Source organism: Leifsonia sp. PARNA 1/14 (assembly GCF_055720965.1).
The window spans coordinates 920,533-978,203 of the sequence record NZ_JBVQSP010000001.1; the positions used below are offsets into that span (position 1 = coordinate 920,533).

The following is a 57,671-nucleotide window of genomic DNA, read 5'->3' on the forward strand; positions in this document are numbered from 1 at the left end:
GCGCCGGCATCATCACGCAGGTGCCCGACGCCTTCCTGCGCGCCGTGTCCGGCCTCGACCTGCCGGGAGCCGGCCGGTTCGCCGTCGGCAACGCGTTCCTGCCGACGGACTCCGACGAGCGCGACCGGATCAAGATCGCCGTCGCCGAGATCGCGGCCGAGCACGACCTGACGATCCTCGGCTGGCGTCCGGTGCCCGTCCGGCCCGAGGAGCTCGGCAACCTCGCGCGGGCCGCGATGCCGGTCATCGAGCAGCTCTTCGTGTCGAGCACGCGCACCGACGAGCGCGGCGAGCCCGTCGCCGGGATCGCCCTCGATCGCCTCACGTTCTTCCTGCGCAAGCGCGCCGAGCGGGAGCTCGACCTGTACTTCTCGTCGCTGTCGAGCCGCACGATGGTCTACAAGGGCATGGTGACGACCCTCCAGCTGGAGCCGTTCTATCCCGACCTCTCCGACCAGCGCTTCGCCTCCAAGCTCGCGCTGGTGCACTCGCGTTACTCGACGAACACGTTCCCGTCGTGGCCGCTCGCCCAGCCGTTCCGGATGATCGCTCACAACGGCGAGATCAACACGGTGCAGGGCAACCGCAACTGGATGCGCGCCCGGCAGTCGCAGCTCGAGAGCGAGCTGCTCGGCGACCTGGCGCCGGTGCTTCCGATCGTCACCCCCGGCGCGTCCGACTCGGCCTCCTTCGACGAGGTCGTGGAGCTCATCTCGCTGACCGGCCGTTCGCTGCCGCACGCGGTGATGATGATGGTCCCGGAGGCGTGGGAGAACCAGACCGAGATCGACCCGGTCCGCCGTGACTTCTACGAGTACCACTCGATGCTCATGGAGCCGTGGGACGGCCCGGCCGCGATCGTCTTCACCGACGGCTCGCTCGTCGGCGCGACGCTCGACCGCAACGGCCTGCGCCCCGGCCGGTACGTCGTGACGAACGACGGCCTCGTGGTGCTCGCCTCCGAGATCGGCGTGCTCGACATCGAGCCCAGCCGGGTCGTGCGCAAGGGCCGTCTGCGCCCGGGCCGCATGTTCCTGGTCGACACCGTCGCCGGCCGCCTGATCGAAGACGACGAGATCAAGTCGGAGCTCGCCGCCGGCGCGCCCTACGGCGAGTGGCTCGGCGAGGGCCGCATCAACCTCAAGGACCTCCCGGAGCGCGAGCACATCGTGCACACGCCCGCGTCCATCACGCGCCGCCAGCGCACGTTCGGCTACACCGAGGAGGAGGTCCGCGTCCTCCTCAAGCCGATGGCGACCACCGGTGCGGAGCCGCTCGGTGCGATGGGATCGGACACCCCGGTGGCGGTGCTCTCGGAGCGCCCGCGCCTGCTGTTCGACTACTTCACGCAGCAGTTCGCGCAGGTCACGAACCCGCCGCTCGACTCGATTCGCGAAGAGGTCGTCACGACCATGAAGCTGGGCCTCGGCCCGGAGCGCAACCTGCTCACGGCCGGCCCCGAGCACGCGCGTCAGGTCGTCCTGGACTTCCCGGTCATCGACAACGACGAGCTCGCGAAGATCCAGCACATCGACCCGCGCCCAGGCAGCCGGCTGACGACGACGGTCCGCGGCCTCTACCGGTTCGACGCCGGTCCCGACGCCATGAAGGGCCGTCTTGCCGAGATGTGCCAGGAGGTCGACGAGGCCATCGACGCCGGCGCGCAGTTCATCGTGCTGAGCGACCGCGACTCCACCAAAGACCTCGCGCCGATCCCCTCGCTGCTGATGCTCGCCGCTGTGCACCACCACCTGATCCGTGCGGAGAACCGCATGAAGGTGGGTCTCATCGTCGAAGCCGGCGACGTGCGCGAGGTGCACCACATCGCGCTGCTCATCGGCTACGGGGCGTCGGCCATCAACCCGTACCTGGCGATGGAGACCTGCGAAGAGCTGGTCCGCAGCGGGATGATCACCACCGTCTCGCCCGAGAAGGCCGTCAAGAACGTGATCAAGGCGCTCGGCAAGGGCGTGCTCAAGATCATGTCGAAGATGGGCATCTCGACCGTGTCGTCGTACGCCGGCGCCCAGGCGTTCGAGGCCGTCGGTCTCAGCCAGGAGTTCGTCGACGAGTACTTCACCGGAACGACGAGCAAGCTCGGCGGCATCGGCATCGACGCGATCGCGGCCGAGAACCTGTCGCGGCACACGAGCGCCTACCCGCCGGAGGGCGCCATCCTCGCTCACGAGAGGCTGGCGACCGGCGGCGAGTACCAGTGGCGTCGTGACGGCGCACCGCACCTGTTCAACCCGGAGACGGTGTTCCGGCTGCAGCACTCGACGCGCACCCGCCGGTACGACGTCTTCCGCCAGTACACCAAGCTCGTCGACGACCAGGCCCAGTCGCTGATGACCCTGCGCGGCATGTTCGCGCTCAAGACCGGTTCGCGCCCCGCGGTCCCGATCGACGAGGTCGAGCCGATCGAGTCGATCGTCAAGCGGTTCTCCACCGGCGCGATGAGCTACGGCTCGATCTCCAAGGAAGCGCACGAGACCCTCGCGATCGCGATGAACCGGCTGGGCGCCAAGTCCAACACCGGCGAGGGCGGCGAAGACCTCGACCGCCTGCTCGACCCGGAGCGCCGCAGCGCGATCAAGCAGGTCGCCTCCGGCCGGTTCGGCGTCACGTCGATGTACTTGACGCACGCCGACGACATCCAGATCAAGCTCGCCCAGGGCGCCAAGCCCGGCGAGGGCGGCCAGCTGCCGCCGACCAAGGTCTACCCGTGGGTGGCGCGCACGCGGCACGCGACGGCCGGCGTCGGGCTGATCTCGCCGCCTCCGCACCACGACATCTACTCGATCGAGGACCTCAAGCAGCTGATCTTCGACCTGAAGCGCGCGAACCCGCAGGCGCGGGTGCACGTCAAGCTGGTGAGCGAGTCGGGCATCGGCGCGGTCGCGGCGGGGACGGCGAAGGCCCTGGCCGACGTCATCCTGGTCTCCGGCCACGACGGGGGCACCGGCGCGTCCCCGGTCAACTCGCTCAAGCACGCGGGCACGCCGTGGGAGCTCGGCCTCGCCGAGACCCAGCAGACTCTGATGCTCAACGGCATGCGCGAGCGCGTGGTCGTGCAGGTCGACGGCCAACTCAAGACCGGCCGCGACGTCATCGTCGGCGCCCTGCTCGGCGCCGAGGAGTTCGGCTTCGCGACCGCTCCGCTCGTCGTCTCCGGCTGCATCATGATGCGCGTCTGCCACCTCGACACCTGCCCGGTCGGCGTCGCCACGCAGAATCCGGAGCTGCGCTCGCGGTTCTCGGGCAAGCCCGAGTTCGTCGTGAACTTCTTCGAGTTCATCGCCCAGGAAGTGCGCGAGTACCTGGCGGAGCTCGGCTTCCGCAGCCTCGACGAGGCCATCGGCCACGCCGAGCTGCTCGACGCCGATCGCGCCATCGAGCACTGGAAGGCGTCGGGCATGGACCTGTCGCCGATCCTGCGCGGTCCGGACTTCCCGGAGGACGCACCGCGCAAGAACGGCCGCGCCCAGGACCACGAGCTCGACGAGCACTTCGACAACCAGCTCATCCAGGCCGCGCACGACGTGCTCGCGTCGGAGCACCCCGGAGCGGAGGGCGCGACGCTCTCGCTCGCCCTGCCGATCCGGAACACCGAGCGCGCCGTCGGCACCATGCTCGGTCACGAGGTGACCGTCCGCCACGGCGAGAACGGCCTCCCGACCGGAACGATCGACATCACGCTCACCGGTTCGGCCGGCCAGTCGCTCGGCGCTTTCCTCCCGGCCGGCATCACGCTGCGTCTGGAGGGCGACTCCAACGACTACGTCGGCAAGGGGCTCTCGGGCGGGCAGATCATCGTGCGGCCTCCGCAGGGCACGGTCTTCCCGGCGGAGCGCAACGTGATCGCCGGCAACGTGATCGGGTACGGCGCCACGCAGGGCAGCATGTTCATCCGCGGCATCGTGGGCGAGCGCTTCCTGGTCCGCAACTCCGGCGCGACGGCCGTCGTGGAGGGCGTGGGCGACCACGCGCTCGAGTACATGACGGGAGGCCTCGCGGTCATCCTCGGTGGCACGGGACGCAACCTGGGCGCCGGCATGTCCGGCGGCACAGCGTATGTCTACGACCTGAAGACCGAGCGCGTCAACCGCGAGGCGCTCGCCAGCGGAGAGCTGGAGCTCCTCCCGCTCGGCAGCGGCGACATCGAGATCGTGCGCGACCTGCTGGAGCGCCACCGCGCCGAGACCGGATCGGCCCTGGCCGAGCGGATGCTCGCAGACTTCGACGCGACCGTCGCGAAGTTCGTCAAAGTGCTGCCGCGCGACTACGCGGCCGTGCTGCAGATGCGGCAGGAGGCCGTCGACGAGGGACTCGACCCCGACGGCGACATTGTGTGGACCCGGATCTTGGAGGTGACCGGTGGCTGATCCTAAAGGCTTTCTGAAGACGACGGAGCGCGAGCTCCCCAAACGGCGACCGGTCTCGGTCCGGCTCATGGACTGGAAAGAGGTCTACGAGGCGGGCGACCCGGCGCAGCTGCGCCGCCAGGCCGGTCGCTGCATGGACTGCGGCGTGCCGTTCTGCCACCAGGGCTGCCCGCTGGGCAACCTGATCCCGGAGTGGAACGACCTGATGTGGCGCGGGGAAGGCCGGCAGGCCATCGAGCGTCTGCACGCGACCAACAACTTCCCCGAGTTCACCGGCCGGCTGTGCCCGGCCCCGTGCGAGTCGTCGTGCGTGCTCGGCATCAACCAGCCGGCCGTGACGATCAAGCAGGTCGAGGTGTCGATCATCGACCAGGCCTGGCAGAACGGCTGGGTGCAGCCGCACCCGCCGGAGCGTCTCACCGGCAAGACCGTCGCGGTCGTCGGCTCCGGACCTGCCGGCCTGGCCGCCGCGCAGCAGCTGACCCGCGCCGGCCACACGGTCGCCGTGTACGAGCGCGATGACCGCATCGGCGGCCTCCTGCGCTACGGCATCCCCGACTTCAAGATGGAGAAGAAACACCTCGAGGCGCGTCTCAACCAGATGATGGCCGAGGGCACCCGGTTCCGCGCCGGCGTGAACATCGGCGTCGACATCGCCTGGGACGACCTCCGGGCGCGGTACGACGCGGTTGTCGTCGCGACCGGTGCGATGGTGCCGCGCGACCTCCCGATCCCGGGCCGCGATCTCGCCGGCGTGCACTTCGCGATGGAGTACCTCGTCCAGCAGAACAAGGCGGGCGCCGGCGACCAGGTCGCCGGACAGATCACGGCGGACGGCAAGCACGTCATCGTGCTCGGAGGCGGCGACACCGGAGCAGACTGCATCGGCACCGCGCACCGTCAGGGCGCCGCGAGCGTGACGAACCTCGCGATCGGCAAGCAGCCGCCTTCGGAGCGTCCCATCCACCAGCCGTGGCCGATGACCCCGACCCTGTTCGAGGTGCAGAGCGCTCACGAGGAGGGCGGAGCGCGCGAGTATCTCGCGTCGACCGTCGAGTTCCTCGCGAACGAGTTCGGCGAGGTCCGTGCTCTCCGTGTCGCGGAGACCGAGTACCTCGACGGCCGCCGGGTGCCGAAGGCCGGTACGGAGCGCGAGATCCCCGCGGACCTCGTCCTCCTCGCCCTCGGTTTCACTGGTCCCGAGCAGGACGGGCTGGGCGGCCAGCTCGGCCTCCCGTTCGACGACCGGGGTAACGTGGCCCGCGACGGCGACTACCAGACCAGCGAGGCCGGTGTGTTCGTCGCGGGCGACGCGGGCCGTGGTCAGTCGCTCATCGTCTGGGCCATCGCAGAGGGCCGGGCAGCGGCAGCCGCCGTCGACCGGTATCTTGAAGGGGAGACGCAGTTGCCGTCGCCGGTCCGTCCCACCGACCGGGGCATCCTCGTCTGATCCCCTCCACCACGAGAACGCGCCGTCAGGGGTGCGAGAATCACGGAGCACTGAAAAACCCATGAGAAGGGCGAAAATCGTCGCGACCCTCGGTCCGGCGACCTCCAGCTACGACAACATCCGCGCGATCATCGACGCGGGCGTGGACGTCGCGAGGATGAATCTGAGCCACGGCAGCTACGACGTGCACGAGGGGGTCTACGCCAACGTGCGCAAGGCCGCCGAGGACGCGGGTAAGCCGGTCGCAGTCCTGGTCGACCTCCAGGGTCCCAAGATCCGTCTCGGCAAGTTCGAGGCCGGCCCCTACGACCTCGCACAGGGCGACATCTTCAAGATCACCACCGACGACATCATCGGCACCAGGGAGATCTCCTCGACCACGTTCAAGGGGCTGCCCCAAGACGTGAAGCCGGGCGACTTCCTGCTGATCGACGACGGCAAGGTGCGCGTGCGCGTCGTCGAGGTCGAGGGCAACGTCGTGACCACCGAGGTCATCGTCGCCGGCCCGGTCTCGAACAACAAGGGCATCAACCTCCCGGGTGTCGCGGTCAACGTGCCCGCGCTGTCCGAGAAGGACGAGGCGGACCTGCGCTGGGGCCTCAAGCTCGGCGCCGACATCATCGCGCTCTCGTTCGTGCGCAACGCTCAGGACATCCAGCGCGTGCACGAGATCATGGCCGAAGAGGGCCGCAGGGTCCCCGTGGTCGCCAAGATCGAGAAGCCGCAGGCCGTGGAGGCGCTGGAGGAGATCATCGAGGCGTTCGACGCCATCATGGTCGCCCGCGGAGACCTCGGCGTGGAACTGCCGCTGGAGGCCGTGCCGATCGTGCAGAAGCGCGCGGTCGAGCTCAGCCGGCGCGCGGCCAAGCCGGTCATCGTGGCGACGCAGATGCTCGAGTCGATGATCTCCAGCCCGGTCCCGACCCGCGCCGAGACGTCCGACGTCGCCAACGCCGTCCTCGACGGTGCAGACGCGGTCATGCTCTCGGGCGAGACCAGCGTCGGCGAGTACCCGGCGATCACCGTCGCGACGATGGCGCGCATCGTCACCTCCACCGAGGAGCACGGGCTCGACCGCATCCAGCCGCTCGGCACCCGGCCGCGCACCCAGTCGGGCGCGATCACGCTGGCCGCCGTGGAGGTCGCCGACTTCGTCGAGGCGAAGTTCCTCTGCGTCTTCACCGAGTCGGGCGAATCGGCCCGCCGCATGGCCCGCCTGCGCAACAAGATCCCGATCCTGGCCTTCACGCCGGAGGAGTCGGTCCGCCGGCGCATGTCGCTGTTCTGGGGCGTCGAGTCGTTCGTGGTCGGTCGCGTGACGCACACCGACCAGATGGTGGCGCAGGTCGACGAGGCGCTCAAGTCCACCGGTCGCGCCGTCGACGGTGACAAGGTCATCATCATCTCCGGTTCCCCTCCCGGGATCCCCGGAACCACCAACGACATCCGCGTCCACAAGGTCGGCGACGTCCTGTAACGACGGATGGAGGAAGGCCCCGCTCCGGCGGGGCCTTCTGCGTGCGTCGGGAGTACGTTCGGGCAGCTCCCAGGCCAGGTCATACCAGGGGATGATTTCCCGTTCTCCCATGGAACCCGGAGGGTCGCCGCGGTGGTCGCGAGCGTATCCTCGGCACTATGAAGCACCGCCTTGTCCGCTGGCTGCCCGCCATCGTCGTCCCCGTCGCCATCGCCGCGGGAGCGATCGCGATCCCGATCGCCGCGGGAGCCGCCGACCTCCCAGTGAAGTCGCCGGCTGACGTCCTCCGGCTGGTCGCGTCGAGCGACACGAAGGCGTTCTCCGGCACGGTCGAGCAGAGCTCCGACCTCGGGTTGCCGAGTCTGCCGAAGACGGGTGGAGGCTCCAGCACGGACGGCTCCGTCGCGAGCACGCTCGAGCTGCTCATGGGCGACCACACGGCCAAGGTGTACGTGGACGGTCCCACGAAGGTGCGCGTGCAGGTGCTCGACCAGCTGGCCGAGCGCGACGCCATCCGCAACGGTTCCGACGTCTGGCTGTACCAGTCGTCGGACGAGTCGGTGACCCACCTCGCGCTTCCGGAGCACGCGAAGGCGTCCGAGCCGACGCCGACTCCCGACGCCACCGCGACCACGCCGCAGGCGCTCGCGGAGCGGTTCCTGGCGGCCGTGGACCCGACGACGAAGGTCAGCCTGGGCGCGAACACGAAGGTTGCCGGGCGTGACGCGTACGACCTGGTGCTGACGCCGCGCACCGACGCCACCCTGGTGGGCTCGGTCGCCATCGCGGTCGACGGTCAGACCGGCCTCCCGCTGCGCGTCCAGGTGCTGGCGCGCGGGGCCTCCTCGCCGGCGTTCCAGGCCGGCTTCACCTCCTTCAGCCCGGGCGCTCCCGACGCCAGCGTCTTCGCCTTCACGCCACCGAAGGGCGCGACCGTGAGCGAGCAGTCGCCGAAGTCCGGCGAGCGGCCGTCCGGCGCCTCGCACCCGAAGCCGACCGTGACGGGCACCGGCTGGGCGACGATCGTCAGCCTCCCGGCGGGCACCGTGCCCGCACAGGCCCTCGACGACCCGCTGGTCGGCGAGCTGACGCAGTCGGTCGATGGAGGCCGGGCGCTCTCGACCACGCTGGTCTCGGTGCTCGTCACGGCCGACGGCCGCGTCCTCGCAGGCGCGGTCCCCGTCTCCGCGCTGCAGTCCGCCGCCCAGTGAGCGACGGCCAGTGAGCGACCCCGCGATCGCGACCAGCGGGCTCACCAAGCGGTTCCGCGGCCGCGCGGTGGTCGACGAGCTCAGCTTGTCCGTGCCGCGTGGGTCCGTGTTCGGATTCCTCGGCCCGAACGGGTCGGGCAAGACCACAACGATCCGGATGCTGCTGGGGTTGATCTCCCCGTCGGCCGGGTCGATCTCGGTGCTCGGCGAGGCGATGCCGGATCGCGGCGCGTCCGTGCTGCCGCGCGTCGGCGCACTGGTCGAGGGGCCGTCGTTCGCACCCTACCTCTCCGGCGCCGCCAATCTGGTTCGTCGCGACACCGCCGACCGCTACGCCCCGGGCGCCACGCGCTCGGCACGCGTGGAAGCCGCTCTGGAGCGCGTCGGCCTGTCGCACGCCGCGGGCAAGCATGTGCGCGCCTACTCGCTCGGCATGAAGCAGCGGCTCGGGATAGCCGGGGCCCTGCTCACCGATCGTGACCTCCTGGTGCTCGACGAGCCGACGAACGGGCTCGACCCGCAGGGCACCAGGGAGGTGCGCAACCTCGTCCGTTCCCTCGCGGGCGAGGGCACGACGGTGTTCGTCTCGAGCCACCTGCTGGCCGAGATCGAGCAGATCTGCTCGCACGCCGCCATCATGCGTGCGGGCCGGCTCGTGGCGCAGGGCTCCCTCGACGAGCTCCGCGGCGCGTCCGGCCCGCGGGTCATCGTGACCACCCCGGACCCCGGTGCCGCCGCGGCGGTGTTGACCCGGCTCGGGCTCGCACCGGAGACCGCGGGCGACGCGGTGGAGGCGCCGCTCGGCGCGGACGCGCCGCTCGCCGAAGACCTCGCCGCTGCGCTCGTCGGCGCCGGCGTGCGGCTGCGCGGCTTCGCCGTGCGCGCCTCGAGCCTGGAGGAACGGTTCGTCGAGCTGACCGGGGAGGGCTTCGATGTCGAGCAGTGAGACCGTCCCCGTCGAGGTCTCGTCCGCTGCGCCTGCTGCGCGCGCCTCCGTGGCGGCGCGGCGTGAGCGGCCGTCGGCCGGCTGGGCTCTGCTGGGCTCGGAGCTCTCGGTGCTGTTCCGGCGCTGGCGCACCTGGGCGATGCTGGCCGCCCTGGCGGCCGTGCCCATCCTGATCGCCGTCGCGGTGCGCCTGACCGGCCGCGGCCGGGGGCCGGCCTTCCTCGACCAGATCACCAGCAACGGGCTGTTCGTCGCGTTCACGGCGCTGGTCGTCTGCGTTCCGCTGTTCCTCCCGCTCACGATCGGGGTCGTCGCAGGCGACACCATCGCGGGCGAGGCGAGCCATGGCACGCTGCGGTATCTGGTGATCGCGCCGGCGGGGCGCCTGCGGCTGCTCGCGGTGAAGTACGCCGGATGCGCGGCGTTCTGCGTCGCCGCCGCGCTGACCGTCGCCGTCGCCGGAGCGGCGATCGGCGCGATCCTGTTCCCGATCGGCCCGGTCACTCTGCTCTCGGGCGCAGTCGTGGGCATCGGGGACGCGGTGGTGCGGATGCTGCTCATCGCCCTGTACATCGTCGTCTCGCTGCTCGGGATGTGCGCGATCGGGCTGTTCCTCTCGACGTTGACGGACGTGCCGGTGGGAGCCATGGCCGCGACTGCCGTACTCGCCGTCGTCTCGCAGGTGCTCGATCAGCTTCCGCAGCTGGACGTTCTCCACCCGTGGCTGTTCAGCCACTACTGGCTGGGCTTCGCGGACTTCCTCCGTGCACCGCTGGTGTGGGACTCGTTCGTGTCCAACGCGTGGTTGCAGCTCGGCTACATCGCCGTTTTCGGCGCGCTGGCGGTCGGACGGTTCCTGAGCAAGGACATCCTGTCCTGAACGGCTAGGGGATCGTCTCGGCTGTCGCCTCGAGGTCCGAGCGCGGATGCTCGCGCTGGGTCGCGATGCTGACGCCCGCGGCGAGGCAGACCACGACGATGCCGACGAGCTGCACGAACGCGAAGCGCTCACCGAGCACGAGCACGCCGAACACCGTCGCGATCACCGGCCCGAACGAGGTGATGATCGCGTAGAGCCGCGGCGTGATCCGGCGCAGGATGAAGGTGTCCAGGCTGTAGGGCACGGCGGAGGACAGGATCCCCGCGGTGAGCAGGAGGCCCGCGACGCGCCAGTCGATGCGGGCGTAGTCGACGACGATCAGTGCGAGCGGCACGGTGAGCGCCGTCGCGACGACGCTGGCGACGCTCAGCCCCTCCAAGCCCGGCAGCCGGGTCGCAACCCTCCGCGTCAGCAGGATGTAGGCCGCCCAGGACGCCGCGGCGGTGAGCGCGAGCACGACGCCGACCGGGTCGATCGCGCCTTCGGTCGCGGTGAGCAGCAGCACCCCGCCCGCCGCCGCGACCGCGCAGCCCGCGTCGAGGAGCCGCCGCGACCCCGCCAGCGCGAGCGCGAAGGGGCCGAGGAACTCGATGGTGGCGGCGATCCCCAGCCCGAGGCGTCCCACCGCCTCGTAGAAGCTCAGGTTCATCGCGGCCAGCACGAGCCCGAGCGCCAGGGCCGGCCAGAGCCGGCGCCACGTGAGCTCCGCCCGCTTCGGGCGGTAGAACGGCAGGATGCAGACGGCCGTCACGACCTGGCGCACGGCGACCACGACGAGCGAGCCGACGATCGGGATGAGAAGCCCGGCCACGGACGACCCGAAGTTGATGCTGACCTCGGTGGCGACCTGGGTGCCGGCGCCGGCGACGACCCGATTACGCTGCGAACTCACCCGATCGAGCTTAGGGCCTCCGTCGGGCTGCGGTTCGCGCGGGCCGTTACAGCTCGCGCCGCATGATCGCCCGGGTCGCGCTCGGCCGGCGCACGACCTCGAACCCACCGTCACGGAAGAGCGAGACTGTTCCGTGATACCGCTCGGCGGCGGAGAGCGACGGCCGCACCTCCGGATCGACCGGATAGCCCTCGATCAGCGTGGCGCCCCGCTCGCGCGCGTGCTCGAGCGCGCCGGCGAGCAGGGCGCGCGCGACGCCGCGCCTGCGGTACTCGAGCCGGACGACGAAGCAGGTCACGGCCCAGACGTCGTCGGGGTCGCCGTCCTTCCTGCGCGTGATCGGCGACCGCCCGAGCGCCGGGTAGGCCGAGAACGGCTCGACGGCGGCCCAGCCGACGGGTTCGCCGTCGATGCGGGCGATGACGCCGGGGGAGCCCACCTGCACCTGCTCGTGCAGCAGCGCCCGGGTCTGCTCGCGGGTGGCGGCATCCCAGTCGGCCCGGCTCAGTTTGAACCACTGGCACCAGCAGCCTGCCGGGTCGCCTTTCGTGCCGAACACCGTCTGCAGTTCGTTCCAGGTCGACGCGTCGACCGACTCCGTGACCACCTCGTCCGTCATGCCCTCGAACCTAGCGCGCCCTCCGGACATCCGCGCGCCTCCATCGCCGAGGGGCACGTGAACGCCCCATAAACGCTCGGATAAGGGCACTGACGTGCCCCTCGACGGCGCGGCGTCCCGCTCGTAGGATGCCCGCGTGAGTGAGACCGCGAACGACCTCGAACTCGATCAGCTGGACGCCTGGTGGCGCGCCGCCAACTACCTCTCGGTCGGGCAGATCTACCTCCTCGACAATCCGTTGCTGCGGCGCCCGCTGTCGCGCGACGACATCAAGCCGCGGCTGCTGGGGCACTGGGGCACGACACCCGGGCTCAACTTCATCTACGCGCACCTCAACCGCGCGATCCGGCAGCGCGATCTCGACACGCTGTTCGTCGCCGGACCCGGTCACGGCGGCCCGGGTGTCGTCGCGAGCGCCTACCTCGACGGCACGTACAGCGAGGTCTACAGCGCCATCGACCGCAGCGAGGACGGCCTGCGCCGGCTGTTCCGGCAGTTCTCGTTCCCGGGCGGGATCCCGTCGCACGCCGCTCCCGAGACTCCCGGCAGCATTCACGAGGGCGGCGAGCTCGGCTACGCGCTGTCGCACGCCTACGGCGCCGCCTTCGACAACCCCGGGCTGCTGGTCGCGGCCGTGGTGGGTGACGGGGAGGCCGAGACCGGGCCGCTCGCGACGGCGTGGCATTCGAACAAGTTCCTGAACCCGAAGACCGACGGCGTCGTGCTGCCGATCCTGCACCTGAACGGGTACAAGATCGCCAACCCGACCGTTCTCGCGCGCATCCCGGAGAGCGAGCTGTTCGAGCTGATGCGGGGCTACGGCTACACGCCCTATCTGGTCTCAGGAGGCTTCGACGGCGAGGACCCGCGCGAGGTCCACAAGCGGATGGCCGCGACGCTCGACGAGATCCTCGACCGGGTCGCCGAGATCAAGGCCGCGGCGGCCGCGGGCGATCTGATCGACCGGCCGGCCTGGCCCATGCTCATCCTCCGCACGCCCAAGGGATGGACCTGCCCGGCGGAGATCGACGGGCACCCGGCCGAGAACAACTGGCGCTCCCACCAGGTGCCGCTCGCGGACGCGCGCGACACCGAGGCGCACACCCGCCTCCTGGAGACCTGGCTGCTGTCCTACCGGCCGGAGGAGCTGTTCGACGATTCGGGCGCACCCGTGGCTCTCGTGACGTCGCTCGCACCGGAGGGCGCCCGCCGGATGAGCGCGAACCCGGCCGCGAACGGCGGCCTGCTGCGCCGCGACCTGCGCCTGCCCGACTTCCGCGACTATGCCGTCGAGGTGCCGGCGCCGGGGGAGACGGTCGCGGAGGCGACACGGGTGCTCGGCGGCTGGCTACGGGACGTGATGGCGGAGAACACCGACGACTTCCGGTTGTTCGCGCCGGATGAGACGGCCTCCAACCGCCTGCAGGACGTGTACGAGGTGACCGGCAAGCAGTGGAACGCCGAGTACTGGCCCATCGACTCCGACAACCACCTCGTGCCCAGCGGACGGGTGATGGAGGTGCTGAGCGAGCACCAGTGCCAGGGCTGGCTCGAGGGCTATCTGCTGACCGGCCGGCACGGCGTGCTCACCTCGTACGAGGCGTTCATCCACATCGTCGACTCGATGTTCAACCAGCACGCCAAGTGGCTGAAGAGCTCGCGCGCGATCCCGTGGCGCCGGCCGGTGGCCTCCCTGAACTACCTGCTCAGCTCTCACGTCTGGCGGCAGGACCACAACGGGGCGTCGCACCAGGATCCCGGCTTCATCGACCATGTCGTCAACAAGAAGGCGGACGTGGTGCGCGTCTACCTGCCGTTCGACGCCAACACGCTGCTGTCGACCTACGACCACTGCCTGCGCTCCGTCGACTACGTGAACGTCGTGGTCGCGGGCAAGCAGCCTGCGCCCAACTGGCTGAACATGGAGGACGCGATCGCGCACTGCACGCGCGGCATCGGGATCTTCGAGTGGGCGGGCACCGAGCGCGACGGCGAGGAGCCCGACGTCGTCCTCGGCTGCGCAGGCGATATCCCGACGCTGGAGGTGCTGGCGGCCGCCGACATCCTCCGCCGGCGTCTGCCCGACCTCGCGGTGCGGGTGGTGAACGTCGTCGACCTGATGCGGCTGCAAAGCGCGGGGGAGCACCCGCACGGGCTGAGCGACCGCGAGTACGACGCGCTGTTCACGGTGGACAAGCCGGTGATCTTCGCGTACCACGGCTATCCCTGGCTCGTCCATCGGCTGACCTACCGCCGGGCCGGGCACGACAACCTCCACGTGCGCGGCTACAAGGAGGAGGGCACGACCACGACGCCGTTCGACATGGTCATGCTCAACGACCTCGACCGCTACCACCTGGTGATCGACGTGCTCGATCGGGTGCCCGGGCTGGCGGCACGGGAGGCCGGTCTCCGTCAGGAGATGGTGGACGCCCGCCTGCGTGCCAGGCAGTACACGCGCGAGCGCGGCGAGGACATCCCCGAGGTCGCCGAGTGGCGGTGGGGCGGAGGCACGCGCACCACCCGCATCGACACCACCGGCGGGGACAACGACTGAGAGACGTCAGAGCGGCTGCGCCGAAGCCGGGTCGACCACTGTGAGCTCGGCGATCTTGGCCGAGCGACCGTCACCGGACGACCGCCCGGTGAGACGACGCCCGATCCAGGGGAAGACGTAGCGGCGGTAGTAGTCGGCCGTGCGGCGGGACGGTGCCCCGTCGGGTGCCGCTGCCACCTCTTCGACGCCCCACTCCGCGGGAACCGGCACGTCGAGAGCCGTGAGCACGTTGCTCGCGACGCGCGCGTGGCCGAGCGCGTTGAGGTGCAGGCGGTCGGCCGACCAATAGCGGATGTCCTCCAGCGATCCGTCGGCCCAGTTGTCGACGAACAGCACCCCGTCGCGTGGCAGGAGCGCACGCACGGCGACCGCGAGCTCGTCGCCGCGCTTGCGCAGCAGGCCACCGAGCGGGAGGTGCCGGCTCGGGTTCGCGCCACTCAGCAGCAGCATGGTGCTGCCGGACGCCGTCACCCGGTCGGCAGCGTGGACCAGCTGATTCGCGACCGACTCGATCGTGACGCGAGGCCGCATGATGTCGTTGCCGCCGCCGTTGAGGCTGACGAGCTGCGGATGCTGCGCGATGGCGGGATCGAGCTGCTCGGTGAGGATCGGCGTCAACTTGCGTCCGCGGATGGCGAGGTTCGCATAGCGGACGGGCTCGGGAGCCGCCTGCGCCAGCCCGAGTGCGACGAAGTCGGCCCAGCCGCGCTGCCGGCCGTCGGGGAGGTCGTCTCCGACGCCCTCGGTGAAGCTGTCGCCGATCGCGATGAAACTCGTGAACACCATCCCGCTACGCTACCGCCGCCGCGTACCATGACCCGCATGCAGAAGGTCAGGACGTTCCTCTGGTACGACGGTCAGGCCGAGGAGGCGGCGAACCACTATGTCTCGCTGGTTCCCGACTCCCGGATCATCGACGTCGCCCGACTCGGAGAGGACGGCGCCACCGTGCTCGTCACCTTCGAACTCGCCGGCGTCGAGTATCTCGCTCTCGATGGCGGTCCGCTCTACAGCTTCACCGAGGCGGCCTCCATCATGGTGCTCTGCGAAGACCAGGCGGAGGTCGACCGGCTCTGGGACGGCCTCATCTCCGGAGGAGGGGAGCCGGGGCCGTGCGGGTGGTGCAAGGACCGCTGGGGGCTCAGCTGGCAGGTCGTGCCGCGAGCGCTCCTCGAGTTGCAACAGGATCCCGATCCGGCGCGCGCCGCGCGGGCGAACGCCGCGATGATGAAGATGGGCAAGCTCGACATCGCCGCGCTCTACGCGGCGGCCGACGCCGCCTGACGAAGGGTCAGCGCGTGATGAGCGCCTGCCATGACAGCAGGTGCTCGACCGTGACGCCCGTGTAACCGCGGCTGCCGCCGAACGCCGAGCGGACCAGCGCGGTCTGCGCCTCCAGCACTGCCGCGGTGTCGTCGCCGAAGGTCGCCGCCGGACCACCTGCGACGTCGGGGTCGTCGGTCTCGACGCCGATGCTGAACGGGATCCGCGCCGCGGCGGCGGCTGTCGCAGCGGGTCGGGCGAGCGCGATGATGCCGTCGTCGCCTGCCGCGTGGTCGGAGAACGCGACGATGGCGACCGAGCGGAGGTGAGGCAGGAGCTGAGCGAAGAGCGTGGACCCCGTGCTGGTGGACCCCGTGGCGGCGGGCTTCGCGGCGAGCCACCACGGGAGGTCGGCTCCGACGGGCACCGTGCGGGCGGCGGTCGCAGCCGTGTCGTACATGGTGGCGAGCTGGGCGACGATCCCCGGCAGCTGGTCGTCGGTCGCGCCCACCCACGGCTCGACATCGAATTGGATCGCGTCGAAAGGCGCGGCCTTCAGTGCGGCCTTGGTCCAGGTGGCGGCGAGATCGGGCTGCTGCGCCCACGCGGGGTCGCCTCCCAGCGCCGCCACCGTGGTGACGCCGGCGCCGTGCAGGGCTGTGACGGCCGAGCGCAGCCAGGCCGAGAACGGACCCTCGTCGGCCGCCCACGGCACCGACAGGTACACGGTGCGCAACTTGTGCGCTGCGGCGAACGCGGCCAGCGCCTTCGGCTCGAAGGCGGGCTCGCCGTCGCCGCGCGGATCGACCGCCGGGTCGATCGGGTTGCCCCAGGCCCACATGCCGGTGATGGCCGAGGGGGTGGAGGCGCCGGTGAGGGTCACCGCGGCCGCCGGAGCGGCAGTCGCACCGAAGCCGGCCACGCCCGCCAGCAGCGCCAGTCCGGCCGCAAGAATCCCCACACCCGATCGTCGAGTTCGCAAAGCACACCCCTTCCATGGGACCGGACGGTGTCGTCTCGGCCTGTGCTGCGGAATTCGGGTGTACCGCGAGGCAATATTCTCATATCCATCGGCGGGGGACAGAGCCGCGTTCGGGGTACAGACTCGGGTGCGGTCGGCTCAGTCGCGCCAGCCGAGCTCGCGTCCGACGGCGACGATGCCCTCCAGCAGCCGCGCATTGAAGTCGACACCGAGCTGGTTCGGCACGGTGACGAGCACGGTGTCCGCCATCCGGACGGCTTCGTCGGCGGCCAGCTCCTCGACGAGCTTCTCGGGCTCGCCGATGTAGGAGCGGCCGAAGCGGGCGAGCCCGCCGTCGAGGTGGCCGACCTGGTCGCGACCCTCCACCTGCGCCCGGGCGCCGAAGTAGCGGTACGACGCCTCATCCGTGATCGGGATGATGCTGCGGCTCACGCTGACCCGCGGTTCGCGCTCCCAGCCCATCTCGGCCCAGGTGTCGCGGAAGCGCTGGATCTGCTCCGCCTGCAGTTGGTCGAACGGCACGCCGGTGTCTTCGGTGAGCAGCGTCGACGACATCAGATTCATGCCCTGCTCGGCGGTCCACTCGGCTGTCGCGCGGGTGCCGGCGCCCCACCAGATCCGATCGGGCAGCGTCGGTGACAGCGGCTGGATCGACAGTCCGCCGGAGGTGCCGGTCATCCGCGGGTCGGCGTTCGCCATCGCCTCGCCGGCGATCGCCGCACGGAAGATCGCGGTGTGCCGACGGGCCAGATCGGCGTCCGACTCGCCCTCGCCCGGCACGTAGCCGAACGACTCGTAGCCGGCGAGCGCGGTCTCGGGTGACCCGCGGCTCACGCCGAGCTGGAGGCGCTCACCGCTGATGAGGTCCGCTGAGGCGGCCTCCTCGGCCGTGTACAGCGGGTTCTGGTAGCGCATGTCGATCACTCCGGTGCCGATCTCGATCCGCGAGGTGCGCGCGCCGATCGCCGCCAGGAGCGGGAACGGCGAGGCCAGCTGCGGCGCGAAGTGGTGCACGCGAACATACGCGCCGTCGGCGCCCACCTCCTCGGCGGCGACGGCGAGCTCCACCGTCTGCAGGAGGGCGTCGCCGGCCGTGCGGACGACGGAGCCGGGGACGGCCTGGTAGTGGCCGAAGCTGAGGAAGCCGATGCGTTTCACGATGGTGCCAATGCGCCGGAGCCGCCGCGTATTCCGTGGGCGGCGGCTCCGGCGCCTCCGGTCAGTCCTCGAGCCCCTGCTGGCCCAGCCAGACGAGGACCTCGGTCGCGACGTCGCGCCAGCCGTGATCGATCACGAGCGAGTGGCCGCGGTCCTTGAAGGTGATCAGCTCAGTGACGGCGTTGGAGGCGCGGTACAGCTTCAGCGTCGCGTCCGTGGTCACCTCGGGCACCGTGTTGTCCTCGCCGCCCGCGATGAGCAGCAGCGGACCGCGGTCCTCGTTCTTCGTGTCGACGGCGGCCTGCGAGTGCACGCTGAAGTTGGCCGACGCGGCCTGGAAGATCGGGCGGACGGTGGAGGGGACGGTCCAGCGGTCGAACAGCTCCTTCGTCTCGTCGTCGGTGAGCTGGTTGGCGAAGCCGAAGCTGAACTGCTCCTCGGTGAGGGCGACCGGCTTGTGGATGTTGGCCGGGTTCCCGAGAACCGGGAACGACGACTTGAGCTGCCGGAACGGCAGCGGCAGCACGCCCTTGATCTGCGCCGGATCGATCGCGACCCCGGCGTTGCCGTAGCCCTGCCCGATCAGCTTCTCGGTGACGAGGCCGCCGAACGAGTGCCCGATGATCACCGGAGGCGTCTCCATGGCCTCGATGATCTGCGCGAAATGCGCGGTCACCTCGTCTATGCCGTAGTTCGCGACATCGTCCGGATGGGCACGGGTGTCGGCCACGGTGTCCTTCTCGCCGGGCCACAGGGGAGCGACGGGGGCGTAGCCCTCCGCCGTGAAGAGGTCGATCCAGGGCTGCCAGCTGCTGGCGTGCAGCCAGAGGCCGTGGATGAAGAGCACGGGTTGATTCGCCATGCGCACACGCTAATGGGCGCAGGCCTGTTCGGCTAGACGCGTGCGGCCGCACGCACGCGGCGGGTAGCGTGGCGCGCATGGCCGACTGGTTGTGCGCGACGTGCGCCGTGGAGACGACACCCCTCGAGACCGCGGACGGGGAGGCACCGCCGCCGTCGTGCCCGATCTGCGAGGACGAACGGCAGTACGTGCCGCCGACCGGACAGCGCTGGACCACCCTCCAACGGCTGCAGCGGGAGGGCGAACGGGTCGTCGTGACGCAGCTCGAGCCCGACCTGTACGGGCTGAGCAGCGAGCCGAGAGTGGGGATCGGCCAGCGGGCCATGCTGCTCTGCACCCCCGACGGCAACCTGCTCTGGGATCCCACAGGCTACGTCGACGAGGCTGCGGCCACCGCGGTTCAGGATCTCGGCGGCGCGGCCCTGATCGCCACGAGCCACCCGCACATGTTCGGAGCGCAGACCTCCTGGTCGCGCATGCTCGGCGGCGTCCCGGTGCTCGTCAATGCCGCCGACCGGCACTGGGTGCAGCGGGAGGACCCGGCCATCCAGGAGTGGAGCGGCGAGGAGGAGGTGCTCCCCGGCGTGGTGCTGCGCACGATCGGCGGGCACTTCCCGGGCAGCGCGGTCGTGCACTGGGACCGCGGCGTCGTCCTCAGCGGCGACACCGTCTTCCCGGGACCGTCGCAGAAGTGGGTGACCTTCCAGCGCAGCTTCCCGAACGACATCCCGCTCTCGGCCGCCGTGGTCAGGCGCGTCGCCGACCTGGTGTGCGACCGGCCGTTCGACCGCATGTACGGCAATCTCGGCAACGTCGTGCCGGTCGACGCGCGGGAGGCCGTCCTCCGTTCGGCCGAGCGCTACATCGGCTGGGTCAGCGGGGCTTTCGACCACCTCACCTGAGACGGGTCGCGACGCGCGTCAGTCCAGGAGGCCGGCCAGCTCGAACTCCATCGCGGGCTTCGGCTTGGCCCCCACGATGGTCTTGACGACCTCCCCGTTCTGGAACACCTTCATCATCGGCAGCGACAGCGCGTGATACCGCGCGGACGATTGCGGGTTCTCGTCCGCGTTGATGCGCAGGATGCGGATGCCGTCGGGGTGCTCCTCGGCGATGCGCTCCAGGATCGGCGTGACGGCGCGACAGGGTCCGCACCAGGGCGCCCAGAACTCGACGAGGGTGGTGCCCTCCGCGTCGAGGACGTCGGAAGCGAACGAGGCATCGGTGATGCTGGCGAGTGTGCTCATGCCGCGAGGCTAAGCCGTGCCCCCTGGGTCAAGGTCAAGCCCGCGGGCCGGGAGGCGCTCGAGCGCTTCTGTGCAAGCATGGAACGCAGGAGGTGCACATGGAGAGCCTGAGCCCGCAGGAGATCCGCGAGTCGTTCGTGAACTGCTCGCGTGCCGACGCCGCCGAGCTTCCGCTGCCGCCCGGGCTGCACGAGGTCGACTGGGCGCGCCGGGAGTACCTCGGCTGGCGCGACCCGCGCCTGCCGCAGCGCGGCTACGTGGTCATCCCGACCGGCACCGGGGCGGTCGGGATCGTTCTCCGGGCGTCCGAGGCCTCTATGCGCTCGCACATGCCCACGATGTGCGGCTGGTGCCAAGACGTGCACCTGGTGCGCGACGTCTACTTCTGGTCTGCCCGGCGGGCGGGGGACGCGGGCCGCAGGGGCGACAGCGTCGGCGCGCTCGTATGCGGGTCGTTCGAGTGCACGGAGAACGTGCGCCGCACCCCTCCGCCGCACTACGTCGGCTTCGACGCAGACCGGGTCGTCGAGGATCAGATCGCGGGCCTCGGCGACCGCGTCCGACGCTTCGCCCAGGCCGTGGTCGGCGCCCGCATCTAGGGCGCCTGCAGACGTGCGTTCGCGCCCATCAACCGTTGTGCCGCTGGTGGGACTCGAACCCACACGCCCTTCCGGACAAAGCATTTTGAGTGCTCCGCGTCTGCCATTCCGCCACAGCGGCGCACAACAACACCTGAACAATACCGTAGGCTTTTACCCGTGACTGACCAGGAGACCACCCCCACCGCACCCCGCCGAGTCGTCGTCGCGGAGGACGAGTCGCTCATCCGGCTCGACATCGTCGAGACTCTGCGAGACAACGGTTTCGAGGTGGTCGGCGAGGCCGGAGACGGTGAGACCGCTGTCGCTCTCGCGACCGAGCTGCGCCCCGATCTGGTCGTCATGGACGTCAAAATGCCGCAGCTCGACGGCATCTCCGCGGCCGAGCGCCTCTCCAAGAACCACATCGCGCCCGTCGTTCTGCTGACCGCGTTCAGCCAGAAAGAACTCGTCGAGCGCGCGACCGAAGCCGGTGCGCTGGCCTACGTCGTCAAGCCGTTCACCCCCAACGACCTCCTGCCGGCGATCGAGATCGCCCTCGCCCGTTACCAGCAGATCATCGCGCTGGAGGCCGAGGTCTCCGACATGGTGCAGCGCTTCGAGACCCGCAAGCTGGTCGACCGTGCCAAGGGCCTCCTCAACGAGAAGATGGGCCTCAGCGAGCCGGACGCGTTCCGCTGGATCCAGAAGGCGTCGATGGACCGCCGCCTCACCATGCACGACGTCGCCCAGGCGATCATCGAGCAGCTCGCCCCCAAGAAGTAACTCAAGATTTGCGGCGAATGTCGCGATAGAGCGCCTCTAACGCACCATTTGCGGCAAATCCGTGCTCTACAGGTCCTTGATCAGGTTCGTGATGCGGATGGTCGAGCAGCGGCGGCCTCGGTCGTCGGTGACGGCGATCTCGTGCGTCGTGAGGGTGCGGCCGAGGTGGATGGGAGTGCAGACTCCGGTCACGTAGCCCTCCGTCGCCGCGCGGGTGTGCGAGGCGTTGATCTCGATGCCGACGGCGAGGCGTCCCTCGCCGGCGTAGAGGTTCGCCGACATCGACCCGAGGGACTCGCCGAGCACGACGTACGCGCCCCCGTGAAGGAGGTCGGCCGGCTGCGTGTTGCCGAGCACGGGCATCCGCGCCACGGCCCTCTCGATCGTGAACTCGACGATCTCGATGCCCATCTTGTCGGCCAGGGCGCCGAGGCCCCGCTGCTTCACATACGCCAGCGCGTCCTCGGTCATCTGCGGCCTCTTCCGGGTCGTCGGTGTGGTGGTGGGCGGTCGTCTGGGAGTGTCACCGGGCCCTTGTAGGCTTACCTGGTGTCAGACTCCGAAAAGCCTACCCTTCTCGTCATCGACGGCCATTCGCTGGCATTCCGGGCCTTCTACGCGTTGCCGGTCGACAGCTTCGTCAACCGCGAGGGGCAGCACACGAACGGCATCCACGGCTTCATCGCGATGCTGATCAACCTGCTCCAGCAGCAGCGTCCGACGCACATCGCGGTGGCCTTCGACATCTCGCGCTATTCGTTCCGCACGCGCGAGTACCCGGAGTACAAGGGCACCCGCAGCGAGACCCCGTCCGAGTTCGTCGGGCAGATCCCGCTGCTGCAGGAGGCCCTCCACGCCATGAACATCACCACGATCGCCAAGGAGGACTTCGAGGCCGACGACGTCCTCGCGACGCTCGCCCGCCAGGGCAAGGAGCAGGGCTACCGCGTCCTGCTGGTCTCCGGCGACCGCGACACCCTCCAGCTCGTCAACGACGACGTGACGCTGCTCTACCCGAACGTACGCGGCGTCTCCGAGCTCAAGGTCTACGACCCTGCGGCGGTGCGCGAGCGCTACGGCGTCGAGCCGCACCAGTACCCCGAGATCGCGGCCCTAGTCGGCGAGACCAGCGACAACCTCATCGGCATCGACAAGGTCGGCGAGAAGACCGCGGTCAAGTGGGTGCAGCAGTACGGCACGGTCGAGAACATCGTCGCGCACGCCGACGAGATCAAGGGCGTCGTGGGGCAGAACCTGCGGGATCAGAAAGAGAATGCGCTCCGCAACCGCCGGCTCAACAAGCTGCTCGACGACGTGGAGCTCGATGTCACCCCGGCCGACCTCGAGCGCAAGCCGCTGAACGAGAACGCCGTGCGTGACATCTTCGCGCGCCTGCAGTTCAAGACGCTGCTCGACCGTCTCATGAAGGCCGCCGCCGAGGAGGGCCTGCTCGACGGCGCGGCGAGCAACCTCGAGCACGGCGACGCCGGGGCTGTGAGTGCTCCCGTGGTGCGCACGCTGGTCGACGAAGAGCTCGCCAACTGGCTGTCGAAGGCGTCCGCCGACGGGCAGGCGGTCGCGGTGCAGCTGGAGACCGGCCCTGCCGGCATCACGGGCTTCGGCCTGGCCGCCGCCGACGACACCGTCTATGTTCCGTGGGCAGCGGGCCGCCGCGACTACGAGGCGCTGGAGGAGTGGATCGCGAGCAGTGCTCCCAAGTTCTTCTTCCACGCCAAGCCGCAGTTCAAGGCACTGAGCCGTGCCGGCTTCATCGTCGACGGCCTCGCGTTCGACACGCGCATCGCCTCCTGGCTCGTCAAGCCGGGCGCCGCACCGCAGTCCCTGGCCGAGCAGGTGTACGAAGTGCTGGGGGAGACCCTGCCGGTCTCCGACCCCAACCAGCTGGTGCCCATCAACGACGCGGTCAGCCCCGCGACGGAGGCCTGGTACATCCGCCGTGTCGCCGAGGGCCAGATGATCGCGCTCGACGAGGGCACCCGCCGGGTTCTCGACGAGATCGAGCTTCCGCTGGTCGCCGTGCTGGCCGAGATGGAGCTGACCGGTGTCTCGATCGACACGGCGGTGCTGAGCCGTTTGCGCGGCGAGCTCACCGACAAGGCGAACGACTACGCCGCCCGTGCCTACGCCGAGGTCGGCCACGAACTCAACCTGGGATCGCCCAAGCAGTTGCAGCAGGTGCTCTTCGACGAGCTCGGGATGCCGAAGACGCGCTCGACCAAGACGGGCTACTCGACCGACGCGCAGTCGCTCGCCGACCTCCAGGAGAGCAACCCGCATCCGTTCCTCGACCTGCTGCTGCAGCACCGCGACGCGACCAAGCTCAAGCAGATCGTCGAAACGCTGGAGCGGTCCATCACCTCCGATGACCGCATCCACACGACGTACGACCAGACCGGCACCAGCACCGGCCGCATCTCATCGAACGACCCCAACCTCCAGAACATCCCGATCCGCACCGAGGAGGGACGCGAGATCCGCTCGGCGTTCCGCAGCGCGGAGGAGTACGAGACGCTGCTGACGGCGGACTACTCGCAGATCGAGATGCGGATCATGGCGCACCTCTCCGAAGACCCGGGCCTCATCGAGGCGTTCAATGCGGGAGAGGACCTCCACCGGTTCGTCGGTGCGCGCGTGTTCTCGGTGGCGCCGGAAGAAGTCACGCCGCTCATGCGCACGAAGGTCAAGGCGATGTCGTACGGCCTCGCCTACGGTCTCAGCCCGTTCGGCCTCTCCAAGCAGCTGCGCATCGAGACCAAAGAGGCGCGCGACCTCATGGCCGGTTACTTCGAGCGTTTCGGTGCGGTGCGCGACTACCTGCGCAGCGTCGTCGAGATCGCCAGGGTCGACGGCTATACCGAGACGATCTTCGGCCGCCGCAGGCCGTTCGCCGACCTGACCAGCACCAACCGGGTGCTCCGGGAGAACGCGGAGCGCCAGGCGCTCAACGCTCCCATCCAGGGCTCGGCCGCCGACATCATGAAGATCGCGATGCTCGGGATCGCCGGCGACTTGATCGACGGCCGCCTGCAGTCGCGGATGCTGCTGCAGGTCCACGACGAGCTCATCTTCGAGGTCGCCCCCGGCGAGTGGGACGCGCTCGAGGCGATCGTGCGCACCCGCATGGCGGGCGCCGCCGACCTCCGCGTGCCCCTCGACGTGCAGATCGGCCGCGGCGCCAACTGGGACGCCGCCGCCCACTGACGATGGGCTCGCGCGACGTCCGCACAGGGCGGATTGCGCGGCGTCTTATCCACAATTCCGCGCCTGCCCTGCCGAGGCGTTCGGGGCCTCGATAGGGTCGGATCATGACGAACGCAGAGAAGCGCGAACCCACTCCGATCGACACGATCGCAGACGAGTGGGTCGACACCCAGTTGGAGCTCCATCCCGAGTACCACGTCTGGCTCGGCCGCCCCGGCCGTGAGGGCGAGTACTCCGACTATTCGCCGGCGGGAGCCGAGCAATCCGTCGCAGCGGTGCGGGAGACCCTCGCGAAGATCCGTCAGGCGGAGCCGGTCGACGACATCGACCGCGTCACCAAGATGGACCTCTCCCGCGAGCTCGAGCTCACGATCGAGAAGCACGAGGCCGGTTTCGACCAGCGCGACCTCAACGTGATCGCATCCCCCGCGCAGGAGCTGCGCGACATCTTCGACCTCGTCCCCACCGACACTGAGGACGACTGGGCGAACGTCGCGAAGCGGCTCCACAATCTCCCCGCCGCGATGGACGGCTACATCGAGACGCTCCGCAGCGGAATCGCCGCGGGCAACGTGCCCGCGATCCGCCAGGTGCGGGAGGTGCTCGCCCAGGCGAATAAGCAGGTCGCCGACAGCGGCTTCTTCTTCGAGTTCACCGGCTCGGCGAACGCCGGAGGGGCGGAGCTGCCGGAGTCGCTGAAGTCCGACCTCGCGTCGGGCGCGGCCGAGTCCGCCGCGGCGTACGCGAAGCTCGCCTCGTTCCTGCACGACGAGCTCGCGTCCCATGCGCCCGAGAAGGACGCCGTCGGCCGCGAGCTCTACGCGCTCGCGTCCCGCGACTTCCTCGGCGCCACGGTCGACCTCGACGAGACGTACGAGTGGGGCATCGAGGAGCTCGCGCGCATGGTCGCCGAGCAGGAGTCGATCGCGAACGAGATCAAGCCGGGCGCTTCGGTGCGCGAGGCGATCGCGTTCCTCGACGGCGACGCCTCCCGCAAGCTGCACGGCACCGACGCCCTCCAGAAGTGGATGCAGGAGACCAGCGATCGCGCGATCGAAGAGCTCGGCCGTTCCCACTTCGACATCCCGGTCGAGATCCGCCGCCTCGAGTGCATGATCGCGCCCACACAGGAGGGCGGCATCTACTACACCGGCCCGAGCGACGACTTCGCCCGCGCCGGTCGCATGTGGTGGAGCGTCCCCGAGGGCGTCACCGAGTTCGACACCTGGCGCGAGCTGACGACCGTGTACCACGAGGGGGTTCCCGGCCACCACCTCCAGATCGCTCAGGCGACGTACAACAAGGCGCAGCTGAACTCGTGGCGTCGCATTGCGGGCACGTCGGGTCATGCCGAGGGCTGGGCGCTCTACGCCGAGCGTCTGATGGAGCAGCTGGGTTACCTCGACGACCCGGCCGATCGCCTCGGGATGCTCGACGGCCAGCGCATGCGCGCGGCCCGTGTGGTGCTCGACATCGGCGTGCACCTCGAGAAGCAGCTGCCCGACGGGTCCGGCCCGTGGACCGGCGACTACGCGTTCGGCTTCCTCGGCGAGAACGTCAACATGAACGAGGGCTTCGTGCGCTTCGAGGTCAACCGCTACCTCGGCTGGCCGGGCCAGGCGCCGTCGTACAAGATCGGTCAGCGCATCTGGGAGCAGCTGCGCGACGAGTACGCGCGTCGCGAGGGAGCCTCGTTCGACATCAAGGCGTTCCACAAGAAGGCTCTCGACATCGGCGGCGTCGGCCTCGACACGCTGAAGTCGGCGCTGCTCGACTGAGCGACCTCCACGCAGAAGGGCGCGCAGCCGCGATGACCTCCCCGTACCGGGCCGTACTGGGCCCGGCGTTCGACGAGCTCCATCCGCGGCTGCGCGCCTACTTCGACGCCATCCCGGCCGGATCGACCGGCCGGGGCCGCGGAGTGTTCGACAGTGTCGGCACTCCGCGGCGCTGGCTCTGGCCGGCGCTCGCGCCGTTGGGGAGGGCGCACGTGATGTTCCCGGTGTGGCAACACGACGTCCCTTTCACTGTGCAGAACGTGCCGGTCACCTCGGCCGACGGCGGTCCGGCCGTCCGCGCCGTGCGGAGGTTCGAGCTTCACGGGCGCCCGCGCGAGATGCGCGACGAGATCGGCGTCGACGGCGGCCTGGTCGTCGACCGGCTCGGATCGCCCCCGCTGGTGGAGGGGTGGTTCACCGCGCGAGTGGTCGACGGCGCTCTGAGGCTGGTGTCGCGCCCTGTCGCGGTGCGGGCCGGGAGGCGGCGGCTGGTCATCCCGGGGCCGCTCGCGCCGGTCGTCGCGCTGACCGAACGGTACGACGACGTGCAAGACGCCCAGCTGGTCTCCATCGTCGTCCGGGTGCCCGTGATCGGTAGGGTGTACCAGTACGCGGGCGCCTTCCGCTACCGGATCACGCGGGGGAGTGAGTGAGCGAGCGCATCGTCATCGCCGGTGCGTCCGGTTTCATCGGACGGTATCTGGCAGAGCACTATCGCGCCGCCGGGGCGACCGTGCTGCTCGTCGGGCGCGACGGAGCCGACGCGCGCTGGGACGACCCCGCCGCACTGCGGCAGGTCGTCACCGGTGCCGACGTGCTCATCAACCTCGCAGGCAAGAGCGTCAACTGCCGCTACGGCGACGCGAACCGCGCCGAGATCTTCCGTTCGCGGCTGCAGACGACCCGGGCGCTCCGGGAGGCCGTCGCCGCCTCCGACGCGCCGCCTCCGGTGTGGTTCAACGCCTCCACCGCGACCATCTACCGCCACGCGGAGGACCGGCCGATGACCGAGTCCACAGGCGAGCTCGGCGCCGGGTTCTCGGTGAACGTCGCGCGGGCGTGGGAGGCCGAGTTCTTCGAGGGGGAGCTCCCGGGCACCCGACGGGTGGCGCTGCGGATGGCGATCGTGCTCGGCGACGGCTCCGCGCTGGTGCCGCTCATCCGGCTCGCCCGCTTCGGGCTCGGCGGTCCGCAGCTCGACGGCCGCTGGTTCGCGACGACCGCGCGCCGCAACGCGGGCACGTTCCACGAGTTCCGCGCCCGCGGCGGACGGCAGCGGTTCAGCTGGGTGCACCTCCGCGACGTCCTCGGTGCGATCGAGTTCCTCCGCTCGGCGGACCTCGACGGCCCGATGAACATCGCGTCCCCGAACCCGGTAGACAATCGCACGATGATGGCGACCCTGCGTCGCGTGCTCGGCGCGCCCGTCGGCCTCCCGGCGACGCGGTGGATGCTCGAGCTCGGGTCGGCTGTCATCCGCACGGAGACCGAACTGGTGCTGAAGAGCCGCTGGGTGGTCCCCGAGCGACTGCTCGCCGCAGGCTTCGCGTTCGAGTATCCGGAGCTCGAGCCGGCGCTTCGCGACATCGTCGCCCGGCGCGAGTTGCTGCATCCGTAACGCAGTCGGTAGACTAGACCGTCACTTGTGTGACATCCACATCCGCCTGCCGTTCGCGGAAGACACCCACAGAGGTTCGCGCTCGGCCTGATTTATGTCCATTACGGAGCATCCACTACATGACAACCGCAACGACCGACAAGGCACCGAAGCAGGTCGCCGTCAACGACATCGGGTCTGCTGAAGACTTTCTTGCCGCGGTCGAAAAGACGCTGAAGTTCTTCAACGACGGAGACCTCATCGAGGGCACCGTCGTCAAGATCGACCGCGACGAGGTCCTCCTCGACGTCGGCTACAAGACCGAGGGTGTCATCCCCTCCCGCGAGCTTTCCATCAAGCACGACGTCGACCCCAGCGAGGTCGTCGAGGTCGGCGACACCGTCGAGGCGCTCGTTCTCCAGAAGGAGGACAAAGAGGGTCGCCTCATCCTGTCCAAGAAGCGTGCGCAGTACGAGCGCGCCTGGGGCGATGTCGAGAAGATCAAGGAGGCCGACGGTGTCGTCACCGGTACGGTCATCGAGGTCGTCAAGGGCGGCCTGATCGTCGACATCGGCCTGCGCGGCTTCCTGCCGGCGTCGCTCATCGAGCTGCGCCGCGTCCGCGACCTAACCCCGTACCTGGGCCAGGAGATCGAGGCCAAGATCCTCGAGCTCGACAAGAACCGCAACAACGTGGTCCTGTCGCGTCGCGCACTGCTGGAGCAGACCCAGTCGGAGTCCCGCACCACGTTCCTGAACAACCTGCACAAGGGTCAGGTCCGCAAGGGTGTCGTCTCCTCGATCGTCAACTTCGGCGCGTTCGTCGACCTGGGCGGCGTGGACGGCCTCGTGCACGTCTCCGAGCTGTCCTGGAAGCACATCGAGCACGCTTCCGAGGTCGTCGAGGTCGGCCAGGAGGTCACCGTCGAGATCCTCGAGGTCGACCTGGACCGCGAGCGCGTCTCGCTGTCGCTCAAGGCGACCCAGGAGGACCCGTGGCAGGTCTTCGCCCGCACCCACGCGATCGGTCAGGTCGCTCCGGGCAAGGTCACGAAGCTGGTTCCGTTCGGTGCGTTCGTGCGCGTCGCAGACGGCATCGAGGGCCTGGTGCACATCTCCGAGCTCTCCGGCAAGCACGTCGAGCTCGCCGAGCAGGTCGTGTCGGTCGGCGAAGAGGTCTTCGTCAAGGTCATCGACATCGACCTGGAGCGCCGCCGCATCTCGCTCAGCCTCAAGCAGGCGAACGAGGGCGTCGACCCCGAAGGCACCGAGTTCGACCCGGCCCTCTACGGCATGGTCACCGAGTACGACGACCAGGGGAACTACAAGTACCCCGAGGGCTTCGACCCGGAGACCAACGAGTGGAAGGAAGGCTTCGACACCCAGCGCGACGAGTGGGAGCAGCAGTACGCTGCGGCTCAGGCCCGCTGGGAGGCTCACAAGCGCCAGGTCGCCAAGGGCATCGAGGAGGCGGCCGCCGACAGCGGTTCCTCGTCGTACTCCAGCGAGACGGGCTCGGGCGGCACTCTCGCCGACGACGAGTCCCTCGCGGCGCTGCGCGAGAAGCTCAGCTCCAACAACTGAGACACGTCTCATCCGCGAGCGGCCGGTCCTTCGGGGCCGGCCGTTCCGGCGTTAAGCGCAGCCTCCCTCGGCGTGTTCGAGGGCGGATAGGCTGGTTGCCGTGCAGCTGATCGGACTCACCGGCGGGATCGCCTCCGGCAAATCGACCATCGCCTCCCGTCTCGCCGAGCTCGGTGCCGTCGTCGTCGACGCCGACCGCATCGCACGCGAAGTCGTCGAACCGGGCACCCCGGCCCTCGCCGAAATCGCGCGCACTTTCGGCGACGGCGTCATCGCCGCCGATGGCAACCTCGACCGGCCGGCGCTCGGCGCCATCGTCTTCGGCGACGCGGAGGCGCTCCGGAAACTCAACGGCATCACGCATCCTGCGGTGCTGGCGGCCTCCACCGCGCGGTTCGATGCGGCGGCGGCGGCGGATCCCGCAGCGATCGTCGTCTACGACGTCCCGCTGCTGGTGGAGTCGGCGAACGAGTACCCGTTCGATCTCGTGGTCGTCGCACACGCGTCGGCCGCTACCCGGGCCGATCGGCTCGTCCGGCTGCGCGGGATGGCGCCAGAGGAGGCAGAGCGCCGCATCGGCTCGCAGGCGTCCGACGAGGAGCGCCTGGCCGTGGCCGACGTCGTGATCGACACCGACGGCAGTCTGGCGCAGACGCTCGAGCAGGTCGACGAGCTCTGGGAGGGCCTGCGCTCCTGATGCGGCCGGAGCGGTTCCGCTCTCAGCGAGAGCGGGCCGCGATGTCGGTGGTCGTTCCTAGACTGGAGTCATGCAAGCCACCCGTCTCGTCCGTCCGTTCGAGGTCGTCAGCGAGTACGCGCCGAGCGGCGACCAGCCCAAGGCGATCGCCGAGCTCGCCGGCCGTATCAACGCGGGAGAGACCGATGTCGTCCTGCTCGGTGCGACCGGCACCGGAAAGTCGGCGACGACCGCGTGGCTGGTCGAGCAGGTGCAGCGACCGACGCTCGTGCTCGCGCACAACAAGACACTCGCCGCGCAGCTCGCCAACGAGTTCCGGGAGCTGCTTCCCAACAACGCGGTCGAGTACTTCGTCTCGTATTACGACTACTACCAGCCCGAGGCCTACGTGCCGCAGACAGACACCTTCATCGAGAAGGACTCCTCGGTCAACGCCGAGGTCGAGCGCCTGCGTCACTCCACCACGAACTCGCTGCTCAGCCGCCGCGACGTCGTCGTGGTCTCCACCGTCTCCTGCATCTACGGTCTCGGCGCGGCCGAGGAGTACCTGGAGGCGATGGTCGCCCTCCAGGTCGGCCAGAACGTCGGCCGCGACGCGCTCATCCGTCGCTTCGTCGCGATGCAATACGAGCGCAACGACGTCGACTTCTCGCGCGGCAAGTTCCGCGTGCGCGGCGACACGATCGAGATCATCCCGATGTACGAGGAGCACGCCGTGCGCGTCGAGCTGTTCGGCGACGAGATCGAGGCCCTGTACTCGCTGCACCCGCTGACCGGCGAGGTGCTGCAGAAGATGGACGCGGTCTCGGTCTTCCCGGCGACGCACTACGCGGCCAGCCCGGCGACCATGCAGCGCGCGATCGGCACCATCCAGGAGGAGCTCCGCGAGCGCCTGCAGGAGCTGGAGCGCGAGGGCAAGCTGCTCGAGGCCCAGCGGCTGCGCATGCGCACCCAGTTCGACCTCGAGATGATGGAGCAGATCGGATTCTGCTCCGGCATCGAGAACTACTCGCGGCACATCGACGGCCGGCTGCCGGGCGAGGCGCCGAACTGCCTGCTCGACTATTTCCCCGACGACTTCCTGGTCGTGATCGACGAGTCGCACGTGACCGTTCCACAGATCGGCGCGATGTACGAGGGCGACGCCTCCCGCAAGCGCACACTGGTCGAGCACGGCTTCCGGCTTCCCAGCGCCCTCGACAACCGACCACTGCGCTGGAACGAGTTCAAAGACCGTGTGGGCCAGACCGTGTATCTCTCGGCGACGCCCGGTCAGTACGAGATGGGCGTCGCGGACGGCGTGGTCGAGCAGATCATCCGCCCGACGGGCCTGGTCGATCCGCAGATCGTGGTCAAGCCGACGAAGGGCCAGATCGACGACCTGCTCGAGGAGATCCGGGTGCGCGTCGAGCGTGACGAGCGCATCCTCGTCACCACGCTGACCAAGAAGATGGCCGAGGAGCTCACCGACTTCCTCGCCGAGGCCGGCGTGAAGGTCCGCTACCTCCACTCGGACGTCGACACCCTGCGCCGCGTCGAGCTCCTCACCGAACTGCGTGCCGGCGTCTACGACGTGCTCGTGGGCATCAACCTGCTGCGTGAGGGGCTCGACCTCCCCGAGGTCTCGCTCGTCGCGATCCTCGACGCCGACAAGGAGGGATTCCTGCGGTCGTCGACGTCGCTCATCCAGACGATCGGCCGTGCTGCCCGAAACGTGTCGGGCGAGGTGCACATGTACGCCGACGTCCTGACCGACTCGATGAAGAACGCCATCGAGGAGACCGACCGACGTCGCGAGCTGCAGATCGAGTACAACCGGGCGAACGGCATCGACCCCCAGCCGCTGCGCAAGCGCATCGCCGACATCACCGACGTGCTCGCTCGCGAGGAGGCCGACACGGCACGCATCCTCGCCGGCCGCGAACAGCGGCGCAAGAGCCCCACCCCGAACCTGCGCAATGGCGGCATCGCGGCGCAGGGCGCCGCCGAGCTGGAGGGCCTGATCGCCGACCTCAACGGCCAGATGCTCGCGGCAGCGGGCGAGTTGAAGTTCGAGCTGGCGGCGCGGTTGCGCGACGAGCTCTCCGACCTCAAGCGCGACCTGCGGCAGATGGAGAAGGCCGGCCACCTGGGCTGAGCCTGGTCGGGGTGCGCAGCCTCTGCAGTGCTCGGCGCGCACCGGCCGCAGTGGCGCTACGGTGGCAGAGTGGGCTCGAAGGTGACGCGAACGCGGCAGCGGCGGTGGATCGTCGCAGCTGCCGCTGTGCTGCTGGCGCTGTCGGGCGTCGCCCTGGCGTTCCAAGGCGCGCCCGCCTTCACGGGGCTGCGCTTCACGCCTCCGGCCTCGAACCTCCAGCCGCGGCCGGATGAGGAGCAGCACGCGACGGGAACGCCCGCGCCTCAGGACATCGCACACGAGACGCGGATCGACCTGACCTGGGTGACCTACGCGCTGGTGATCATCGCTGTCGTCGTCGTCGTCGCTCTGCTCTGGCGGTATCTGCGCCGCCGGCTCCGGCCCGAGTTCCCCGGCGTCCGCGGGGAGGTCGCCGGATCGACGGACGGCGCGATCGCTCCCGATCCGCCCGAGCAGCCCCGACCTGAGCAGGTGCGGCGCGGGCTCGACCGCGCGCTCGACCTCCTCGGCGAGGGCAGGGAGCCGCGCGATGCCATCGAGCGTGCCTGGCTGGGCCTGGAGGAGGGAGCGGCCGACAGTGGCGTCCACCGCATGCCGGCCGAGACGCCGGGGGAGTTCGTCGGCCGGGTGGTGGCGCGTGTCGCATCCGACCGGGTGGCCGCCCGCGATCTTCTCGACCTCTATCTGCGCGCGCGGTTCAGCGACGCACCGGTGACCGCGGCCGACGTCGACAGGGCGCGAGCGGCCATCGAGGCGTTGCGCGCGTCTTGGCGAGAGGGCGTGGGAGCCCGCGTGAGCGCGACGGGCGGTTCCGCCCGATGACGCGGGCACGCATGACCAGACGAGCCGTCGGGTGCCTGCTCGCCGGGGCGATCGTCGGCACGGCGGCGTGGTTCTTCGGGATGGACGCGCCGCACGCGGCCGGGCTCGGCGCCGTCGTCTTCGCACTCTGCGCCGTCCTGTCGCTGCTCGGCGACCAGGCCGACGTGACCTGGAGGGTGCCGTCTCCGCAGCCGCGTCCCGGCGCGCGCCGGGACGTCGTCCAGCTGGGCTGGTCGCTGGGAGCGCGCGGGGGGCGGGTGTCGCCGGAGGCGGTCCGCCGGCTGCGCGGGCTCGCGGCAGAAGTCCTCGACCGGCAGGGCGTCCAGCTGGACGATCCGTCATCCGCCGCCGAGGTCGTCGCCCTCCTCGGCGACGACACCGCCGCCATGCTGCGCAAGGGGAGTGCCGCCGCACCCCGCCCCCGCGACTTCGCCGCGTCGCTCTCCCGGCTGGAGGCGCTCGCCCAAGCCGACCGGCAGGTCACCGACCCGTCGACCTCCTCGCCCACCTCCGACACGTCTGGAGCCGCATGACCCCCGATCCCGCCACGTCCCCCGGTAGCGCTGCCGGCACCGCCGACACCCTCGCTCCGCTCTCGGTCGAGGAGGTCTCCCGCCTCGGCGCGGAGGCCCTCGCGCGGGTCGAGAGCGTGGTCGTCGGGATGCGCGAGCCGCTGCAGATCGCTCTGGCCGCCGTGCTCGCGGGCGGTCACGTGCTGTTCGAGGACGTTCCCGGTCTCGGCAAGACCCTCGCCGCCCGGAGCATCGCGAGCGCGGTCGGGCTCGACTTCCGCCGGCTGCAGTGCACACCCGACCTCCTGCCGTCCGACATCACCGGTTCGTTCGTCTACGTGCCGTCGACCGCGGAGTTCGAGTTCCGTCCGGGGCCGGTGTTCACGGGGCTGTTCCTCGCCGACGAGATCAACCGCACGTCGCCCAAGACGCAATCCGCGCTGCTGGAGGCCATGGCCGAGGGGCAGGTGTCCGTGGAAGGCCAGAGCTTCGCGCTGCCCCGGCCGTTCCACGTCGTAGCGACCGCCAACCCGATCGAGTCGGAGGGCACCTACGCCCTGCCGGAGGCGCAGCTCGACCGTTTCATGGTCCGTCTCGGCGTGGGCTACCCGGATGCGGCCGGCGAGACGCAGGTGCTGCTCGCGCGCATCGCCCGCCGCCACGAGGTCGCGACGGTCGAACCGGTCATGGACGCGCAGACGCTCCTGGCGATGCAGGCCGGTGTCGAACGCGTGGATGTCGATCCGGACATCGCCGCCTACTGCGTCGCCCTCGCTGCGGCCACCCGGCGGCACCGCTCGGTGGAGGTTGGCGCGTCGCCGCGCGGCTCGCAAGGGCTGCTGCTGGTGGCTCGGGCGCTCGCGGTGCTCGCGGGACGCGACTTCGTCATCCCCGACGACATCAAGCGCGTCGCCGTGCCGGTGCTCGCGCACCGGTTGACGCTGACCGTGCAGGCGTGGACGAGCGGCGTGAGCGCGTCGCAGGTCGTGCTGGAGGTCGTCTCCGGCGTGCCGGGACCGCCGACGGTGGGCGCACGCGAACGGGAGACGGCGCCCTGATGTCGCTGTGGTCGCGGGCGCGCATGCCCGGGCCGCGCGAGCGTCCGGAGGCGGCGGAGGGCGGCTCGCGCTGGTCGCTGAGTCCGGCGATCACCGCCGCCGCGATCGTCGCGGCGGTCTGCCTGGTCGCGGCATTCGTGATGTCGCGGCTCGAACTCGTCCTCGTCGCAGCTCCATTGCTGATGACGGCGGTGATCGGCTGGTCGTCGCGGCCGGATACCGCGGGGGCCCGCGCGAGCGTCGTCATCGGCGGCGACGAAGCCGACGGCCGCGTGCTCGTCGACGCGGTGGCCGAGGCGGAGGCGCGCGTCGACGGCCTCCACCTCCGCATCCGCCGCTCCGACCGGGAGCCGGAGGACGTACTGGTGACCCCCGCGTCCGGTCGGCGGCTACTCTTCCGGGTCGCCGCGTCGCACTCCGGTCCGCAGCGGATCCTGTCCATCGCTGCCCGCGGGATCGGGCCGGACGCAGCGTGGGTCGGCGATCCCGGCAGCCCGGCGGTGGCCGAGCGCGTGATGCGCCCGAAGGCGCAGCGGGTGCGGAGCCTCCCGCTGCCCGCCCGGCTGCTCGGGCTGACGGGCGGGCACGTGTCGACCCGCCCGGGCGACGGAGGCGAGTTCCGCGACATCGACCGATTCAGGCCGGGCGATCGCCTGCGCCGGATCGACTGGAAGGCCACGGCGCGCCTGGCCCAGCGACCGGGGGAGTTGTATGTCCGGCGGACGACGGCGACCTCGGATGCCGCGATCCAACTCGTCGTGGACGCTCGGGACGACGTGCCCGGCGCCGTCGCCGGCTGGGCGGCACCGTACCCGCGCCCGGGGGCGACCTCCCTCGACCTGGCCAGGGAGGCCGCGGTCTCGCTGGCCGACGCCTACGCCGGCGCGTCGGACCGCGTCGGCTTCGACGACCTCTCCGACGCTCGCCGCGCGCTGCCGCCGCGTGCGGGGGCGCGCCACCTGAGCAGGGTGCTGCGCGCGGTCGAGCTGACCACGGCGCACGGTGCGGCGACGGAGCGGGCACGCGCGCCGCGGCTGGCGCAGGGTGCCGTCGTCTTCGTGATGTCGACGTTCCTCGACGACCAGGCGACCCGGCTGGCGCTCACCTGGCGGGCGGCCGGTCATCGCGTCGTCGTGGTCGACGTGCTCCCGCCGCGCAGTGTCGACGAGCTCGCCGCCCGCGAGCGGCTCGCGCTCCGCCTCGTCGACCTCGAGCGCGCCCTCCGGCTGGATCGCCTGCGTGCGGCGGGGGCCGAGCTGCTGGTCTGGTCGTCGCCGGACCGCGACGCGGTGCTGCGCCGCCTGGCGACCCCGCGGAGGCGACCATGAGTGCGGCGGGTGCGGGCAGGCCCGCCTCCGGACGCCCGGCTCCCGACCGCCCCGCTCCCGATCTCGGCCGCACCCTCCCATCGTGGTCGCTGCGGGTGGCGTTCGCGCTGGTCGCCGTGCCGCTCGCGGTGACCGCGGCGCCGAGCGGTCCGTGGCCGGCGCTGGCCGTCCTCCTGACCGGCGTCGCGGTCGTCGTCCCGCGGTGGCGGGTGGCCTGGGTGCTGATCGCGGTGGTGGCGTTCTCGACACTCCTGGAGCCGGGAACCCTGACCCCGCGACTGCTCGCGCTGATCGCGGCCGTACATGCCCTGCACCTGCTGGCGGCGTGGATGCTCGTCCTCCCGCCGTCCGCACGGTTCCAGCCCGCCGTGCTGCTGCCTTCGCTGCGCCGCTTCGGCCTGATCCAGCTGCCCGTGCAGGCCGCGGCGGTCGTGCTGCTGCTCGTTGCGAGGCCCGCGGCGGCGCCCTGGCTGGCGATGGTCTCCGGGGCGGCGATCGTGGCGCTCGTCGTGCTGCTGGCGGCGATCCTCCTCGCCCGGCCACGGGCCTGAGCGCGGGTGCCGACGACCGGCTCGCGATGAATGTCGGTGGTTTGGCGTACGCTCGCGCGTGTTCGCGAATCGTGTTGTCGAGGCGCTAGAATCGAACAAAGCTTCGAACCATCCCGTGGGGGCACTGCGCGCGTGCGCGGTGGGCGAACAGACACCGGGGCGACGGCGGAATAGCGGAGAATGGAACGAGTGAGCAGTCTGAGCATGAGCGGGGATACGGGTTTCGACGGCGTGAGCTTCAGTGACGACAGGGGTGGGGCGTCGGCGTTCGCCAAGCCGGGCAAGGTCGTGGGATCGCACCTGAGCGTGCGGGGTGCGCGCGTGCACAACCTGCACAACGTCGACCTCGAGATACCGCGCGACTCGATGGTGGTCTTCACCGGCCTGTCCGGGTCGGGCAAGTCTTCGCTCGCGTTCGACACGATCTTCGCCGAGGGGCAGCGCCGCTACGTGGAGTCGCTGTCCGCCTACGCGCGCCAGTTCCTCGGCCAGGTCGACCGTCCCGACGTCGATTTCATCGAGGGCCTGAGCCCCGCGGTCTCCATCGACCAGAAGTCGACCAACCGCAATCCGCGCTCGACCGTCGGCACGATCACCGAGATCTACGACTACATGCGACTCCTCTGGGCGCGCATCGGCGTACCGCACTGCCCGGTCTGCGGTGAGAAGATCCAGCGCCAGACGGTGCAGCAGATCGCCGATCAGCTCATGGAACTCGAGGCCGGCACCCGCTACATGGTGGTGAGCCCGGTCATCTCGCAGAAGAAGGGCGAGTTCGTCGACCTCTTCAAGGAGCTCGCGGCCGGCGGCTATTCGCGTGCCCTGGTCGACGGCCAGCAGGTGCAGCTGAGCGACCCGCCGACCCTCAAGAAGCAGTACAAGCATGACATCGCGGTCGTCGTCGACCGGCTCGTGGCCGGCCCCGACATCCTGAGCCGCCTCACCGACTCGCTCGAGACCGCGCTGCGGCTCACCGACGGCCTGGTGCAGGTCAATTTCGTCGACCGCGAGGGGCCGGAGGCCTGGCAGTCGTTCAGCGAGAAGCTGTCCTGTCCGAACGGTCACCCCATCCAGCTCACGGAGATCGAGCCGCGCACGTTCTCGTTCAACGCGCCGTTCGGCGCCTGCCCCGAGTGCTCGGGGCTCGGCACGCGCATGTCGGTCGACGAAGACCTGCTGCTCGGCGACGACGAGCTCAGCATCGCCGAGGGCGTGATCATCCCGTGGACGACGCAGGGCAAGGGCCTGTTCAACTACTACGAGAAGCTGCTCGACGGCCTCGCGCGCGACCTCGGCTTCTCGCTGAAGACGCCGTGGAAGAAGCTCCCGGCGAACGTCACAGAGGCCGTGCTGAACGGTGACAACTTCGAGGTCAAGGTGCGGTGGAAGAACCGTTACGGCCGCGAGATGTCCTACACGTCCGGGTTCGAGGGCGTGGTGCCCTACATCGAGCGCCAGTACGCCCAGGCCGAGACCGACACCCAGCGGGCCCGGTGGGCCGAATACCTGCGCGAAGTGCCGTGCCCGGTGTGCAAGGGCAAGCGCCTGAAGCCGGAGGTGCTCGCGGTGCTCGTGCACGGTGCGTCGATCGCCGACGCCTCCGAGCTCAGCCTCTCCGACGCTCGGGCGTTCATGGAGAAGCTGCACCTGACCGAGCGCGAGCAGAAGATCGGCGCGCAGGTGCTGCGCGAGATCAAGATCCGACTCGACTTCCTGATCCAGGTCGGCCTCAGCTACCTCGATCTGGCGCGTGCGGCCGCGACCCTGTCCGGAGGCGAGGCGCAGCGCATTCGCCTGGCCACCCAGATCGGCTCCGGGCTCACCGGCGTGCTGTACGTGCTCGACGAGCCGAGCATCGGCCTCCACCAGCGCGACAACCGCCGTCTCATCGACACACTCGTCGCACTGCGCGACCTGGGCAACACGCTGATCGTCGTCGAGCACGACGAAGACACGATCCGCACGGCCGACTGGATCGTCGACATCGGTCCGGGCGCGGGTGTCAACGGCGGTCACGTCGTGCACTCGGGCTCCTACGACGACCTGCTCGCGAACACCGACTCGCTCACCGGCGACTACCTCGCAGGCCGACGCGAGATCGCGATCCCCGAGAAGCGCAGGAAGATCGACAAGAAGCGGGTGCTCCGCGTCGTCGATGCGGAGGCGAACAACCTCAAGAAGGTCACGGTCGACTTCCCGCTCGGTGCGTTCGTCGCGGTCACGGGCGTCTCCGGGTCCGGCAAGTCGTCGCTGGTCAACGACATCCTCTACCGTGTGCTCGCCAACAAGCTCAACGGCGCCCGCAAGCTGCCGGGCAAGCACCGCACCGTGACGGGCCTCGAGAACCTCGACAAGGTCGTGCACGTCGACCAGGCGCCGATCGGCCGCACCCCGCGGTCCAACCCGGCGACCTACACAGGCGTCTTCGACCGCATCCGCACGCTGTTCTCCGAGACGCCGGAGGCCAAGGCCCGCGGCTATCTGCCCGGCCGGTTCAGCTTCAACGTCAAGGGTGGGCGCTGCGAGGCGTGCTCGGGCGACGGCACCATCAAGATCGAGATGAACTTCCTGCCTGACGTCTACGTCGCGTGCGAGGTGTGCGGGGGAGCGCGGTACAACCGCGACACCCTCACCGTGCACTACAAGGGCAAGAACATCGCCGAGGTGCTCGACATGCCGATCAGCGAGGCCGCGGAATTCTTCCGGCCGATCTCGGCGATCCACCGCTACCTGCAGACGCTCGTCGACGTGGGGCTCGGCTACGTGCGCCTCGGGCAGAGTGCGACGACGCTGTCGGGAGGCGAGGCGCAGCGCGTCAAGCTCGCGACGGAGCTGCAGCGGCGGTCGAACGGCCGCAGCGTGTACGTGCTCGACGAGCCGACGACAGGTCTGCACTTCGAAGACGTGCGCAAGCTGCTGCTCGTGCTGAACGGGCTGCTCGACAAGGGCAACACGGTCATCGTCATCGAGCACAACCTCGACGTCATCAAGTCTGCCGACTGGATCATCGATATGGGTCCGGAGGGCGGGGCCGGCGGTGGAACGGTCATCGCGACGGGAACGCCGGAGCAGGTCGCCGAGGCCCCCGGAAGCCACACCGGTTTCTTCCTCAAGGAAATGCTGCAGGGGGAGGGCGCCATCGGCTCCGAGCGTGTCCGCGGCGCCGCGTAAGATGCCGCCTGTGAGTCCGACCCGCGCAGACACGGTCAGCTACCGGCCCAAGGCGGGGGAGATCCCGACCCAGCCGGGCGTGTACCGGTTCCGTGACGCGAATCGGCGCGTCCTCTACGTCGGCAAGGCCAAGAACCTCCGCGCGCGACTCAGCAACTACTTCCAGCCGCTGCGCAGCCTCCACGAGCGCACCCGCCGCATGGTCACCACGGCGAACAGCGTGGAGTGGACGGTCGTCGCGAGCGAGTTCGAGGCTCTCCAGCTCGAGTACACCTGGATCAAGGAGTTCAACCCGCCGTTCAACGTCCAGTTCCGCGACGACAAGTCGTACCCGTACCTGGCCGTGACGCTGGGCGACCGCATCCCCCGCGTGATGGTCACCCGCAACCGCAACCTCAAGAACGCGCGCTACTTCGGCCCGTACACGAAGGTCTGGGCGATCCGCGACACGGTCGACCTGATGCTCAAGGCCTTCCCGGTGCGCAGCTGCTCCGACGGCGTGTACCGCCGGGCGGAGCTGACCGGTCGGCCATGTCTGCTGGGTGACATCGGCAAGTGCGCCGCGCCGTGCGTCGGCCGCATCAGTCCGGAGGATCACCGCGAGCTGGCCGAGGACTTCGTCTCGTTCATGGCCGGCAACGACAGCAAGTACATCCGCGCCCTCACCGAGCAGATGAAGCAGGCCGCGAGCACGCTCGACTACGAGGCCGCGGCGCGGCACCGCGACGCCATCCAGGCCCTCGAGGCGGCGATGGGCAAGAGTGCCGTCGTGCTGCAGGAGAACGTCGACCTCGACGCGTTCGGCATCGCGCACGACGAGTTGGCCGCCGCGGTGCAGCAGTTCATCGTGCGCGGCGGACGCATCCGCGGCGTGCGGTCCTGGGTCGTCGACAAGGAGCTCGACATCGAGCTCGGCGAGCTGGTCGAGACCGTCCTGCAGAATGCCTACGAAGGTGCGGACGCCCCGCCGCGCGAGATCATCGTGCCCGAGTTGCCGGAGGACGCGAGCGAGCTCGAGCAGTGGCTCATGGCGAGGCGGGTGGAGGCCGACGAGGCCGGTCCGGTGCGCCGCGGTCCCAAGTCGACCGGCAAGGTGGAGCTCCGGGTCGCCCAGCGCGGCGACAAGGCCGCCCTCGCACAGACCGCCGAGATGAACGCGAAGAATGCGCTCATCCTCTACAAGACCCGCCGCAGCTCCGACTTCGTCGCGCGATCCAAGGCGCTCAACGACATCCAGGACGCGCTCGGCATGGCCGACGCCCCACTGCGCATGGAGTGCTTCGACGTGTCGCACCTCAGCGGCACGAACATCGTGGCCTCCATGGTCGTGTTCGAAGACGGCCTGCCCCGCAAAGACCAGTACCGCCGGTTCAGCATCCCGGAGTCGACCGATGACACCGAGTCCATCTACCAGGTGATCTCGCGGCGCCTCGCGTACCTGAGGGAGGACGCCGAGGGCTCGGCCTCCGCCGTCGATGCAGAGGGCGCCGAGATCGCCGACGCGGCCTCGGCGGGCGACGACCCGGAGATCGACGTGGACGCCGAGCTCGCGGAGGCGGCGGAGCGTCGACGCCGCAAGTTCTCGTACCCGCCCAACCTGCTCATCGTCGACGGCGGTCAGCCGCAGGTCGCCGCGGCGCAGCGGGCGCTCGACGAGTCGGGTGTCACGGGCATCCAACTCGCCGGGATCGCCAAGCGGCTCGAGGAGATCTGGCTGCCCGACTCCGACTTCCCGGTCATCCTGCCGCGCAACAGCGACGCCCTCTTCCTGGTGCAGCGCATCCGTGACGAGGCGCACCGGTTCGCCATCACCTATCAGCGTGCGCGGCGCAAGCGCGACATCACGTCGGTTCTCGGCGAGATCCCCGGCCTCGGCCCGGCGCGCGTGAAGGAGCTCCTCAAGCACTTCGGATCGGTGGCGCAGCTGCGCCAGGCCACTCCGGAGCAGATCGCCGAGGTGCGTGGCGTCGGGCCGGCGACGGCCGCGGCCGTCTACGAACGCCTGAACGGTGACGGCGGCGGTGACGGCGCCGGCGCCGGCAACGACTGACGCGGCGGCAGTGGAGGAATACCTCCGTGGTACGGGCAGAAGGCTACCCCGGGGTGATGCGCGCGTTGACGCCCCGTCCGTAGCGTCGGGGCCATGGATGTCGTCAACGAATTCATCGCCGGCGCCGCGACCTCGCCCTGGGTGTACCTGGTCGTGTTCGCGGTCGTCCTGGTGGACGCCTTCTTCCCGCCCATCCCGAGCGAGACGGTGGTCATCGCGGCCGCGGCCGCCGCTGTCGCCACGGGCAACCCCGACCTGCCGCTGCTGCTCGCGTGTGCTGCGGCCGGGGCGGTCGCCGGCGACAACCTGACCTTCGCGGTCGGGCGCACCGTGGGGCTGGAGCGCTTCCGTTTCGAGCGGTGGCCGCGGCTGCGGGCGGCGCTCGATCGCGCCCGGCGCGGCATCCACGCGCGGGCCGGCGTGCTGGTGCTCTCGGCCCGGTACGTTCCCGTCGGCAGGGTCGCGGTCAACCTGGTGGCCGGCGCGGCAGGCATGTCCCGGCCCCGGTTCCTGATGCTGTCCGCGATCGCGGGGGTCTCCTGGGCGCTGTACTCCGTTACTGTGGGAGTGCTCGCCGCGCACTGGCTGCACGGCAACGCGTTCCTGGCGATGCTCGTGGGGGTCGCCGTCGGCGTCGCGGTCGGGTTCGTCGTCGACACGCTGCTGCGCGTGACCTCCCGACGGCGTGCCGCGACCGCCGCGGCGTCGGGCCCGGTCTCGGCGGCGCAGGCTCCCGGGCCCGTCGAGGTCGGCGCGATGAAGAAGGAGGGCGCACGATGACCCGCACCGCCGTCGCTCCCACACTGCGACTCGACCGTTCGCTCGCTCTGCTCTGGGGCGCCACCTGCACGGCTGCCGTCGCACTCCTGGTGCTCTCCTCCGCGCTGGGCGCCTCACTCTACGGCATCCCTGTCGTCCTCTCGCTCGTGCTCGCGCTCGTGCTGGCCGGATCCCTGGTGCTGGCCCTGGTGCTCCCGCTCGTGGCGGCGGGCGCATCGGCAGCAGCCGTGATCGCCCTCGCGATCGCCGGGTCGCCCGCGACCGGCAGCCCCTGGCCGGTCGCCGTGCCGACGACGATCGCGTTCGCGCTGACCCTCGGGCTCGTCGTCCTCCGCTCCGACTGGCGTGCGGGCTTCATCGCGTGGGTCGTCGGCGTGGCGGGCGCGTCCGTCGTGGGGATCGCCGGCCATCGGCCGCCGGTGTCCGCCGAGGCGGCGACGGCTGATCTGATCGTGTTCGCCGCGGTGTCCGGCGCGGTGCTCGGCGGCGCGGTGCTGGTGAGCAGGTGGCAGGCGGTCCGCCGTCAGCTGGTGCGCGAGCAGCAGGTGTCGGCGTCGGAGCACGCGCGCCGCGAGGTGGCGGAGGAGCGCACGCGCATCGCGCGCGAGCTGCACGATGTCGTGGCGCACGGCATGTCCGCCATCCAGGTGCAGGCCTCGAGCGCGCGCTACCGTCTCCCCGACCTTCCGGAGGCCGCCGCCCAGGAGTTCGATGAGCTCGCGGCGACCGCGCGCACGTCGATGGGGGAGATGCGCCGGCTGCTCGGCGTGCTGCGGCACGAGGGCGGCGCGGAGCTCGCACCGCAGCCCGGGTTCTCCGACCTCCCGGGGCTCGTCGCCGACGCGGCGCGACGCGGGGAGGTCGTGCTCGACGCGGAACTGCGCGAGGACGACCCTGCCCGCCGTGACCCGGTGCTCGGGCTCGCCGTCTACCGCATCGTGCAGGAGTCGCTGAGCAACGTCGCCCGGCACGCGACCGGCGCGGCGGTTCACGTCCGCGTCGAGCGCACAGCCGACGCCGTGCGCGTGGAGGTGCGCAACGGCAGGGCGCCCGGGCGGCCGGCGTCGGCCCCGGCACCGATCGGCGGCGGCCACGGTATCCGCGGGATGCGCGAGCGCGCCGGCCTGCTCGACGGGACGCTCACCGCTGAGCCCGTCGACGACGGGTTCGCTGTCACCGCGGTGCTGCCGGCGGCCGCGGAGGTGACCGGGTGAGCGTCACCGTCCTCGTCGCCGACGACCAGGCGATGGTGCGCGCCGGCTTCGCCGCCATCCTCGCCGCCCAGGACGGCATCGAGGTGCTCGGGCAGGCCGAGGACGGCGCACAAGCTGTCGAACTCGCCCGGCGGCTGCGCCCGGACGTCGTGCTGATGGATGTGCGGATGCCCGTCATGAACGGCATCGACGCGACCAGGGAGTTGGTGCGCCCGAGCCGAGGCGATCCGCATCGCCCGCTGGTCCTGGTGCTCACCACGTTCGACGCCGACGAGTACGTCTATGACGCCCTGCAGGCCGGCGCGAGCGGCTTCCTGCTCAAGGACGCGCCGCCCGCAGACCTGGTGCACGCTGTACGCGTCGTCGCGGCGGGGGAGGCGCTGCTCGCGCCGCGGGTGACCAAGCGGCTGCTGGAGCGGTTCGCGGCTCAGCGGCCGGTCAGCAGCGACAAGGCGCAGCGTCTCGCCGACCTCACGGAGCGTGAGCGCGAGATCCTCGTGTTGATCGGCAGTGGGGCGTCCAACGCCGAGATCGCGGCTGAGTTGTTCATCGCGGAGCAGACGGTGAAGACGCACGTGAGCCGCGTGTTCGCGAAGCTCGGGCTGCGCGACCGCGTGCAGGCGGTCATCCTGGCCTTCGACGCGGGTCTGGTCGAGCCGAGACCCTGAGGGAGCGCGATCCGTCACGCGCCGCCCCGTCGTACCCCGGTAGGGGTTCGGGTTGGCTCCACGGTGTGACGCGAGCCGCCACCCCCTCCCGAGACGCTTCCATCGTCGGTCCGCCGGGCCGCGGAAGGAGCTCTCGATGTCCATCTCCATCGCCCCTGTCCCCGTCCGGACCGCGGCAGCACCGGCCGTCCGGCCCGCGCCGGTCAGGCGGGACGGCGCCGTCGATCTCGTGCGCGCGATCTGCCTGGCGGTCGTCGTCGGGCTGCACGCGCTCATGGTCGGAGTCTCCGTCGGCCCGCGCGGCCCGGTGCTCGAGAACGCCCTGGAGCACTGGTCGTTCTTCCCCGCGGTGAGCTGGCTGGTGCAGGTCATGCCGCTGTTCTTCGTCCTGGGCGGGTTCTCCGCGTACGGGCAGTGGACCCGTCTGCGGAAGGAGGGCGCCGCGTACGGCGACTATCTCGCCGCCCGCCTGTCGAGACTGCTGGCGCCGGCGCTGACGGCGATCGCCGCTGCGGCGGTGTTGCTTTCGGCTCTGATCCTGGCGGGTGTGCCGGCCGACGACATCGCCGTCGCCGGCTTCCGGCTCTCGCAACCGCTGTGGTTCCTGGGCGTCTACGTCCTGTGCACTGCCGCGGTGCCGCTGCTGGTGGAGGCGCACGATCGTCGTCCCGTCGCCTCCCTCGCTGCTCTCGCGGTGCTCGGCCTGACCGTCGACGTGGTGCGCGCGTCCACCGGCGTCGCCGCGATCGGCTTCGCGAACCTGCTCTTCGTCTGGCTGCTCGTGCAGCAGTTCGGCTTCTGGCTGGGGTCCGGACGGCTGGAAGCGCTCGGCCGGCGGGCGCTCATCGGTCTCGGCGCCGCCGCGCTCGTCCTCACCGCAACGGGCGCGGCGGCCGGCCTGTGGTCGGCGGACATGTACGCGAATCTCAATCCACCCGCCACCGCTCTCGCGCTGCTCGGCATGGCTCAGCTCGCCGTCTTCGTGTTGCTGCGACCTCGACTGCGCACGATGGCGACCCGGCCCCTCCTCGCCCGTGCGGTGGACGCGGTCAATCGCCGCGCGATGACCGTCTACGCGTGGCACATGTTCGCGCTGATCGCGCTCGCCGGGCTGCTGCTGGCGTCCGGTCTGCCGCTGCCGGCGCCGCTGTCCGCGGGCTGGTGGGCCTCCCGCCCGCTGTGGCTGGTCGTCGCGGTGGCGGCGGTCGCCGCGATCGTCGCCGTCGCCGGCCGGGCGGAGCGGGGGAGCACCCGCTCTGCGCCACACGCAGCGGTCTCCGCGCCGCGGGCCTTCGCCGCGGCCGCGTGCGGTGCGGGCGGCGTCCTGATCGTGCTCCTGTCGGGCTCCGCGATCGCCGGCTGGGTCGCGGGCGCCGCGCTCGTTTTCGCGGCGGTGCGGATTCCTCGGTCGCGCCGCGTCCCGGAGGCCCTCAGTCGGTAGGCTTGTCCCACGCAGTTCAGAGAAGGAGAGCACGTGGCGACCGACATCGACACGAACGCCGAGCAGCAGGAAGTGCTGATCGTCACCGGGATGTCGGGCGCGGGCCGTTCCACGGTCGCGAACGCCCTCGAAGACCTCGACTGGTACGTCGTCGACAACCTGCCTCCGCAGATGCTGCGGCCGTTGATCGAGCTCGCCAACCGCGCCGAGTCGGGGCTGCCGCGGATCGCCGCCGTCGTCGACGTGCGTGGGCGCAACTTCTTCGAGGACCTCCGGGAGATGATCCAGAGTCTCCGCGAGGGCACGAAGGTGCGCGTCCTCTTCTTGGAGGCGTCCGACTCCGTGCTGGTGCGGCGCTTCGAGCAGGTGCGTCGCCCGCACCCGTTGCAGGGCAACGGCACGATCCTCGACGGCATCGACGCGGAGCGCACCCGGCTTCGCGAGATCCGCGAGGCGAGCGACATCATCGTCGACACGACCGACCTCAACATCCACCAGCTGGCCACCAACATCACCGAGACCTTCGCGGCGGAGGACACCGCGGGGGTGCAGGTGACCGTCATGAGCTTCGGCTTCAAGTACGGCCTTCCGCCCGACGCCGACCTCGTGGCCGACGCGCGCTTCCTGCCCAACCCCTTCTGGAACCCGGAGCTGCGCCCGCACACCGGTCTCGACGAGGTCGTCAGGGAATACGTGCTGGAGCAGGACGGGGCGGAGGAGTTCATCGCCGGCTATGTCGCCGCGATGCGCCCGATCTTCGCCGGCTACCAGCGGGAGAACAAGCGGCACGCGATGATCGCGATAGGCTGCACGGGAGGGAAGCACCGGTCCGTCGCGATAGCCGAAGAGCTCGCGGCCCGGTTGAGGGGCTTCCCCGGCGTCGCGGTCAACACCAAGCACCGCGACCTGGGCCGTGAATGATGCCGGCCGCCCACTTCACGGCGTGACCCGCGCCGTCCGTCACAGTTAGGAATCCGATTGGCTCTCACCGCCGACGTCAAAGACGAACTCACGAAGGTCGAAGTCAGCAAGACGACCGTCCGAGCCGCCGAGCTGGCCACGATCCTGCGGTTCTCGGGCGGCCTCCACCTGATCGGTGGGCGCATCGCGGTCGAGAGCGAGCTGGACACGCCCGAGCTCGCCCGTCGCGTGCGCAAAGATCTCGCCGAGCTCTACGGCGTCCGCAGCGACGTCTCGGTGATCTCCGCCTCGGGCGTCCGACGGAGCAGCCAGTACCTCGTGCGGGTTCTGGAAGGCGGCGAGACCCTCGCCCGCCAGACCGGTCTGCTCGACGCCCGGCGCCGGCCGATCCGCGGTCTCCCGAACCGCCTCACCACAGGATCGCGCGACGAACTCGCTGCCGTCTGGCGCGGTGCGTTCCTCGCGCACGGCTCGCTGACCGATCCCGGGCGCTCCGCCGCTCTGGAGGTCACCTGCCCGGGCAACGAGGCGGCGATGGCCCTGGTCGGCGCCGCCGGCCGGCTCGGTGTGTCCGCCAAAGCGCGGGAGGTGCGCGGCGTGCACCGCGTCGTCATCCGTGACGGCGAGGCGATCAGCGCCATGCTCGTGCAGATGGGCGCGACGGAGACCGTCGCCAACTGGGAGGAGCTGCGCCAGCGCCGCGAGGTGCGCGCGACAGCGAACCGCCTGGTCAACTTCGACGACGCCAACCTGCGCCGGTCGGCGCAGGCGGCCGTCGCGGCGTGCGCGCGCGTCGAGCGCGCCCTGGAGATCCTCGGCCCGGACGTGCCGGAGCACCTGCGCTACGCGGGTGAGCTGCGACTGGCGCACCGCGACGCGAGCCTGGACGAGCTGGGTCACCACGCCGACCCGCCCATGACGAAGGACGCGGTCGCCGGCCGCATCCGCCGGCTGCTCGCGATGGCCGACAAGAAGGCCGGCGAGCTCGACATCCCCGGAACCGACGCCAACCTCCCGGCCGACCTGGATGAGGTGTAGTTTCCGCAGTGGGCGGCCGGTCGGGAAGGAACCCGCGGCCGGCCGAGTTGCCCTCACTAGACTGAAGAAGTCGCCCGAATCGGGTCTCGAAGAAGAACAACTGTGGAGATGAGTAATGGCTGACTACACGCTCGCCGACCTTCCGTACGACTACTCGGCGCTCGAGCCGAACATCAGCGGTCGGATCATGGAGCTGCACCACGACAAGCACCACAAGGCCTATGTCGACGGCGCCAACACCGCCCTGGCCAAGCTGGCGGAGGCGCGCGACGCCGACGACCTCACCTACGTCAACAAGCTCCAGAAAGACCTCGCGTTCAACCTCGCCGGACACGTCAATCACACCGTGTTCTGGAACAACCTCTCGCCGGAGGGCGGCGACAAGCCGACCGGCGAGCTCGCCGCGGCGGTCGACGAGTTCTTCGGCTCGTTCGACAAGTTCCGCGCCCACTTCACGGCGTCGGCGCTCGGCATCCAGGGCTCGGGCTGGTCGATCCTCGCGTGGGACTCGCTGGGTCAGAAGCTCATCATCGAGCAGCTCTACGACCACCAGGGCAACCTCGCGGCGGCCACCATCCCGCTGCTGCTGCTCGACATGTGGGAGCACGCCTTCTACCTCGACTACGTCAATGTGAAGGCGGATTACGTCAAGGCGTTCTGGAACATCACCAACTGGGGCGACGTCTCCGACCGGTTCGAGAAGGCACGCGAGAAGACCTCGGGTCTGCTGCTACTGTCGTAGCGGGTAGGCGTCCCGGGAGGGAGCCTCCCGGGACGCCGCCGTCCGCCTGAAAACAACCCACATTGCGCCGTTCGGTGCAGACATCAAGCAACGGGAGACATCTGTGTCCGTAAAGATCGGAATCAACGGGTTCGGTCGCATTGGTCGCAATTACCTGCGCGCGGCCCTCGCCAAGGGCAGCGACCTCGAGATCGTCGCGGTCAACGACCTCACCGACAACAAGACGCTCGCGCACCTGCTCAAGTACGACTCGATCACGGGCCGCCTCGACGCCACCGTCGAGCTCGAGGGCGACAGCATCGTCGTGAACGGCAAGCCGATCAAGGTCCTCGAGGAGCGCGACCCGGCCAACCTCCCGTGGGGCGACCTGGGCGTCGACATCGTCATCGAGTCGACCGGCCGGTTCACGAAGGCCGCCGACGCCAAGAAGCACATCGAGGCGGGCGCGAAGAAGGTCATCATCTCCGCCCCGGCCACCGACGAGGATGCCACGTTCGTCATCGGCGTGAACGAGCACCTGTACGACCCGGAGAACCACAACATCATCTCCAACGCGTCGTGCACCACGAACTGCCTCGCGCCGCTGGCCAAGGTCTTCAACGACGAGTTCGGCATCGAGCGGGGTCTGATGACCACCGTCCACGCCTACACCGCCGACCAGAACCTGCAGGACGGCCCGCACAGCGACCTCCGTCGCGCTCGTGCCGCCGCGATCAACATCGTCCCGACCTCCACCGGCGCCGCGAAGGCGATCGGCCTGGTCCTCCCGGAGCTCAAGGGCAAGCTCGACGGCTTCGCTCTGCGCGTGCCGGTGCCCACCGGCTCGATCACCGATCTGACCGTCACCGCTTCGCGCCCGGTCACCGTCGACGAGGTCAAGGCCGCCTATAAGAAGGCTGCCGAGGGTCCGCTCAAGGGCATCCTCAAGTACACCGAAGACGAGATCGTCTCCTCCGACATCGTCTCCGACCCGCACTCGTCGATCTTCGACTCGGGCCTGCTGCGCGTCATCGGAGACCAGGTCAAGCTCTCGAGCTGGTACGACAACGAGTGGGGCTACTCCAACCGTCTGGTCGACCTGACCGAGTACGTCGCCGAGCGCCTCTAACACCAGGGAACCGACGTGACGCTCCGCACCCTCGATTCACTCGGTTCGCTCGCGGGAAAACGCGTCGTCGTCCGCTGTGATCTCAACGTCCCCCTGAAGGACGGCGTGATCACGGACGACGGTCGCGTGCGAGCGTCGATTCCCACCCTCGACGCCCTGATCAATCAGGGCGCGAAGGTGGTCGTGATCTCCCACCTCGGCCGCCCCGAAGGCGCGCCCGACGCGAAGTACAGCCTGGCGCCGGTGGCCCAGCGGCTCTCGGAGCTGCTGGGCAAGCCGGTGACCTTCGCACAGGACACCGTCGGTGCCGGTGCGGAGGCCGCCGTCGCCGGCCTGCAGGACGGCGACGTCGCCCTGCTCGAGAACCTGCGCTTCAACCCGGGCGAGACCGCCAAGGACGACGCGACGCGCGAGGCCTTTGCGGCCAAGCTCGCCGCGTTCGGCGACGCCTTCGTCTCCGACGGCTTCGGTGTCGTGCACCGCAAGCAGGCCAGCGTATACGAACTCGCGAAGGCGCTCCCGAGTGCCGCGGGCACGCTCATCGCGACCGAGCTCGACGTGCTCGACCGGCTGACCGAGAACCCCGAGCGGCCGTACGCGGTCGTGCTCGGCGGCTCCAAAGTGTCCGACAAGCTCGGCGTGATCGGTCACCTGCTGCCTCGCGTGGACTCGCTGCTCATCGGTGGCGGCATGCTCTTCACCTTCCTCGCGGCGCTCGGCCACAAGGTCGGCTCGAGCCTGCTGGAGGCCGACCAGATCGACACCGTCAAGGGCTACCTGGCGAAGGCCGACGAGCTCGGCGTCTCGATCGTGCTGCCGCGCGACGTCGTCGTGGCGTCGAAGTTCGGCGCCGACGCGGAGCACGTGGTCCGCCCGATCGACGGGATCGAGGACACCGAGTGGGGCTCCGCCGGGCTCGGCCTCGACATCGGCCCGGAGACCGGCGAGCTGTTCTCGGAGTACATCCGGGGCGCCCGCACGGTGTTCTGGAACGGCCCGATGGGCGTCTTCGAGCTCGCGCCGTTCGCGGCCGGCACCAAGGCGATCGCCCAGGCGCTCACGGAGGTCGACGGCCTCGGCGTGGTCGGAGGAGGGGACTCGGCGGCCGCCGTGCGCGCCCTCGGCTTCTCCGACGATCAGTTCGGTCACATTTCTACCGGAGGCGGTGCGAGCCTCGAGTTCCTCGAGGGCAAGCACCTGCCGGGTCTGGAGGTCCTCGGATGGCAGCAGTGAACGGTTCGGTGCGGCGCGTCCCGCTGATCGCGGGCAACTGGAAGATGAACCTCGATCACCTGCAGGCGATCGCGACCGTCCAGAAGCTGGCGTGGACGCTCAAAGACGCCGGGCACGACTACTCGGCCGTCGAGGTCGCGGTCTTCCCGCCCTTCACCGACCTGCGCAGCGTGCAGACGCTCGTGGCCGCGGACAAGCTCCCGATCGCGTTCGGCGGCCAGGACGTGTCCGAGCATGAGTCGGGTGCGTACACGGGAGAGATCGCGGCGTCGTTCCTCGCGGCGCTCGAGTCGCGGTACGTCATCATCGGCCACTCCGAGCGGCGCACGCTGCACAACGAGACCGATGAGCAGGTCGCTGCGAAGGTCGCGCAGTCCATCAAGCACAACATCGCTCCGATCATCTGCGTCGGCGAGACGGCGGAAGACCTCGAGACGCACGGTGCGAGCGCAGTGCCGGTCGCTCAGCTGCGGGCCGCCCTCGCCTCCGTCGACTCGGCCGCGGACTTCGTGGTCGCGTACGAGCCGGTCTGGGCGATCGGATCGGGTCAGGCGGCCACGCCCGAGCAGGCCGAGCAGGTCGCTGCGGCTCTGCGCGCCGTGATCGTCGAGCTCCTCGGCGAGGACGTCGCGGCCAAGACGCGCATCCTCTACGGAGGCTCGGTGAAGTCGGGCAACATCGCCGGCTTCATGCGCGAGCCGAACGTCGATGGCGCTCTCGTCGGCGGCGCGAGCCTCGACGTGACCGAGTTCTCGGCGATCATCCGCTACCAGAAGCACGTCGGACTCTGACGTTCCGCGGCGGCGTGAGCCGCCGCGGCGTCGGCCGGTTATACTGGTCGTTGGCTTTGCCGGGCGCCGCCCGGTCCCATTGAAAGGTCTAGCGTGCAGATTCTCACGGTCGTCCTGCAGGTTCTGCTGGGCATCACCAGCCTCCTTCTGACGCTCCTCATCCTGTTGCACAAGGGACGCGGTGGCGGACTCTCCGACATGTTCGGCGGCGGAGTCACCTCCAACCTCGGCGCGTCGGGCGTCGCGGAGCGCAACCTCAACCGCATCACGGTCATCCTCGGGCTCATCTGGATCACGTGCATCGTGGTCCTCGGGCTCATCACCAAGTTCAGCGCGTAGGCGCGCTTTCACCAGAGGAGAAACATGGCATCCGGAGGAAGCGCCATCCGCGGCTCGCGCGTCGGCGCGGGCCCGATGGGCGAACAGGACCGCGGTTTCCACGCCGAGCGCGTGGCGATCTCGTACTGGGACGCCCTCGGCAACGAGACCGTGCGGTACTTCGCGGCGAACCTGCCCGACGAGGAGATCCCGGACGTGATCGACTCGCCGTCGACCGGTCTGCCGGCCGGCCGCGACAAGGAGAACCCGCCGTCGGTCGCCAAGACCGAGCCCTACAAGACGCACCTCGCCTACGTGAAGGAGCGCCGCTCGGAGGAGGAGGCGGAGCAGCTGCTCGAAGACGCCCTCAACCAGCTTCGCGCCCGTCGCGGCAAGCCCACGAGCAACTGACGCGCAGACGAGCGCACGAAGAAGCCCCGCCGGTCATCGACCGGCGGGGCTTCTTCACTTGGGGCGCACCTCAGTACGACGGGGCGATGAGGTTCTCCGGCACGTCGACGGCGGCGTCCTTGTCGACGAAGAACACCGTGCGCTTGCGGCCCTTGGCGCCGGCGACCGGAACCTCGGTATAGCTCGCGCCGGCGAGCGCCAGTCCGAGCGCGCTGGCCTTGTCGCCTCCCGACAGCACCAGCCAGATGCGGTCGGAGGCGTTGAGCACCGGCCGGGTGAGGCTCAGCCGCTCGGGCGGCGGCTTGGGCGACTCGCGCACGGCGATCACCGTGGCCTCCGTCTCACGGATGCCCGAGCGGTCGGGGAACAGCGAGGCGATGTGCCCGTCGGGTCCGACGCCGAGGAAGGTGATGTCGAAGCGCGGGAAGTCCTGTCCGTCCGGTGCGAACGCGGCCAGCTCCGCGGCGTACACACTCGCCGCCTCGTCCAGGTCTGCGATCTCGTCGGAGGCCGGGAACGGGTGGATGTTCTCCGGCGGGACGGGGAGGTGGTCGAGGAGCGCCTCGCGCGCCTGGCGCTCGTTGCGCTCCTCGCTCGACTTCTCGACGAACCGCTCGTCCCCCCACCAGAAATGCACCTTCGACCAGTCGATGGTGTCGCGCGCGGGCGAGGAGTTGACGGCCTCCAGCACGGCGATCCCCATCGTTCCGCCCGTGAGCGCGACGTTCGCCGCGCCCAGGTCGTCGAGGATGTCGATCGTCTTGGTGAGGAAGCGTGCGGCCACTGACGCGGCGAGGGCTTCTTTGTCGGGGTGGACGAGCACCCGCCGTTCGTTCGTCATGCTGTCGCGCCCGCTCCTTCGTCGGAGGTCTCGAGCAACCCGAGACCCTTCGTGATGACCTCACCGTACAGGTCGTCCGGGTCCAGCCTACGCAGTTCCTCGGCCAGGCAATCGCGGAGGCTGCGGCGCGGCAGCGACAGGTCGTGTGTGGGCTGGCCCGGCTGGGACAGCCGCGCGACGTTGGGCACCTCGCGCTCGAGCTCGATGGTGCCGGACGCCCGCTCCATCTTCACGCCGTGGATGCCGCCGGAGCCGATCGCGCGCGAGGCGAGGTCGTACTGCACGGGCACCTGGAGCTGCAGTCGCAGCCACGCCGCGAGGAGGAGGGTGGAGGGCGAGTCGGCTGCGCCGGCGACCTCCACCGAGGTGATCGCCTCGTACGGGGGCTGGTCGAGCACCGCGGCGAGCTGCGCGCGCCACAGGGTCAGGCGCGTCCAGGCGAAATCGGTGTCGCCCGGCGCGTACGTGTCGGCGAGCTGGAACAGCGCCTCCTGCGGGTTCGGCTGCGCCGACGCGTCCGTGATGCGGACTGTTGCGATGCGGCCGAGTGGCGAGTGCGACGCGCGCGAGGGCGCGATGCCCGGCCACCAGACCACCACGGGCGCGTCCGGGAGGAGCAGCCCGGTGACCAGGCCCTCCTCGTCACTGGCCGTCTCGCCGTAGGCGCGAAGCACGATGACCTCGCTGGCGCCCGCATCGCCGCCGACACGGATCTGGGCGTCGAGACGTCCCGAGTCCGTGTGGCTGCGCTCCTCTTCGGTCGAGACCACGATGACGCGCATCGGGTGCTCGCGGGAGGCGTCGTTCGCGGCCTCGATGGCCTCCTCCTCCTGACCGAGGTGGGTGGCGATGATGAGGGTCAGCACCCGGCCGAGGGCGACGGCGCCGCCCTCCTCGCGAATCTTGACGAGCGCCTTCGAGATGTTGCTCGTCGTGGTGTCGGGCAGATCGACGATCATGGGCGCCTCCAGACGCGGCCGTCGCGGGCGAGGAGCTCGTCGGCGGACTTCGGGCCCCAGGTTCCGGGGCGGTACTGTTCGGGCTGGCCCTGCGTGGTCCAGAACTCCTCGATCGGGTCGAGGATCTTCCAGGAGAGCTCGACCTCCTCGTGCCGGGGGAACAGCGGCGGGTCGCCGAGCAGCACGTCGAGGATGAGTCGCTCGTACGCCTCGGGGCTCGCCTCGGTGAAGGCGTGGCCGTAGCCGAAGTCCATGCTGACGTCGCGCACCTGCATGCCGGCGCCCGGAACCTTCGAGCCGAAGCGGATCGTCACGCCCTCGTCGGGCTGCACGCGGATCACGAGCGCGTTCTGACCGAGCGCGCTGGTCTGCGACTCGGCGAACAGCTGCTGCGGCGCGCGCTTGAACACGACGGCGATCTCGGTGACGCGACGGCCCAGGCGCTTGCCCGCGCGAAGGTAGAAGGGCACGCCCGCCCAGCGGCGGGTTCCGATCTCCAGCTTGATCGCGGCGTAGGTCTCGGTGGTGGACTGCGGGTTCATGCCGTCCTCCTCCAAGAAGCCGACGACCTTCTCGCCACCCTGCCAACCGCTCGAGTACTGACCGCGCGCGGTCGACTTCGCCAGGTCGGCGGGCAGACGGACGGCGGCGAGCACCTTCTCTTTCTCGGCACGCAGGTCCGCGGCGTCGAACGAGATGGGTTCCTCCATCGCCGTGAGGGCGAGGAGCTGCAGCAGGTGGTTCTGGATGACGTCGCGGGCCGCGCCGATCCCGTCGTAGTAGCCGGCCCGGCCGCCCACACCGATGTCTTCCGCCATGGTGATCTGCACGTGGTCGACGTAGTTGGCGTTCCAGATCGGCTCGTACAGCTCGTTGGCGAAGCGCAGCGCCAGGATGTTCTGGACGGTCTCCTTGCCGAGGTAGTGGTCGATGCGGAACACCGAGTCGGGCGGGAAGACCGACTCGACCACGTGGTTGAGCTCGCGCGCGGTCTTCAGATCGCTTCCGAACGGCTTCTCGATCACGACGCGCCGCCAGCCGGTTCCCGACTGGTCGGCGAGCCCCGACTTCTTCAGCTGCTCCGTCACGAGCGGGAAAGCCTTCGGCGGGATCGACAGGTAGAACGCGTGGTTCCCCATCGTTCCCCGCTCGACATCGAGCTTCTCGACCGTCTCCTTGAGCCGCTTGAACGCGTCCGCGTCGTCGAACTCGCCCGAGACGAAGCGGACGCCCTGAGCGAGCTGCTTCCACACGTCGTCGTCGAACGGCGTGCGAGCGTATTGCTTGACCGCGTCGTAGACGACCTTCTCGAAGTCCTGGTCCTCCCAGTCGCGCCGGGCGAACCCGACGAGCGAGAACCCGGGCGGCAGGAGGCCGCGGTTCGCCAAGTCGTAGACGGCCGGCATCAGCTTCTTGCGCGACAGGTCACCCGTCACTCCGAAGATGATGAGGCTGCTCGGGCCCGCGATGCGGTTGAGGCGACGGTCGGAGGGCAACCGCAGGGGATTGAACTCCGGGGTGATCTCCACCGGTGACATCTGGCTCCTTCAGTTGACTGCCTCGAACAGCGAGACGACATCCGCCTCGGGGTTCGAGAGGGTCAGGGTCAGCACCGGACGGCCGTGCTCGCCGAGAACGCTCGCGTCGCCGGCGGCCTGGGCCTGGATGAGCTGGCCGAACGTGAACGGACGGCCCGGGATCTCGAGGTCTTCCGGAGCGACGGCCGTGATCTGCAGGAACACGCCGACGGCGGGGCCGCCCTTGTGGAACTGGCCGGTCGAGTGCAGGAAGCGCGGGCCCCAGCCGAAGGTGACGGGGCGCCCGGCCTTGGCGGCGAGCAGGTCGCGGATACCGGCGAGCTGCGGGAGAGCGAGGCGGTCGACGTATGCCTGCACCGAGACATAGCCGTCCGGTCCGAGCTGGGCGAGGAGCGCGTCCACCGCGCCGTCGAGCGTCGAAGCACCGCCGAGGAAAGACCCCGTGGTGCGTACCTCGACACCGCCTGCGGTGAAGGCGGGCGCGACGGGCTCGGGGCGGTTCTCGAGCAGCGCGCGGGCGGCGACCTTGGCGGCCTCCACGTCGGGCTGGTCGAACGGGTTGATGCCGAGCAGGCGGCCGGCGACCGCGGTCGCGTACTCCCAGACGATCAACTGCGCGCCGAGGCTGCCCGAGACGAGGATCTCGCCCTCGTGGCGGTCGGCCGGGAACAGGTGGTGGGCTTCCGCGTTGGCGACGAGACGGACGACCTGGAGGTCCGCCGGCTTCGACGTCAGCTCAGGCGCGAGCGTGTCGAGCACGACGGGGAGGAGGCCGGTGCCCTCTTTACCGGTCGACTCGGCGATCAGCTGCTCCGCCCAGTCGGCGAAGCCGACGATGTGAGTGCCGTCGGCGACGATGCCCAGCTTGTCTTTGAGCGGGTTGGTGCCGGCGATCGCGGCGCCGAGCACGAGGCCCGGGTTCGCGTCGTTGTCGACGGCGAGCTCGATGAGCGTCGCCTCCGCCTCGTCGAGGAGCTCCGAGATGTCCACGCCGGCGAGACCGGACGGGACGAGCCCGAACGCGGTGAGCGCCGAGTAGCGGCCGCCCACGTTGGGGTCGGCGTTGAACACGCGGTAGCCCGCCTCGCGCGCCGACTGGTCGAGCGGGGAGCCCGGGTCGGTGACGACGACGATGCGCTCGGTCGGGTCGATGCCGGCGTCGCGGAACCACTTCTCGTACACGCGCTTCTGGCTGTCGGTCTCGAGGGTCGAGCCCGACTTGGAGGAGATCACGACGGCGGTGGCCTGCAGGCGGTCGCGGAGCGCGGACAGGACCTGACCCGGGTCGGTCGAGTCGAGCACCGTGAGCTCGGCCTCGGCAGTGCGCGTGATGACCTCGGGTGCGAGCGACGATCCGCCCATGCCGCCGAGGACGATGTGGTTGACGCCCTTGGCGTGCAGCTGCTCGCGCAGTGCGACGATCTCGGCGACCAGCGGGCGGGAGATCGCGACGGCCTCGGTCCAGCCGAGGCGCTTGGAGGCCTCCGGCTCGGCGGCGGGGCCCCACAGAGCGGGATCCTGCGCCGTGATGCCGGAGGCGACCCGGTCGGCCACGAGCTGCGGCACGACCGTCGCGACGGCCTGGGCCGCCGCGCCGGTCACATGGATGCGGAAGGTCACTTGGCCGCCTCCAGCGCGTCGGTGACGGTCTGGACCAGCTCGGCCCACGAGACGTTGAACTTGTCGACGCCCTCGCGCTCGAGGGTGGCGGTCACGTCGTCGTAGTCGACGCCGAGGCCGGCCAGCGCGTCGAGTACGCCCTTCGCGTCGGCGTAGTTGCCGGTGACGGTGTCGCCGGCGATCTCGCCATGGTCGAAGGTGGCCTCGAGGGTCTTCTCGGGCATGGTGTTGACGGTGTTCGGGGCGACG

Annotated in this window: 50 protein-coding genes and 1 tRNA gene (2 of these 51 only partly in view); 37 read left to right on the forward strand and 14 right to left on the reverse strand. The window is 70.1% G+C overall.

Annotated features, from left to right (window positions below):
• The 6 genes from gltB to AC0HS0_RS04625 all read left to right on the forward strand — a co-directional run.
• On the forward strand, positions 1-4,385 hold the 3' portion of the coding sequence (gene gltB / locus AC0HS0_RS04600) for a glutamate synthase large subunit (RefSeq protein ID WP_472961959.1). It extends 211 nt beyond the left edge of the window; only the last 4,385 of its 4,596 coding nucleotides appear in the window; its start codon lies off the left edge, out of view; it ends in the stop codon at positions 4,383-4,385.
• On the forward strand, positions 4,378-5,835 hold the full coding sequence (locus tag AC0HS0_RS04605) for a glutamate synthase subunit beta (protein ID WP_472961960.1): 1,458 nt from the start codon (positions 4,378-4,380) through the stop codon (positions 5,833-5,835). Before gltB ends, AC0HS0_RS04605 begins: the two co-directional genes overlap by 8 nt.
• 61 nt (positions 5,836-5,896) lie before the next feature.
• Positions 5,897-7,312, forward strand: a complete 1,416-nt coding sequence (gene pyk, locus AC0HS0_RS04610; protein WP_472961961.1) for a pyruvate kinase — start codon at positions 5,897-5,899, stop codon at positions 7,310-7,312.
• 158 nt (positions 7,313-7,470) lie between these two features.
• Entirely contained in the window at positions 7,471-8,523 is a 1,053-nt protein-coding gene (locus AC0HS0_RS04615) for a LolA family protein (RefSeq protein ID WP_472961962.1), read from the forward strand.
• A gap of 10 nt (positions 8,524-8,533) precedes the next feature.
• Positions 8,534-9,469: an ABC transporter ATP-binding protein gene (locus AC0HS0_RS04620; RefSeq protein WP_472961963.1), complete on the forward strand. Its 936-nt coding sequence runs from the start codon at positions 8,534-8,536 to the stop codon at positions 9,467-9,469.
• Complete coding sequence (locus AC0HS0_RS04625) at positions 9,456-10,349, forward strand: ABC transporter permease (protein ID WP_472961964.1); 894 nt, start codon at positions 9,456-9,458, stop codon at positions 10,347-10,349. Before AC0HS0_RS04620 ends, AC0HS0_RS04625 begins: the two co-directional genes overlap by 14 nt.
• Before the next feature lie 4 nt (positions 10,350-10,353).
• On the opposite strand, the gene AC0HS0_RS04630 is transcribed toward AC0HS0_RS04625, so the two are convergent.
• Positions 10,354-11,241: an EamA family transporter gene (locus tag AC0HS0_RS04630; protein ID WP_472961965.1), complete on the reverse strand. Its 888-nt coding sequence runs from the start codon at positions 11,239-11,241 to the stop codon at positions 10,354-10,356.
• A gap of 46 nt (positions 11,242-11,287) precedes the next feature.
• On the reverse strand, positions 11,288-11,860 hold the full coding sequence (locus AC0HS0_RS04635) for a GNAT family N-acetyltransferase (protein WP_472961967.1): 573 nt from the start codon (positions 11,858-11,860) through the stop codon (positions 11,288-11,290).
• A gap of 136 nt (positions 11,861-11,996) precedes the next feature.
• On the opposite strand from AC0HS0_RS04635, the gene AC0HS0_RS04640 reads away from it, so the two are divergent.
• Positions 11,997-14,417 (forward strand): phosphoketolase family protein, encoded by a 2,421-nt coding sequence (locus AC0HS0_RS04640; RefSeq protein ID WP_472961969.1) that lies wholly within the window; start codon positions 11,997-11,999, stop codon positions 14,415-14,417.
• A gap of 6 nt (positions 14,418-14,423) precedes the next feature.
• Here AC0HS0_RS04640 and AC0HS0_RS04645 read toward each other — a convergent pair whose 3' ends face one another.
• On the reverse strand, positions 14,424-15,203 hold the full coding sequence (locus AC0HS0_RS04645) for an SGNH/GDSL hydrolase family protein (protein WP_472961970.1): 780 nt from the start codon (positions 15,201-15,203) through the stop codon (positions 14,424-14,426).
• A gap of 36 nt (positions 15,204-15,239) precedes the next feature.
• Between AC0HS0_RS04645 and AC0HS0_RS04650 the strand changes: the two genes are divergently transcribed.
• Positions 15,240-15,701: a VOC family protein gene (locus tag AC0HS0_RS04650; protein ID WP_472961972.1), complete on the forward strand. Its 462-nt coding sequence runs from the start codon at positions 15,240-15,242 to the stop codon at positions 15,699-15,701.
• A gap of 7 nt (positions 15,702-15,708) precedes the next feature.
• Here the strand turns inward: AC0HS0_RS04650 and AC0HS0_RS04655 are convergent, their stop codons facing one another.
• From AC0HS0_RS04655 to AC0HS0_RS04665, 3 genes are all read right to left on the reverse strand, one after another.
• Complete coding sequence (locus AC0HS0_RS04655; RefSeq protein WP_472961973.1) at positions 15,709-16,641, reverse strand: hypothetical protein; 933 nt, start codon at positions 16,639-16,641, stop codon at positions 15,709-15,711.
• Between the two features lie 159 nt (positions 16,642-16,800).
• Positions 16,801-17,823: an LLM class flavin-dependent oxidoreductase gene (locus AC0HS0_RS04660; RefSeq protein WP_472962135.1), complete on the reverse strand. Its 1,023-nt coding sequence runs from the start codon at positions 17,821-17,823 to the stop codon at positions 16,801-16,803.
• A 58-nt stretch (positions 17,824-17,881) separates the two neighbouring features.
• Positions 17,882-18,682, reverse strand: a complete 801-nt coding sequence (locus AC0HS0_RS04665) for an alpha/beta hydrolase (protein WP_472961974.1) — start codon at positions 18,680-18,682, stop codon at positions 17,882-17,884.
• A gap of 77 nt (positions 18,683-18,759) precedes the next feature.
• Here AC0HS0_RS04665 and AC0HS0_RS04670 point away from each other — a divergent pair, with 77 nt between their 5' ends.
• Positions 18,760-19,584 carry an MBL fold metallo-hydrolase gene (locus AC0HS0_RS04670; protein WP_472961976.1) on the forward strand — a complete coding sequence of 275 codons (825 nt, stop codon included), beginning with the start codon at positions 18,760-18,762 and terminating at the stop codon, positions 19,582-19,584.
• Between the two features lie 18 nt (positions 19,585-19,602).
• Here AC0HS0_RS04670 and AC0HS0_RS04675 read toward each other — a convergent pair whose 3' ends face one another.
• A complete protein-coding gene (locus AC0HS0_RS04675; RefSeq protein WP_472961978.1) occupies positions 19,603-19,929 on the reverse strand; it encodes a thioredoxin family protein in 327 nt (108 codons plus the stop codon).
• A 98-nt stretch (positions 19,930-20,027) separates the two neighbouring features.
• On the opposite strand from AC0HS0_RS04675, the gene AC0HS0_RS04680 reads away from it, so the two are divergent.
• Positions 20,028-20,528 carry an FBP domain-containing protein gene (locus tag AC0HS0_RS04680; protein ID WP_472961980.1) on the forward strand — a complete coding sequence of 167 codons (501 nt, stop codon included), beginning with the start codon at positions 20,028-20,030 and terminating at the stop codon, positions 20,526-20,528.
• Positions 20,529-20,566: 38 nt separating this feature from the next.
• On the opposite strand, the gene AC0HS0_RS04685 is transcribed toward AC0HS0_RS04680, so the two are convergent.
• A tRNA-Leu gene (locus AC0HS0_RS04685) sits at positions 20,567-20,649 on the reverse strand.
• Positions 20,650-20,687: 38 nt separating this feature from the next.
• Between AC0HS0_RS04685 and AC0HS0_RS04690 the strand changes: the two genes are divergently transcribed.
• Positions 20,688-21,293 (forward strand): ANTAR domain-containing response regulator, encoded by a 606-nt coding sequence (locus tag AC0HS0_RS04690; RefSeq protein ID WP_179605811.1) that lies wholly within the window; start codon positions 20,688-20,690, stop codon positions 21,291-21,293.
• 66 nt (positions 21,294-21,359) lie between these two features.
• Here AC0HS0_RS04690 and AC0HS0_RS04695 read toward each other — a convergent pair whose 3' ends face one another.
• On the reverse strand, positions 21,360-21,764 hold the full coding sequence (locus AC0HS0_RS04695; protein WP_179605812.1) for a hotdog fold thioesterase: 405 nt from the start codon (positions 21,762-21,764) through the stop codon (positions 21,360-21,362).
• A gap of 78 nt (positions 21,765-21,842) precedes the next feature.
• Between AC0HS0_RS04695 and polA the strand changes: the two genes are divergently transcribed.
• The 26 genes from polA (at position 21,843) to AC0HS0_RS04825 (ending at position 52,464) form a co-directional block, all read left to right on the forward strand.
• A complete protein-coding gene (polA, locus tag AC0HS0_RS04700) occupies positions 21,843-24,515 on the forward strand; it encodes a DNA polymerase I (RefSeq protein WP_472961982.1) in 2,673 nt (890 codons plus the stop codon).
• A 104-nt stretch (positions 24,516-24,619) separates the two neighbouring features.
• Positions 24,620-26,293 (forward strand): DUF885 domain-containing protein, encoded by a 1,674-nt coding sequence (locus tag AC0HS0_RS04705; RefSeq protein WP_472961984.1) that lies wholly within the window; start codon positions 24,620-24,622, stop codon positions 26,291-26,293.
• Between the two features lie 32 nt (positions 26,294-26,325).
• Positions 26,326-26,946 carry a DUF4166 domain-containing protein gene (locus AC0HS0_RS04710; RefSeq protein ID WP_472961985.1) on the forward strand — a complete coding sequence of 207 codons (621 nt, stop codon included), beginning with the start codon at positions 26,326-26,328 and terminating at the stop codon, positions 26,944-26,946.
• On the forward strand, positions 26,943-27,911 hold the full coding sequence (locus AC0HS0_RS04715; protein ID WP_472961987.1) for an epimerase: 969 nt from the start codon (positions 26,943-26,945) through the stop codon (positions 27,909-27,911). The genes AC0HS0_RS04710 and AC0HS0_RS04715 overlap by 4 nt, the downstream gene beginning before the upstream one ends.
• Before the next feature lie 119 nt (positions 27,912-28,030).
• The gene (gene rpsA / locus AC0HS0_RS04720) at positions 28,031-29,473 is read left to right on the forward strand and encodes a 30S ribosomal protein S1 (protein ID WP_472961988.1); all 1,443 of its coding nucleotides are present in this window, start codon (positions 28,031-28,033) and stop codon (positions 29,471-29,473) included.
• A gap of 100 nt (positions 29,474-29,573) precedes the next feature.
• Entirely contained in the window at positions 29,574-30,170 is a 597-nt protein-coding gene (gene coaE / locus AC0HS0_RS04725) for a dephospho-CoA kinase (RefSeq protein WP_472961989.1), read from the forward strand.
• 70 nt (positions 30,171-30,240) lie between these two features.
• The gene (gene uvrB, locus AC0HS0_RS04730; RefSeq protein WP_472961991.1) at positions 30,241-32,307 is read left to right on the forward strand and encodes an excinuclease ABC subunit UvrB; all 2,067 of its coding nucleotides are present in this window, start codon (positions 30,241-30,243) and stop codon (positions 32,305-32,307) included.
• 81 nt (positions 32,308-32,388) lie between these two features.
• The gene (locus tag AC0HS0_RS04735) at positions 32,389-33,129 is read left to right on the forward strand and encodes a DUF4129 domain-containing protein (protein WP_472961993.1); all 741 of its coding nucleotides are present in this window, start codon (positions 32,389-32,391) and stop codon (positions 33,127-33,129) included.
• A gap of 11 nt (positions 33,130-33,140) precedes the next feature.
• Positions 33,141-33,662: a hypothetical protein gene (locus AC0HS0_RS04740; RefSeq protein ID WP_472961994.1), complete on the forward strand. Its 522-nt coding sequence runs from the start codon at positions 33,141-33,143 to the stop codon at positions 33,660-33,662.
• On the forward strand, positions 33,659-34,699 hold the full coding sequence (locus tag AC0HS0_RS04745; protein WP_472961996.1) for an AAA family ATPase: 1,041 nt from the start codon (positions 33,659-33,661) through the stop codon (positions 34,697-34,699). Before AC0HS0_RS04740 ends, AC0HS0_RS04745 begins: the two co-directional genes overlap by 4 nt.
• A complete protein-coding gene (locus AC0HS0_RS04750) occupies positions 34,699-36,027 on the forward strand; it encodes a DUF58 domain-containing protein (RefSeq protein ID WP_472961997.1) in 1,329 nt (442 codons plus the stop codon). Before AC0HS0_RS04745 ends, AC0HS0_RS04750 begins: the two co-directional genes overlap by 1 nt.
• Positions 36,024-36,578: a hypothetical protein gene (locus tag AC0HS0_RS04755; protein ID WP_472961999.1), complete on the forward strand. Its 555-nt coding sequence runs from the start codon at positions 36,024-36,026 to the stop codon at positions 36,576-36,578. The genes AC0HS0_RS04750 and AC0HS0_RS04755 overlap by 4 nt, the downstream gene beginning before the upstream one ends.
• A gap of 180 nt (positions 36,579-36,758) precedes the next feature.
• Positions 36,759-39,749, forward strand: a complete 2,991-nt coding sequence (uvrA, locus tag AC0HS0_RS04760; protein ID WP_472962000.1) for an excinuclease ABC subunit UvrA — start codon at positions 36,759-36,761, stop codon at positions 39,747-39,749.
• Between the two features lies 1 nt (position 39,750).
• Positions 39,751-41,799, forward strand: a complete 2,049-nt coding sequence (uvrC, locus tag AC0HS0_RS04765; protein ID WP_472962002.1) for an excinuclease ABC subunit UvrC — start codon at positions 39,751-39,753, stop codon at positions 41,797-41,799.
• 93 nt (positions 41,800-41,892) lie between these two features.
• Positions 41,893-42,579 (forward strand): DedA family protein, encoded by a 687-nt coding sequence (locus tag AC0HS0_RS04770; protein ID WP_472962004.1) that lies wholly within the window; start codon positions 41,893-41,895, stop codon positions 42,577-42,579.
• Entirely contained in the window at positions 42,576-43,793 is a 1,218-nt protein-coding gene (locus AC0HS0_RS04775; protein WP_472962006.1) for a sensor histidine kinase, read from the forward strand. Before AC0HS0_RS04770 ends, AC0HS0_RS04775 begins: the two co-directional genes overlap by 4 nt.
• On the forward strand, positions 43,790-44,461 hold the full coding sequence (locus tag AC0HS0_RS04780) for a response regulator (protein WP_472962008.1): 672 nt from the start codon (positions 43,790-43,792) through the stop codon (positions 44,459-44,461). The genes AC0HS0_RS04775 and AC0HS0_RS04780 overlap by 4 nt, the downstream gene beginning before the upstream one ends.
• A 136-nt stretch (positions 44,462-44,597) precedes the next feature.
• Complete coding sequence (locus AC0HS0_RS04785; protein ID WP_472962009.1) at positions 44,598-45,902, forward strand: acyltransferase family protein; 1,305 nt, start codon at positions 44,598-44,600, stop codon at positions 45,900-45,902.
• A gap of 33 nt (positions 45,903-45,935) precedes the next feature.
• Entirely contained in the window at positions 45,936-46,823 is an 888-nt protein-coding gene (gene rapZ / locus AC0HS0_RS04790; protein ID WP_472962010.1) for an RNase adapter RapZ, read from the forward strand.
• Positions 46,824-46,880: 57 nt separating this feature from the next.
• Positions 46,881-47,861, forward strand: coding sequence for a DNA-binding protein WhiA (gene whiA / locus AC0HS0_RS04795; RefSeq protein ID WP_472962012.1), 981 nt, complete (start codon positions 46,881-46,883; stop codon positions 47,859-47,861).
• A gap of 115 nt (positions 47,862-47,976) precedes the next feature.
• Complete coding sequence (locus AC0HS0_RS04800) at positions 47,977-48,603, forward strand: superoxide dismutase (RefSeq protein WP_472962014.1); 627 nt, start codon at positions 47,977-47,979, stop codon at positions 48,601-48,603.
• 103 nt (positions 48,604-48,706) lie between these two features.
• Entirely contained in the window at positions 48,707-49,711 is a 1,005-nt protein-coding gene (gap, locus tag AC0HS0_RS04805) for a type I glyceraldehyde-3-phosphate dehydrogenase (protein WP_472962016.1), read from the forward strand.
• 15 nt (positions 49,712-49,726) lie between these two features.
• On the forward strand, positions 49,727-50,944 hold the full coding sequence (locus AC0HS0_RS04810; RefSeq protein WP_472962017.1) for a phosphoglycerate kinase: 1,218 nt from the start codon (positions 49,727-49,729) through the stop codon (positions 50,942-50,944).
• A complete protein-coding gene (gene tpiA, locus AC0HS0_RS04815; protein ID WP_472962019.1) occupies positions 50,932-51,735 on the forward strand; it encodes a triose-phosphate isomerase in 804 nt (267 codons plus the stop codon). The genes AC0HS0_RS04810 and tpiA overlap by 13 nt, the downstream gene beginning before the upstream one ends.
• 93 nt (positions 51,736-51,828) lie before the next feature.
• Positions 51,829-52,074: a preprotein translocase subunit SecG gene (gene secG, locus AC0HS0_RS04820; RefSeq protein WP_055915982.1), complete on the forward strand. Its 246-nt coding sequence runs from the start codon at positions 51,829-51,831 to the stop codon at positions 52,072-52,074.
• A gap of 24 nt (positions 52,075-52,098) precedes the next feature.
• On the forward strand, positions 52,099-52,464 hold the full coding sequence (locus AC0HS0_RS04825) for an RNA polymerase-binding protein RbpA (protein WP_179605832.1): 366 nt from the start codon (positions 52,099-52,101) through the stop codon (positions 52,462-52,464).
• A gap of 70 nt (positions 52,465-52,534) precedes the next feature.
• Here AC0HS0_RS04825 and pgl read toward each other — a convergent pair whose 3' ends face one another.
• The 5 genes in view from pgl to tal are tightly spaced (at most 9 nt apart) and all read right to left on the reverse strand, a layout consistent with a single transcriptional unit that may run on beyond the window.
• Entirely contained in the window at positions 52,535-53,305 is a 771-nt protein-coding gene (gene pgl, locus AC0HS0_RS04830) for a 6-phosphogluconolactonase (RefSeq protein ID WP_472962022.1), read from the reverse strand.
• A complete protein-coding gene (locus tag AC0HS0_RS04835) occupies positions 53,302-54,264 on the reverse strand; it encodes a glucose-6-phosphate dehydrogenase assembly protein OpcA (protein WP_472962024.1) in 963 nt (320 codons plus the stop codon). The genes pgl and AC0HS0_RS04835 overlap by 4 nt, the downstream gene beginning before the upstream one ends.
• Positions 54,261-55,802: a glucose-6-phosphate dehydrogenase gene (gene zwf / locus AC0HS0_RS04840; RefSeq protein WP_472962025.1), complete on the reverse strand. Its 1,542-nt coding sequence runs from the start codon at positions 55,800-55,802 to the stop codon at positions 54,261-54,263. Before zwf ends, AC0HS0_RS04835 begins: the two co-directional genes overlap by 4 nt.
• 9 nt (positions 55,803-55,811) lie before the next feature.
• Complete coding sequence (locus tag AC0HS0_RS04845; protein WP_472962027.1) at positions 55,812-57,422, reverse strand: glucose-6-phosphate isomerase; 1,611 nt, start codon at positions 57,420-57,422, stop codon at positions 55,812-55,814.
• On the reverse strand, positions 57,419-57,671 hold the end of the coding sequence (gene tal / locus AC0HS0_RS04850; protein ID WP_472962136.1) for a transaldolase. It continues 875 nt past the right edge of the window; 253 of the gene's 1,128 nt are visible here — the last part of the coding sequence; its start codon lies off the right edge, out of view; the stop codon is at positions 57,419-57,421. Before tal ends, AC0HS0_RS04845 begins: the two co-directional genes overlap by 4 nt.

Coding starts and splice junctions, on each gene's coding strand:
- pyk (WP_472961961.1), top strand. CDS start 5,897: ATGAGAAGGGCGAAAATCGTCGCGACCCTCGGTCCGGCGACCTCCAGC.
- AC0HS0_RS04615 (WP_472961962.1), top strand. CDS start 7,471: ATGAAGCACCGCCTTGTCCGCTGGCTGCCCGCCATCGTCGTCCCCGTC.
- AC0HS0_RS04625 (WP_472961964.1), top strand. CDS start 9,456: ATGTCGAGCAGTGAGACCGTCCCCGTCGAGGTCTCGTCCGCTGCGCCT.
- AC0HS0_RS04635 (WP_472961967.1), bottom strand. CDS start 11,860: ATGACGGACGAGGTGGTCACGGAGTCGGTCGACGCGTCGACCTGGAAC.
- AC0HS0_RS04645 (WP_472961970.1), bottom strand. CDS start 15,203: ATGGTGTTCACGAGTTTCATCGCGATCGGCGACAGCTTCACCGAGGGC.
- AC0HS0_RS04650 (WP_472961972.1), top strand. CDS start 15,240: ATGCAGAAGGTCAGGACGTTCCTCTGGTACGACGGTCAGGCCGAGGAG.
- AC0HS0_RS04665 (WP_472961974.1), bottom strand. CDS start 18,682: ATGGCGAATCAACCCGTGCTCTTCATCCACGGCCTCTGGCTGCACGCC.
- AC0HS0_RS04670 (WP_472961976.1), top strand. CDS start 18,760: ATGGCCGACTGGTTGTGCGCGACGTGCGCCGTGGAGACGACACCCCTC.
- AC0HS0_RS04675 (WP_472961978.1), bottom strand. CDS start 19,929: ATGAGCACACTCGCCAGCATCACCGATGCCTCGTTCGCTTCCGACGTC.
- AC0HS0_RS04680 (WP_472961980.1), top strand. CDS start 20,028: ATGGAGAGCCTGAGCCCGCAGGAGATCCGCGAGTCGTTCGTGAACTGC.
- AC0HS0_RS04695 (WP_179605812.1), bottom strand. CDS start 21,764: ATGACCGAGGACGCGCTGGCGTATGTGAAGCAGCGGGGCCTCGGCGCC.
- AC0HS0_RS04705 (WP_472961984.1), top strand. CDS start 24,620: ATGACGAACGCAGAGAAGCGCGAACCCACTCCGATCGACACGATCGCA.
- AC0HS0_RS04710 (WP_472961985.1), top strand. CDS start 26,326: ATGACCTCCCCGTACCGGGCCGTACTGGGCCCGGCGTTCGACGAGCTC.
- rpsA (WP_472961988.1), top strand. CDS start 28,031: ATGACAACCGCAACGACCGACAAGGCACCGAAGCAGGTCGCCGTCAAC.
- uvrB (WP_472961991.1), top strand. CDS start 30,241: ATGCAAGCCACCCGTCTCGTCCGTCCGTTCGAGGTCGTCAGCGAGTAC.
- AC0HS0_RS04740 (WP_472961994.1), top strand. CDS start 33,141: ATGACCAGACGAGCCGTCGGGTGCCTGCTCGCCGGGGCGATCGTCGGC.
- AC0HS0_RS04745 (WP_472961996.1), top strand. CDS start 33,659: ATGACCCCCGATCCCGCCACGTCCCCCGGTAGCGCTGCCGGCACCGCC.
- AC0HS0_RS04750 (WP_472961997.1), top strand. CDS start 34,699: ATGTCGCTGTGGTCGCGGGCGCGCATGCCCGGGCCGCGCGAGCGTCCG.
- AC0HS0_RS04755 (WP_472961999.1), top strand. CDS start 36,024: ATGAGTGCGGCGGGTGCGGGCAGGCCCGCCTCCGGACGCCCGGCTCCC.
- uvrA (WP_472962000.1), top strand. CDS start 36,759: ATGGAACGAGTGAGCAGTCTGAGCATGAGCGGGGATACGGGTTTCGAC.
- uvrC (WP_472962002.1), top strand. CDS start 39,751: ATGCCGCCTGTGAGTCCGACCCGCGCAGACACGGTCAGCTACCGGCCC.
- AC0HS0_RS04770 (WP_472962004.1), top strand. CDS start 41,893: ATGGATGTCGTCAACGAATTCATCGCCGGCGCCGCGACCTCGCCCTGG.
- AC0HS0_RS04775 (WP_472962006.1), top strand. CDS start 42,576: ATGACCCGCACCGCCGTCGCTCCCACACTGCGACTCGACCGTTCGCTC.
- AC0HS0_RS04785 (WP_472962009.1), top strand. CDS start 44,598: ATGTCCATCTCCATCGCCCCTGTCCCCGTCCGGACCGCGGCAGCACCG.
- AC0HS0_RS04800 (WP_472962014.1), top strand. CDS start 47,977: ATGGCTGACTACACGCTCGCCGACCTTCCGTACGACTACTCGGCGCTC.
- tpiA (WP_472962019.1), top strand. CDS start 50,932: ATGGCAGCAGTGAACGGTTCGGTGCGGCGCGTCCCGCTGATCGCGGGC.
- AC0HS0_RS04825 (WP_179605832.1), top strand. CDS start 52,099: ATGGCATCCGGAGGAAGCGCCATCCGCGGCTCGCGCGTCGGCGCGGGC.
- pgl (WP_472962022.1), bottom strand. CDS start 53,305: ATGACGAACGAACGGCGGGTGCTCGTCCACCCCGACAAAGAAGCCCTC.
- AC0HS0_RS04835 (WP_472962024.1), bottom strand. CDS start 54,264: ATGATCGTCGATCTGCCCGACACCACGACGAGCAACATCTCGAAGGCG.
- zwf (WP_472962025.1), bottom strand. CDS start 55,802: ATGTCACCGGTGGAGATCACCCCGGAGTTCAATCCCCTGCGGTTGCCC.